We start from the raw sequence: 56,191 nt of genomic DNA, 5'->3' as shown, positions 1-56,191 counted from the left end.
GGCGCGCTGCCCCGGCCGCTCGATGCACTGGCGGCGGCCGACGCGCTGGGCGACCTGCTCGAGACGGCCTTCGACGAAGTGGTGCGGCTCGGCAACGAGCGTTTCCGCGCCCGGCGCGAACCGCTCGCGGCGGGAGTTTCGGGCGGTGAGTTGAAGAACCATCTGGTCCGCGGCGAGGCGTTGCTGGCGGAAGATGGCGCGGCTGCCGTAGAGGAAGCGCGACGAGCGCTGCGGCTCGATCCCGGATCCGCGGCGGCGCGGGCACTGCTTGGCCGAGCGTTGCTGGTCAGCGGACGGACAGCGCGGGCGGTGACTTATTTGTTGGCTTCGGTGGAAGCCAGCGACGCGGATGCCGCCCGTTGGGCGGATCTGGCGAAGGCGCTGCAGCAGAACGGGCAGCAAGAGGCATCGATCCAGGCCTTGGAGACGAGCTTGCGGCTCGATCCGCGGCAGGCGGACGGGTGGTTGATGCTGATCGATCTGGCGGAGCGCGCGGGCGTGTTCGATCTCGCGCAGGACGCGTTGAAGGCTCTGAAGGAAAACGTGCCGGATCATCCTGAGATTCGGGGACTGGCGGCGCGGCTGGGCTGCTGATCGGCCGATCATGCGCGTCCTCTTCGCGACAGGTTCTCCCGCGCATTACATGGCTCCGCCGCGGCTCGGCGACGAGCAGGTGGTGTGCGGGTCGGACTGGGAAGACCAGCGGGCGCCGGACGGCCGGTGGGTTTCGCTGCGGACGCCGATCGGTCAGTACGATCTCGCGGCGATTGCGGCAAAGCTGCCGCCGGAGCAGCAACCCGACGTGGTCGTGTGCCTCGTGGACTCGAGCTGGCGCAACACGCCGCGCGGGCTCGCGAAATTTTCGTGTCCGCGCGTGCTGCTCGTGGCGGACACGCATCATCTGCAGCAGCCGATCTCGCAAATGCTGCGTTATGCGGCGAGCGAGCCCTATACGCGGGTGGTGTTGTTGTATGACCGGCACCACGCGGGTTTTTTTCAGGCGGCCGGAGTGCAGAATCTCTTTTGGTTTCCCGGACTGACCTTCCCGCATGGCGACGACGCGGTGCGCGCGGCGCGGCAGAAGACACGCGCGCCGCACATCGGCTTCGTCGGGCAACTCGGGAAGCATCATCCGCGGCGCCAGCGGCTGGCTGACGCGCTGGCGGCGCGCAAGCTCCCGCTCCGCGTGCAACCGCTGCCACAGGCGGCGGCGCTGAAGTTCTACGGCTCGTCGCTCATCGGCTTCAATGCGAGCCTCAACGGCGATCTGAATCTCCGCGTGTTCGAGGTGCTCGCGAGCGGAGCGGCGTTGTTGACGGATGTCCTCGCGCCTGAGTCGGGACTCACGGCGTTGCTCGCCGACGGTCGCGAGATGCTCACCTACCGCTCGCCTGAGGAACTCGCGGAACGCGCCGCCCACGCTTTGGCGCATCGGTCCGAAACGGCGGCGATCGGGGCCGCCGGAGTGAAGTGGTTCGACGAGCATTTCAGCGAGCGGCGGCGGCGCGAAGCGTTTCGCGCGCTGGTGTTCGATGGCCGGACGCGGCCGGAGTTTTCGCTCGAGCGGGGCGCTCGCGTGTGGTTCGGCGGCAATCTCACAAAACTGCGTTCGGCCGTTGCCGCTTATGAAGCGGTACAGGAGATCCATCGCACCGAAGAAGGGGTGGGGGTGGAGCTGGACGTCACGGTGGCGAACGAGGTTCGGGATTTGTTCGCGACGCTTCCACGTATTCGATTTTCGGATGCGAACAAAGCTTGCGACTTGTTGGTTGCTGGCCGCGCGCCGGTGTCGCCGGCGATCGCGTCGCGTGCGGCCCGGCTGTGGTGGGTCGGCGCAGACGCCGAGCGCGAGGCGCTCGCCAAAATGCTGCGGGCGGAGGGCTTGGAGCCGATGCTCGGTCACCCGGCGGTGTTTATCCGCGGGCATCCTGCGAGCTCGACGGCGGATCCGCGAGTGTTGTTGCAGGAAGTGAAGGCTCGTCTCGCGGCCAGGGATTTCGCCGCGGCGGCCACGCTTGCCGAAGCCTTGGTCAAAGCCGACCAACGCAACCCTGAAGCCTACGGGGTGCTCGGCCGCGCGTTTGCCGGACTCGACCGGCACGACGGGGCGATCGTCGCGTTCAAGCTCGCGATCCATTTGGAACCGCGTCGGGCGGAATGGCGGGCGGAGTGCGGTGCAGAGCTGCTCCACACGGGGAAGTCGGACGAGGCGCTCGCTGCCGCGCATCGGGCGGTGGAGCTGAATCCGAAGCTGGACGCGGGCTGGTTGGTCTTGGGACAGGCTTTGTTCGCGCGGGCTGAATACGCGGCGGCAGCGGACGCATTCCAACACGCACGCGCAGTGACGCCGCAGAACGGAGAAGCGGCCCTTTGGCTCGGTCACGCTTTGAAGCGGCTCGGGAGGCTGGGGGAGGCTCTAGCTTTTCACTCCCGCGCGGTGGGCGGATCCGGTAGCGTTGCGGTTCCGGCGGCAACCCAGAAGCGGCGGGTGCTGTTCGTGGTGCAGCATGGTCCGTTCTGGAACAGCTGCGCGTCGATCCACGAGGCGTTCGCCTCAGATCCCGGCTGGGAAGTCACCGTGGTCGGCCTGCCGTATAACCATCCTTACTATACGACCGACGCGGAGCGGAATGCGGTCTTCGCGTTTCTGGAAAAGGAAAACATTCCTTACGTCCACTGGAGCCGTTACCGACTCTCCCCTGGCTGTGCTGACGTCGTTTTCCTGCAGAATCCTTATGACGTTACACGTCCCGAGGGCTGGCGCACCCATGAGATCATGCGTTCCGTGCCGCGCATCGCGTATGCGTCGTATGCGATCGAGCTCGGCGGCAGCCAGGAAACCCTGACGTTCCTGTTCAATCTTCCGCTCCAACAACTCGCCTGGATGATGTTCGCGCGCTCCGAGCGACACCGCGCGATGTTTGCGGAACATTGCTTGACCGGCAACGCGCATGTCGTGGTGACGGGACATCCGAAGGTAGATGCCATGCGCCGGCTCGCGGCGGTCCACGATCCGGCGTTGGACGCATTTGTGGGCGGACGAAAGATGGTGTTCTGGAATGCGCATTTCGACGTTCGCCTCGACGGGACGCCCTTCGGGGAAGGGTATTCGACTTTCTATCGCTGGCGGAAATTCCTTCCGCAGGAATTCGCCCGGCGCCCGAACATGGCGTTCGTCATTCGGCCGCATCCGCTGGTCTTTCCCACGATGTTGCAGCGGGAAATCATGACGCCGGAGCAGATCGAGGAATTCCGGGCGGACTGTGCGGCGGCGGGCAACGTCCTCATCGACGAGAGTCCATCGTATCTGCCGGTATTTGCGCGGTCCGACGCGATGATTTCGGACTTGTCGTCGTTCATTCTTGAATACGCGGTCACGGGTAAGCCGTTGCTCTATCTGAAGAATCCCAAAGGTCCGGCGACCAATGCCGACGGCGAGTTTTTCGAGTACTGTGCCCGGGCCGAGACCGGGGAGCAGATCGGCGCCTTTCTCGACGAGGTGGAGGCCGGCTTGGATTCGTATGCGGCGGTGCGTCGGGCCAAAATTCCCGAGTTCATGTATGTGCCGGACGAAGGCGTCGGCACTGCCGCCAAGCGGGCGATCGAAACGCGACTGCAGGCGGAGGAGACTGGCGAGCCGTCCCTTGCCGGGGATACCCGCGGGCCGGGGGAAGAGCAGTTAGAGGATCGCGCAGCCTTAATTGCCGCCCTGACCGGCCGATAAAGGAGACATCTTCCCCATGAACGCCCCATCTCGCAAAGTCATCACTTACGGAACTTTCGATTTGCTGCACGTAGGCCACATCCGGCTGCTGGAGCGGGCGCGCGCGTTGGGCGATTACCTGCTCGTTGCGATCTCGACGGACGAGTTCAACGCGGTGAAGGGCAAGAAGTGCGTCTACGGGTTCCATGACCGCTTCGAAATCGTGAGCCGGTTGAAAATGGTCGATGAAGTCATCCCGGAGACCTGCTGGGAGCAGAAGCCGAACGACATCGTGACGCACGGGGCGTCCGTCTTCGTCATGGGACACGATTGGGCGGGAAAATTCGATCACCTGCGCGACTACTGCGAGGTGGTGTATCTACCGCGCACCGACGGAATCTCCACGACCTTCGTCAAGGAAACGATCAAAGGCGGCGCGGGCTTCCCGCCGCTCAAGATCGCGGTGTGATTGTCTCGATTTTCGCCTCAAGGTGAGGCGGCCCGTCGTGATCGGCGAGATGGCTGATTGCGTGAAAACGGCATGTTCTCAGCCGAGCTGGGACTCGGCATATCCGAAGCCGGATTTCCCGAATCCATTTCCATTGTAAAACATCAGCAGCCGGTCGTCGATTCGGAGACAATACGGGTAGGCGATCGCATCGGAGTCCCAGCCGCTTGCGGAGGTTGTGAAGCCGAATGCGTCGTCCTGTCGCCGCCAGTTAATGCCATCGGTCGACTCGGCGTAACCACCGCGATACGCGTGCTTGCGATCCGTGCGAAAGTCCACGAGGTCGCGGCGCGAATACCACATGCGATATCGGTCGCCGATTTTGAGTACGTTCGGGCGCGCCGTGGCTTCGAATTCGGTCGCGGGCGGGATGCAGCTGGTGTTGTTACGCACCCAGTCGATGCCGTTCTGCGACTCGGCGTATTTGATATGGTACCAGATTTCCGGACGGTGGTTGACGATCTTCCACTCGGTTCCGGACGTATACCACATGCGCCAGCGGTTGCCTTCTTTGATGACCTCGACCGCACCGTTGTAGTACGGCTCGTCTTTGGAGCGATCCAGCACGGCGCCGTCATAGAGACGCTCGAAATTAAGGCCACCGTCAGTGCTCACTGCGACGCCGATGGCATTGCGCATATGGACCGTGGTACCGACGTTGCAGCCAATGAAATACATGTAGAGTCGATCGCCATCACGACAGATCGAGCACACGTTGACGCCACTGTCGTCAAACGCGCCAATTTTTCCGGTGTCGAGCACCGGACGCGGGTGAATGTACTTAATCCGTGACGGATCTCCGGCGTCGACGTCGATAAAAGTGGTGCGAGTGACATTTTTTTCGTCCCGCGCGCCGAAAAACACCCGGATCGTTGTTGCGTCGAGCAGCAGCGGGGTGGGCTTGTGGCAGTGCGAACGGTCGAAGCCGTGACGGCCGTCCGCACAGTAGATCAGTCCCTTTTTTTTCCAGAGCATAGAGAATTAGGTCGAAACGAGAGCGGCCGGATCAGCTCCGGTTCTGGCGTTCCGTTGTTTTTCCCGCCAGAGCGAGTCGGCCTGCCCTGATTTCTTCAGGTAGCCTTTCGTAAGTGCAGTCATCGCTTTCTGGAGTGAATCGCTCGACGCTTCAGGGGTCGACGGCGTCACGGTGCGGCGTTGCGGCAGTTTGCCTGTTGGCGTGGCAAGAAGGACGGCTTCCCATCCATCGCTCAGTTGCACCCATTTGAAGGCGAACGCGTACTCCACGCCCAGCGAACGGATGAAGCGGGGAATCGTGATCGGGTCATCCCATTTGTGGTAAAGGCAGATCGCGAGCTTGGGCTGAAAGTGCTGGATCGTCCGGCTCGCGCCAGCCAGGGCCGCGAGTTCAGCGCCCTCGATGTCCATCTTGATGAAGTCGACGCGAGTGAGATGGTTTTGAATCACGTAGTCATCCAATGTGATCGTCGGGACGCGTTCTCCGCGAACATCCGTGCCGAAGATCGATGTCGAGCCTTCGCTTTTGCCGGGCGAGATCACGATCTCGCCGCCGGAGACGTCAGTCAGCGCGACTTTGTTGATGACGATCTTCGCCGGGCTGTCGCACACGCCGTTCCGCTGAAGATTGTGCTGCATCAACGCGATATTCTCGTCCAGCAGTTCGAAGCTGTGGATCTCGCATTGGCCGGCGAGCTTGTGATGAAAAAACACTGCTGTGTCGCCGATGAAGGCCCCCGCATCGATGATGACGTCGCCGGGCGAAAGGGTGACGTCCTTGTGTTCGTATTGATTGTAGAAGATGTCGTGGACGCCGAGGAACCAGTCGTAGCCCAGAAGCTGAAATGGGCAGCCTTGAGATGAAAAATCGCGGAGCAGATACTCTTTTCCGTCGAGTTTGATTCTGGGCCGCGGCTCTTCCTTCACGGTTTGAATTTTCTGTCGGTAAAGTCCGGCTTCGACCGCATTGACGAGGTCGAGCTTGGCCCAGCGTTTCAAAAACCACAGCAGGAAGCGCCGCTGGTCCTCACTGTCCAGTTGCTCGTAGAACGTCGACGAGATGACGCCGAGATGAGGACTGTATTTTTCGAACAGGGTGCAGAATTTATAGAGGTCGGCCTCTCCGATTTCGGAAAGCATCGCGGCGAGATCTTCCAGAAGTTTCATGGTGCTCCTTCGGACTGAGGTTGAGTGACGGTTGAGAGGACCTGCGATGATATGCAGAAAGAAGAGTGTAGAGGTTCGGCCGGCGCAGCGGTGGCGTTATGATGCCCCGGCTCGCGCAGTTTCGCGGGTCGAAAGGCCAACCGTCGCAGTCTGGCTCACGCGAAGGCTTTGGGCTGGGGCTGGAACCTGCCCGCCGAGGCAAGCCTTCACGCGCTCGCAGACACGTTGGCTGTTTTCCGCATCGCGGTATCTGAAGAAAAGCGTCCGGACCGTTTGCGCCTGTTCGGCGTAGCGGGCGGGCCCCCGGAGTGCGGCATCCATCGTGGAGAGGACCTCTTTGAAATCGCGACAGACCGGCCCGGGAAACGCCAGGGACGGCGCATACAGCAACCCATCTTGTTCGCGCTGATAGTGCTCGAGGTCGTAGGCAAACGAGATCGCCGGTTTGCCGAGGAAGGTCGTTTCAATATAGACGCTGGAGTAGTCGGTCACGAGCGCGGCGCATTCGCGGGCAAGCGCCGAAAACTCCGGGATGACGGCTGCCGAGAAATCCAGGATCGTCTCGTGATCCACGTAAGCGCCAAGATTGAACGTCTGCTCGCTGTTTTGGAAGTAGTGCGGACGAAACCCGAGCACGGCGTGGTGCGCCTGCAGCACGGTTTTCAGCTCCAAAATCTCTTCCGCGGAGAATTGGTAGTAGTAAGCGTCCGGGCTGATCGCGGTTTGTCGATACGTCGGGGCATAGACCACCAATCGTCGGCCGCGGCAAACCTCCCGGATTTGATGGATCGATTTTCGAATATAGGAGGGAAGCCGCGTTTCTTCCTGAAGCAGAAAATCGTTGCGCGGCAAACCCGTGACCCACACCTGCCCGTAGCGAAGCGGGTAAAACATCGCGGCCATCGCATAGCTGTCGACGTCGGAGGAGGCGATGAGGCCGGCGTAGTGGGCCCGTTCCTCGGAGCGATATTTGATTCTATCCGTCCGTTGTCGCGTCGCTTCATTCGTGGCGTGCAGGAGGCGTTTCAGCGGAATGCCATGCCAGAGGTTGACCACCACGCGACGCTTGAGGTCCAGCTTCAGGATCGCGAATCGCCGGTCGGGCCACCGGAACGAAAAATCCATCGTGATCGAATGGGAGAGGAAAACGACCTTGCAGCGCGCGAGCAGCCGGAGTCCACGGGCGGAGCCGTGTTCCACCATTTCGAAGTGGACTGCATCCTCGATCTGGAGATCCGGCTTGGCGCCGCGATAAAAGATCACTTTTCGAATCGCCGGATCGGCCTTCACTTGCTCGAAGACGGCTCGCTGATTTTCGACGAAGCGATCGCCGTGAAGATGATGCGTCGCGAAAGCCCAATAGTCCGGACGTTTTGGCACCAGCCGGTCGAACAGCCGCCAAAACACATGGAAAACCGGAAAGAGCGATCGCATCACGAGCATGGTGCGCGTTCGGCCTAGCCTTCAAACGTCATCCAGGCGCAGTGGGGATGAAGCGGACTGCGCTGCAGCCGCACCTGGTTGAGGCCAAACACCTCCGCGAGCGCTCGGGTTTCGCCGGGGAAGAATTTGCAGTTCAATTCATCGAACGCGATCACCGACCCGCGGGTCAGGCGGGGACGGATTTTTTCGAGAACGACCTTGGTCGGCTCATAGAGATCCATGTCGAGGATCAAGAGCGACACGATGGCATGCGGATTGTCGTGCATCCACCGGTCGACGGTTTCGCACGCGTCGCCCTTGATCAGCTCGAACTTTCTCAGGTGCGAGTGCGGCGGGAAGGATTCGATGAGGGAGAGGATTCGTTCCAGCAACTCCTCATAACCGGCGAGGGTGGCCATGTCACCCGTGCGATAAGTCCCGCCGTCCTTCTCGTGCACCGACGGAAAGCCGGCGAACGTATCGAAGCCGCAGATCGTGCGGCTGTGATTGAAGGGTTCGTGGATCGCGCGGAGATTGATGAGCTGTGCGAGTGTGGCGCCCCATTGCACGCCGAACTCGCAGATGACGCCGGGCACGTTCACGATCTGGCGGTAGAGCTGATCGAGATAAAGCACGCGCGAAATCGCCGAGACGTTTTGCGTCACCATCGCGTGGCGGGTCCACGACTGATCGCCGAAGCAGGGGAGCAGTTGCTCCGTCAGGCGGCGCAATTCAGCGAGCGCAGAATTGGCGGCATCGGTTTTGAAGGAGACCAGGTGCTTGCGGGGGAACTCGGCCGAGACAGGCGCAATGGCGGTTTGCATATAAAGAAAGGGACTTCAGAGCAGCGCTTCGACCATGTCGGGAGCGAACACCGCGATGCCGGCAACGCGGGCGACGTCCTGACGCTCGACAAAGGAGTCGTCGATCAGGATCGATTCGCGAGAATCGATGAATGCAGATTTCGGCTCCGATGCTTTCAGATGCAGCACCCGGTCAAACAACGCGCTCAGGCGAGCGTGCTTAAGCGTTTGTTCGAGGTCGCCGCGATGTCGCGTCAGCAGGGTGATTTTTTTTCCGTCGGACACCGCCTGATAAAGGAATGCGACGAGCGTGGCGTTGATCTTTTTTCCCAACAGGAGGCAGTCGTCCAGATCCACAAAAACCTGGGAGAACTGGAGACCGATGCGGTAGCGATTGGTCAGGGCGCGATCCAGTTCGATCTCGTAGCGATTCGGCTCCAGCACCACGTCCTGGTCGAATGCATCGAAAAGGCTGAGCAGCGCGAAGTTCACTCCGAGGCAGCGGAAGATGCCCGACGACCCGCCGAACCGGGCGGCGACTTCCAACAGCCGAGGCCGCCCATCGGCATGCTGCTTGGCCTGAAAGAACCAGGCGCCTCGTGGCCGTAACCGGCGGTTGATCGTTTCGGCCCAGTGCGCGAAATCCGCGGCAAATTCCGAGCACGGTGTCGTGTTGACGCTGATACCGTTGTTGATTCGATTACGCCGGCGTGCGGCGTGGAAACGCAGTTGTCCGTGCCGATCGGAAAAACAGTCGATGGTCCATTCCGGTCCCGGCAGATATTCCTGCAGGAGCATCGATTCCCGATGCCCTTCGAGGAACGAGCGGGTCGCGGCAGCGGAATCTGCTTTCAGGCAATGGCGGGTGCCGTAACCGCGGTCTGGTTTTATGAAAATCGGGAAGGCGGGAACCTCGTCGACGCTCGCAAATACCCGCGGTGTCGGAAGGTCTCCGCTCAATCGATGGTAGGTCGCGCTTTTCGATGCGCAGACGGCGGTGGTCTCCGGCGAGCTGCCAACGATGCGGCAGCCGATCGCTGTCCGGTGCGCCTGCAAGGTGGCCGCCACCGCGTCCATGGTGGGAAAGATGGCATCGATTTTTTGTTGTGCGACGAGGTCCTTGAGGCGCGGCACGAAATCCGGGTCGGTGTGAAACGGCAGGCCACCGATATAGTCATGGAAAACGAATCGTCCGTGATCCTCGACGCTGGATCCACCGATGAGTTCGAAATGGCGTGAGAACCGCACCGAGCGGTGAATCTCCAGTCCGATTTCGGACCCGCAGGGGAAGACGAGGATGCGGCGCATGGCAGGATGTCCTTGCAACTGCGTCAGGAAGCCAGGGCGCACTTCTCCGCGGCGGCGATGACCGACACGACCCGGTTGACATCGTGGTCAGTCATGGCCGGGAACATCGGCAGGCAGATGACCTGCAGCGCGAGGCGGGTCGCGACGGGTAGATTCTCCGCCGTCGCGCTTGGCAGACCGCGATACATCGGAAAGCTGCTGATGAGCGGATAGAAATAACGGCGGCCCCGAATGCCATAAGCCTTCATCGACTCGTAGAGCTCATCGCGGGTGAGCGGGTAGTCGGGCTGCACCAGGATCGGAAAATACGAATAATTCGCCGTCTCCTGGCCGGTCGGCTCGACGCAATGGATGCCCCTCACGCCGCGCAGGCGGGAACGATAGAGTTGATCGATTTGCCGGCGACGTGCGACCGCCTGCCCGAGATGCTTGAGTTGCAGGAGACCGAAGGCCGCGTTGATCTCGCTCATCTTGCCGTTGATCCCGGCAGCCACCACGGTGGTCTCGTTGACGAAGCCGAAGTTCTTCAGGTGGTCGATGTGCTGCTTGGTTCGGGCGTCTGGCGAAACGATCGCGCCGCCCTCGAACGTGTTGAAGACCTTTGTGGCGTGGAAACTCAGGATGGAGAGGTCGCCATGGTTGAGGATGCTCTGGCCGCGCGAGGTGACGCCGAACGCGTGAGCGGCGTCGTAGATCACCTTCAAATTGTAGTCGTCGGCAATTTGGCGAATGGCATCGACCTCGCAGGGATTGCCGTAGCAGTGCACCGGCATGATCGCAGCGGTCTGGGGCGTGATCGCCGCCTCGATTTTCTTCGGATCGAGGTTCAGTGAGACAGGATCGATGTCGACGAAGACCGGTTTGATGCCATTCCAGAGCAACGAATGCGTGCCGGCGACGAACGAGAAGGGCGTGGTGATGACCTCGCCGCTGATGCGCAAGGCCTGGAGTGCGGTGACAAGTGCGAGCGTGCCGTTTGCAAAAAGCGAAATGTGTTTTACTCCGAGATATTCACAAAGCTCGGCCTCGAGCTGCTGATGCATCGGCCCGCCGTTGGTGAGCGTCTTGCTGGCCCAGATCGATTCGAGGTAAGGGAGAAACTCCTCCAGTGGCGGCAGGTAGGGCTGGGTAACGAAGATGGGTTTATGCATGGAGTCGTTCGAGGGCTGGAGGGACGGCACGGAGAGGAATTGCGCGACGAGCCGGCTTTTTTCTTCAGGGTCGAGCGCCGACCCGTCGATGCGCTGGCGAAGATCGGTGACGGCCTGCCGATTCCCAAGCCGCTCATGTAGGCGAACGAGCGCCAGCCAGGTTTTCACGCGAACCGCTTCTTTTTTTTGCGCGGAAAGTGGCGTCCAGGTGCTGTAGGGGTTTTCGCGGCGGACCGACCCGACGAAGGTCTCAAAGTAGGCGCCCTGACCCAGGGTTCCGAGGTAAGAGGTGAGGAACTGGTCGCCGATCGGCGAAAGCGCGCGCTCTTCGGGCATCACGGAAAAGGTCTTTCGGAAGACGAGCGTCTGGAGCCAAATCAGGCGGGATACATTCATCAACTCCCGCCGCGTCAGCACCCGATCGGTATCGGTCTGAATCCACCGGCGAACGCTGAGCTGCGCTTCGTTGTAGAGATAGTAGTTATGCCCGCAGCACGAGAAATCGGGATGTTGTTCGAGAAACCCAATCTGCTTCTGTAGCTTCCCCGGATGGATCCAGTAGTCGTCGCCTTCGCACATCGCCACGTAGCGTCCGCGCGCGAGCTTCAACAACAACTCGGCGGGCCGCACGCCGCGCGAAACCTGGTTTTGCGTCTGCAACGTCGCGTGGATGAGCGCCGGATATCGCGACTGCCATGCGCGAATAATTTTTGCGGTGCCGTCGGTCGACGCGTCGTCGTGAATCAGGATTTCGAAGGGGAAGGAGGTTTCCTGCGTAAGGAAGCCGCGAATCGTCGTGTCCAGGTAGCGTTCGTGATTATAGGTCGTGCAGATGATGCTCACCAGGGGCGCAGTCGAGTGACTCCATGCAGCGAGAATGGCGTCCTGGGAACGCGGCTCCTGCTTGAGAGCGATGGTGGCGTAGTCCGCTCCCAAACCTCGGCGCGCCATTTCCTCCGCTTCCGCGTAGCGCGTGAGACGGTGCAGACATTCCGCCGCGTGGGCGTAGACCTGGCGGGGCGATCCTCGTCCGAGTTCCGCCAACAAGGCCTCAAATGCATGCAGGGCCGGTTGCCATTGCCCGTGCTGCAGCTTCAGCTCGGCGGCGTGGATCGATTCGACGGTGCCGATCGCACGTTCGATCGATTCGAGCACCGGGTCGGAATCCGCGGGATTCCCAAAGGCGGCTGCGATCTGGCCGGCAAGAGAGCGCAGGCCCCGTCGGTCGGCCGGCGCGTTCGGTGAGCTTGGGTTGGCGGCGCTCCGGCACGTGCGAAGAATGCTTCGATGGCGGTCCGGTGAATCCGAATGTCGGATACCCAGCGCCGCAATGAAGGCGACGAGGTCGCCACCGCCGACGCGCAGGGCGGTAAGGAGTGTGTCGCGCTCGAACAGCCGCTTCGTTCCAATTTGTTCGATTGCGGCGAGCTGCCCGCGATCGTCGCGCGTGCGGAGCTGCTGGGCGAGGGCCTGAAGCTGCATGACCAAGTCGATATTCACCGATGAGACGCCGGTGGATGCCGTGGGAGGGAAGAGGCGAGTGACAGGCGTATGGGTCATGGAAACGGCGTGGCCGCGCTCGTGCGCTGGAGCCCAAGCTAATCCAATACCAAGTGAGGATGCCGTTTGTTTAACGGTTTATATAAAGAGTTTTAGCAATTTATATTTTGGTGCCGCCATGAGAGAGGGAAAAATATTCCGCCTTGGATTCGGAGGCACCGCTACCTCCCATCGCGCCCTTTGCAGGAGGTGCGGGCCGGATGCGAAAGTGGGCAAGCTCCGGTTCGTGGGATCAAAGTGGGGGCAAAATTTGCCACTTGGGGCGAACGCGTCGCATCCCGCAGTCAGTCCTCCGGTATTGTCAAAATATTTTATCCGCCTGTTGATGAGTTAGATAACAGCCTGGAATTACAGGTGGTTCGGCCCGTGCTTCCGGCGGGCTGATCTCATCTTCCGCCTCCGTCCCGCTGATTCCGCTAGGTTGCCCTATGTGCATTCTCGTCTGCTCCTCCTACCTTCCCTCCGGATTGGCCATCCCGCGGCTCGCGGAGGAACAGGTTAATAGCAGCCCGTTCTTGCAGGACGAGGCGCTCAACGGGCGGGTGCTCACCTTGAGATCGCCGAGTGCGACTCACGACATCACGGGCTTGCTCGCCCGGATTCCGCTCGAGCAGCTGCCCGACGCGATCGTGTGCATCCATGATTCGAGCACCGCCGCGTGGCCCAACGGGCTGCCGGCGCTGCCCACGCCCAAGGTGCTGATCGTAGCCGAGGTGCCGCTGAATGCGACGGCGATGCGACGCTTGATCGATTACGCGAACACCCAGGCTTTCGATCGGATCGTCATCACCTCGTCGCGACAGGATGTGGACCTCTTCCATGCCGCGGGGCTGAAGAATCTTTTCTGGTTTCCCGGCTTGCTGTTCCCGCACGGCGACCACGTCGTGAAAGCCGCGCGCCGGGCTTCGCGCGAGCCGTGCTTTGCTCTCGTGAATGGGCTGGGCAATGCGATCTACCGTCGACAGCGGCTGGCCGGTGCGCTCGCGGACGCGGGGCTGGCGACGGACTTTCGGCCTTTCGCTCCCCGGGAATGGCTCACGCATTTCGGCGGTTCGCGCTTTGTCGTGGCGCCCAGCAATGCCGGCGAACTCGGGTTGGAGCTGTTCCACGGCTTGGCAGTCGGGTCGGCGATACTGGTCGATCGGTTGCCGGAAGCGTGCAAACTGGAAGCGCTCTGGCGCGATGGAGCCGAGCTTGTGACCTATGGCTCACCGGCCGAACTAGTGGAGCGGGCGAGGCATTGGCGAGACTGCCCGGCGGAAGCGGACGCGGTCGGTAAACGTGCCGCCCAGTGGTTCGACCAACATTTCAACGAGCAAAAGCGGCGCGCCGCATTTGAGCGGCTCGTTTTCGATGGCGTCGCGGAGCCGCGGTTCGCGGTATCGTTTCCGGAAAGCCGGCGGATCTTCTTCGCCGCCCGCAGCGGCGCACCGACCGGGTTGATCGCGGCGCGACGCGAACTCCAACGGCTGCAATCGGAGCTGGAGGTAGTCCGAGTGGTCTGCCCGGCTGCTGTCCCGGCCGAGATCGAACCCCTCCTCGGCGCGCTACCCCGAATCGTGCTCGAGTCCAACGCGCCCGACCGCACCGTGGTTTCGGCGGATTTGGTGGTGGTGAACCGGGCGACGCTGACGCCGACGTTGGCGGCCGCAGCGAAGCGTCTCTGGATCTGGGACGCTACCATCGAAGAGTTGGGGGCGTTGCGTCAAAGACTCGCTTCGAATGGACTTCAAATGCCGGCCGACGGCGCTGGTTTTTTTCTCCGGGCATCGGCGGACGCGGGCGCGCCGGAAGAGGCTGAAGGCCGCAAGGCCCGTTCGCTACTGGAGAGCGGAGACGTGGCCGGGGCGCTGCAATGCGCTCGCTCGGTGGCGGCCAAGTATCCGCGCTCGCTGGAAGCGTATCTGGTCCTCGCGGAACTCGCGATCGAAGGAGGTAACAACGACCTCGCGGACCGGATGCTCGCGAAAGCCCGTGAGATCAGTGCCGGCGAATCAAGGATAGCGCTGTTAGCCGATCCGGCATTTCGACGCAGGGCGCGACGAAAATTGCTCGCGCGAGCGATCGCTGGTGCGTGGCAGTCCTACGATGCGCAGGATTGGCGGACCGCGTATGTGACGGCGATCAAGATTCGCACGGGGGATCCGGCCTGCGCCGAAGCTTTTTTCATCGAGGGGCTGGCTGGCATTCGCGTCGCCACCGACGGCGGCGTATGGCGCGAATGGGGGAAGGCGCTCCGGGCTTTGACGCGCGCGGTCGAGCTCGCCCCGCACCGATGGGACTACCAGCACGCGCTCGGCGTCTCGCGCCGCAATTCCGGTGGCATGATGCCGGATGCCGTTCCAGCTTTCGAAGCGGCGCTGCGCCTGGATCCGGAAAACACCGACGATTGGTTCGGCCTCGGTGAAACCTTCATGGCGCTCGGTGAATTCGAGCGGGCCGAGCAAAGTTTCCGCGAGGGTTTGCGCTGTGCCCCGCAGAGTCTCGGGCTGCTGCGATGGCTGGGCCATGCGATCAAGCGTCAGGGTCGCATCGACGAAGCCCAGCTCTGGTATGCGCGAAGCGTCAGCCGCCGCGGGGCGAAAGACGTGGTGACACCGCGGCCGCTACTTAGCGAGCGCCGCCGGGTAATTTTCGTCGTCCAGAACGGTCACTCCTGGCCCTGCATGGCGACGATCTACGAGGCCTTCGCCGCCGATCCTCGTTGGGAGACCATCATCGTGGCATTGCCGTGGCAGCACCCGACGTTCGGCTCCACCAGTCAGAAGAATCAGGACTGGATCTTTGGATTCCTGAAAGATCAGAAGGTCCCACACATCGATTGGGAGCGTTTCCCGATCTTGGAGACGCCCGCGGATCTGGTTTTCCTCCAGAATCCCTACGATAACACGCGTCCCAAAGGCTGGCAGGTGCCGGATCTTATTCGAGCCGGTCACCGGCTGTGCTACGTGCCTTACGCGATCGAAATGGTGGGCAACTTCGAGCAAGTGCTCTATCAATTCAATTATCCGCTGCAGCAGTTTGCCTGGGCGGTGTGTGCGCGTTCCGAGCCGCATCGCGCGCTCTTCGCAGACCATTGCACCGCGGGCAATCACCACGTGATCGCCACGGGCCATCCGAAGTTCGACCGATTGGGACGCGATCAAGTGCAGCCCGACCCGGAGTTGGTCGCGTTTGCGCGGGGGCGGCCGCTGATTCTCTGGAATCCGCACCACGACACGCGTTTGAACGGAACGCGCTTCGGTCCGAGCTATTCGACCTTCCTGCGGTGGCGTCGCTTCCTGCTGGAGGAGTTTCGGCGCCGGACCGACCTCGCGTTCGTGATTCGGCCGCATCCAACGTTTTTTTCGGCCATGGAAGATCGCGGATTCATGACGCACGAGGAAGCCGAAGCGTTCATCCAGGAATGCCGCGATTCGAATGTCTTCTATCACCGGTCGCCTGCCTATTTCCCGCTGCTGGCCGCAGCGGACGCAATCATCTCGGATTGCGTGTCACTGGTCGTGGAGTTTGGCATCACCGGCAAACCTGTCTGTCACCTCTATAATCCGAACGGTCCGGTGTCGCATCACGAATACGCGGTCGACCTGGATTACGTCCGCCAGCATACGATCTGGGCCTCCAGCGAGACGCAGATCCGAGAGTTTTTCGACCGTGTGCCGGCCCTGATCCAGGATGCGGACGCCCGCGCGGTGCGCGCCGCCGAACTGCGCCGCCGCATGGGCGTGTGCGAAGAAGGGATAGGAAACAAAGTGAAACGACTTCTCGAAACGCGGCTGGAGCGAACGGTCGCCACCGAGGAGGCCGCAGCCCTGCTCTGAATCGAAAGTTGTTTCTTCGCGTCATGAGCATTGGCACTTTTTTGGGTCGCAAGCGTCTCGTTCGTATCTGCTTCTTCAATACTTGGGCGGGCGCGCTCGACGATGCGGCGGCCTATGTGGAGCGCGTGCGGGCGCTGGAGCTGGCTCCGTTCGTCGCGAATCCGGCGGACGCGGCGCTCATGCGCAAGGCGCGGCTCGACTGCGACTGGTATGGCGAGAATTTGCGATGTTTTGCGGCGATGCAGCATCCGCGGATGGAGTTTTTGCCCGCGTGGGTTTGCGGGACGCGCGGGTTGATCGAACTGACGGAGCGCACACCCAGGGCGCTCGCGGCGGCGCCGGGAGTCCCCGCCCTACAACGCTCCGAGGAGCGTTGGCTGATCCTCATGGGACATCAGCCGCAGGCGCTCGGAGCGAACGCGGGAAAGGTGTTCTCCCTGCTGTCGCGAATGGGCGTGAAGCTGCTGTTCTATGCCTTCGACGAGGCGAGCCGGTTCATGCCGTGCTTCTCCGACATCGCGCCGCATCTCGATGTGCTGATTCACGACGAATCGCCGCTCGACGAAAAGGCCCGCGCCAAACTGAAGCCGGGCTGCCGGACGATTCATCGCAGCTGGGTCGCGAACGTCGTCCCGTTCGCGGTGCCGTTCAACGAAGCGCCGGAGGAGAAGATCGTTTTCCTCGGGTCGCAGCTCGGGCTCACGCCGCATCGCCTGCGGCAGATCGAATTTTTGCGAAAGACCTTCAAGGACCGCTTCGTCCCGTTTCACGATCACTCGGTAGCCGTCGCCGAACGCGATGCGCTCAACCGGTTCAAAGTGGGTTTCTGTCCCGAAGGTCGAAAGTTCACCACGCCGGCGATGGCAAAGACGCACACCGACCGGCCGTTCTGGTCGGGTTGTCTGGGGCTGGTGCCGGTGAGCGAAGATTCGAAATCGGGCGGGCGCTTGCAGGAGCTGCACGACGCGTCGCTGATCTCGCGTTACGCTCATGCGGATTTGAAAGACCTCGCAACGCAGTGCGAGCGCGCCCTGGCGATGTCGAACGAAGAGCGCCGGCGGATCTATGACCATTTCAACCGTCACGAAACGGTCGGAACAATCGTGGCCGAAGCGATCGCGGCGGCTGGGTGAGAGGAACCACGAAAGACACGAAACACACGAAAATCGACCCGGACAGAGGAGCCCACGGAACACACGGAAAACACGGAATTCAGAATCTTGGATCCGGGTATTTTCCGTGTGTTCTGTGTATTCTGTGGGCGGGTATGCTTTTCGTGTCTTTCGTGTATTTCGTGGTTCCTGATCTTGGCGCGGAGGACGCGGTTCGATTTGCTCGGAAGCGCTCATGGTTGTTCCGAAACTGAAAGCGCTCATCCTCGATCGCGACGGCACGCTCATCGTGCACGTGCCGTATCTCGCCGATCCGGCGCAGGTGGAGTTGCTGCCCGGCGTGCGCGAGGGGTTGCTCGCGGCGCAGCGGGCTGGGCTGAAACTTTTTTTGCATAGCAACCAGTCGGGCGTGGGCCGCGGGTTGTATCCGTTGGAGGCGGTGCATGCGTGCAACCATCGACTGATTGAGCTGCTGGAGCTGGGCGGGACGCCGTTTGCGCGGATCTGCATCGCGCCGGAGCGGCCGGACGAGGCGAGCGTTTATCGCAAGCCGTCGCCGGCGTTCGCGCGCGAGGTGTTGAAAGACTTCAACCTTCGGCCGGAAGAGGTGTGCTATATCGGCGATCGCGGGCTCGACTTGGAAACGGCGGCGCGGGCGGGCACGCGTGGCGTGGGCGTGGCGACCGGACTCGAAGATCTGCGCGCGGAACTCGCGGCGGCAAAACTGGCGGATGTTTACCGGGTGTTCGAACGCTTCGATGACGCGGTCCGTCACCTGCTCGCGGAAGCGAAGTAGGACCACGAAAGACACGAAATCCGGAGTGGCCCACGGAACACACGGAGGACACGGAATTCGGATTTGGGAAATCGCGGTTCCGGCGCGGTTACCTCGGGGCCCCTCGCCCGACGCCACAGGGATCGCTGCCACGATCGGATCGGGTTTCCGTGTCTTCCGTGTGTTCCGTGGGCCTTCTCCGATCAGGGATTCGGTTCAGGAAATCTTTCGTGTCTTTCGTGAGTTTCGTGGTTCTCTGCCGCCATGCCTCGTGTTGCACCACCCACCTTTGAAGAATCCGTCCAGGAACTTGCGGCTGTCGTGTCGGCTTCGGCCCAGCTCGGGCCGGCGGTGCGCGCGGCGGGGCGCGATCTGGTCGCCTGTCTGCGGCGCGGCCGGAAGATTCTGACCTGCGGCAATGGCGGGAGCGCGGCCGATGCGCTGCATCTCGCGCAGGAGCTGGTCGGCTGCTACGAAGCGGAGCGGCGCGGCCTGCCGGCGCTCTGCCTCAGTGGCGATGGCACCGCGCTGACGTGCATCGGCAACGATTACGGTTTCGAGGAAATCTTCGCGCGCGGCGTGGAAGCCTTCGGACAGAAGGGCGACGTGCTGGTGGCGTTCAGCACCAGCGGCAACAGCGCCAATATCCTCGCGGCGCTGAAGCGCGCCCGCCGGCTCGGCGTGAAAACGATGCTCTTGAGCGGCAAGGACGGGGGCAAGGCGCGGCGGCTCGCCGACCATGCGCTCGTGGTGCCGAGCGCGCGGGTCGCGCGTATCCAGGAAGTGCACACGCTGATCATTCACCAGTTCCTGGAGATGATCGACGCGGAACGCTGGCGGTGACCGGCGGCGCTTCGGCGCGCCGTCCCGGCGGGCGGTGACGGTTGAAAATGCGAAGGCCCCGGCGGGGAGCCGGGGCCTGTTGCACTGACGCAATCACGAATCTGACTGACTGCTTGGCCGGGTATCCGCTTTCGCAGGACGCGAGGCGGTTTTTTCCAACTACCCGACAACCTCGTGCCGGGGCCTCCGCAGGGATTGCCGCGGTCGCCTTTTGCCTGGCCGCCGCGCGATACGGCGGCCAGGAGGGCGATACAGGGCAATCCCTGTGCGGAGTTTACTTACTGGAGCAGACGGAGCGCGGTCTGGGCGCTCTGGTTCGCCTGTGACAGCATGGCGGTGCCGGCGGAGACCAGGGTGTTCCAGCGGGCGAGCTGGGTCGATTCCTGGGCGACGTCGACGTCGACGATGCGGCTCGAGGCGGCCTCGAGGTTGGCCTTGTTGACCGTGAGCAGCTCGGACGCGAATCCGAGGCGGCTCTGTTCGGCACCGTTTTCGGCGCGCATCGTGGCGACGTTCTGAATCGCGTCGGTGATGTCGCTGAGCTCGATGCCGGACAGCGTGGTGACGCTGGACGCATTGAGCTTGCCGATGCCCGAGCCGGAGCTGGACAGGTCGCGGCCCTTGATCGTGACGGCCGAGGACGAGTTGGCGTCCTCGGTGACGTTCACCGAGAGGTTGCCCGAACCGAAGAGGGCCACGCCGTTGAACTTCTCGTCGGTGATCGCCGACAGCTGGTCTTGCAGCGCGGTGAATTCCGAGTCGTAGTTCGCGAGGTCGTCGCTGTTCTTGGTCGGGTCGGCATAGAGCGTCTTGAGCTCGCTCATGCGGTCCAGGATCTTCCCGGTGACCTTCAAGGCACCGTCCTGGGTTTGCAGGTAAGAGGTCGCGTTGCCGATGTTCGTCGCAACGGCGCCCTGACGGACGGCCGCGGCGGACAATTTCATCGAGACAGCGAGACCGCCGGCATCGTCGGACGGGTTCACGATTTTCGAGCCGCTGGACAGCCGGTTGAGGCTCCGTTGCAACGAGGCGTTGCTGGCGGCGAGGTTGTTCGCCGCAACGGTCGCGGCGTAGTTGGTATTAATCACGACTGGCATGGTCTATCCTTGATCTTAAGCTGCGACACTCCGTAGTCGCCACGGGCCCTGATAGACGGCGTGGACCGCGCCGTTCGAGGCGAATGCCTCAAAGGGGATTGCGCTGCTGCCGCGCAAAAAAGGGGAGGGAACTTCAAGGACTGGCTTCGGGCCCCACAGATTCAGACAACCGCGTGAGAATCTCTGCGTCGCGCGAGCGGGTCACTACTCCGCCCGCGCGGTGGGCAAGGAAGCTATTCCTGGATTACTGGAGCAGCTTGAGTGCGGTCTGCGCACTCTGATTGGCCTGCGAGAGCATCGCCGTGCCGGCCTGCACGAGGGTGTTCCAGCGGGCGAGCTGGGTCGATTCCTGGGCAACATCCACGTCGACAATGCGGCTCGAGGCGGCCTCGAGATTGGCCTTGTTGACCGTGAGCAATTCGGCGGCGAAGCCGAGGCGGCTCTGTTCGGCGCCGTTTTCGGCGCGGAACGTCGCGACATGCTGGATCGCGTCGGTGATGTCCTTGAGCTCGATGCCGGAGAGCGAGGTCACGGTGTCCAAAGTCAGCGCGCCGACGCCCGAGGTGGAACTCGAGAGGTCGCGACCCTTGATCGTGACCGCCGAGCTGGAGCCACCGTCTTCCGTGACGGAGACCGAGAGCTCGCCGGAGCCGAAGAGCGTGACGCCGTTGAACTTTTCCTGGGTCAGGGCCGAGAGCTGGTCCTGGAGCGCCTTGAACTCCGCGTCGTAGTTCGCGAGGTCGTCGCTGTTCTTGGTCGGATCGAGGTAGAGCGTCTTCAGCTCGCCCATGCGATCGAGGACCTTGCCGGCGACCTTGAGCACGCCGTCCTGCGTTTGCAGATACGAGGTGGCATTGCCGATGTTCGTGCCCACCGCGCCCTGGCGGACGGCGGCGGCGGACAGTTTCATGGACACGGCGAGACCACCGGCGTCGTCGGCGGGGTTGACGATTTTCGAACCGCTCGAAAGCCGGTTGAGGCTGCGCTGCAGCGAGGCGTTGGAAGCGGTCAGGTTGTTCGCAGCCACGGTGGCCGCGAAGTTGGTGTTGATGACAACTGGCATGATATCTTCCTTGATGCTAAGCGCGACGTCCGTGTCGCATTCGGATCGAGTGGGGTCGGCTCTCGATCTCGCCGGTCGCGACATTTGTCTCGACGGGGCCTGATATCGGCGACCGTCAAGCGTCGTTTAGCGAAAATTCTCCAAAATCTTCCGGCACTTAAGATTTTGCCAAAAGTGACGATGCCTCCGATTGCTTCATTGTTTTCTCCCTATGGCCGGCATCTCCGTATCAGGTCTCGTCGAAGGTTCGTTTGACTGGCAATCGGTCGTGGATCAGCTGATCACGATCGAAAAACAGCCGATCGCCCGACTGCAGACCGAGCAGGCGCGCAACAACGACAAGATCGCCAGCCTCACCACGCTCAGCGGCGGCTTGTCCTCGCTCTCGGCGGCGGCGGTGGATCTGCGCTCCGCGACCCTCTTTTCCTCGCGCTCGGCCACGTCGAGCACCGTGGGTTCGACCTGGACGCTGACGCCCTCGGTCGGCGCGACCCGCGGCACCTACGCGATCGCCGTCTCGCAACTCGCCACCGCCTCGAAGCGCACCGGCGCGAGCGGCGTGTCGGCCAGCCTGAGCGACTCCGCCGACGTGTCGGGCACCACGCTCGCCACCCTGCGCACTGCGACTGCTGTGACCGCCGGTAATATCACCGTCAACGGCCGCACCGTCGCGGTCGGCCTCACGGATTCGTTGCAGGATGTCTTCGACAAAATTTCCACGGCCACTGGCGGCGAAGTCACCGCGAGCTACGATTCCGCCACCGACAAGATCACGCTCTCCGGCAACGGCGAAGTGGTGCTCGGCGCGGTGAACGACACCAGCAATCTCCTCTCCGTCCTCCAGCTGGCCAACAACGGCACGGCGAGCGTCACCAGCAGCGGCAAGCTCGGCGCCGCGTCGCTCACTTCGCCGCTTTCCTCGTCGCGACTCGCGGGGACCTTGTCCGCGGATGCGAGCGGCAACGGCAGCTTCTCGATCAACGGCGTCACCATCGATTACAACCTCGAGACCGACACCCTGAAATCGGTGTTGAACAAGATCAACAAGTCCGCCGCCGGCGTCACCGCGAGCTACGATTCCGCCAATGATCGGTTCGTGCTCACGAACAATTCAACCGGCGACACCGGCATCGGCGCCAACGAAGTCTCCGGCGGACTCCTCGACGCGATGGGCCTGACCTCCGGCTCGACGCTGCAGCGCGGCAAAAACGCCCTCTTCACCGTCAACGGCGGCGACCAGATCGTGAGCAAGAGCAACACACTCACCGCCACCGAGCACGGGATCACCGGACTCTCGGTGAAGGTCGATTCGCTTTCCACGCAAACGGTCACCGTCGCCTCGGACACCGGCAAGATCATGGACACCCTGCAGGCGTTCATGGATGCCTACAACGCGGTGCAGGCCTTCATCGATCAGGAGACCGCGGTCTCCGTCGGGCCCGACGGCAAGGTGACGTCCGCCACGCTCGGCGGGAATCACGAAGTCGAGAAGTGGGGCTCCAAGCTGCGCGCGATGGTCTCCGGCACGATCGGCGGGCTGAGCACGAAGATGAGCCGGCTCGACGACCTCGGCATCGGCTTCAAATCGATGGGGTCTTCGCTGGCCGTGATCGATCCGGCCAAACTCGCCAACACCCTCGCGGAATCCGCCGACGAGATCGGCACGTTTTTCAGCAACACCACGAGTGGTTTTGCGCAGCAGTTCACCAGCTACGTCACGCAACTGCAGAAATCCAGCGGCGGCGCGCTCGCGATCCAGACGCAGCGTCTGAATGACCAGAACAAGGGACTCGACGACCAGATCGCGACGCTGAATCGCCGCATCGAGACGGAGCGCGAGCGGCTCACGCGATCCTTCCTCGCGATGCAGAACGCGCAATCGGCGGCCCAGCAGCAGCAAAAGAGCATCGAGGACATGTTCTTCAAAAAGAATAACAACTCATGAGCCGGCTGCGTCCCTTCCGTCCGACCCGCACCGCGTTCGCGAAAACCGCGGCGCGCGCTTTCGCCGGTGCAATGCTCCTCTCGCTTCCCGCCTGGTCCGGCTGCATGCATCCTCCGCCGGGCGACAGCGCGCGAATCGGTCCGTTTTTCACACCGACCAATGTCGTCGGCGAGGCGCAGCTCCCGGCCGGTCTCCGCCGGGTCGTGCTGCTGCCGGTCGCCGGCGGTGCGATCGCCGGGGCGGAGAGTACCGCCGCGCTCGATCCGGTGTTTGTCGCCGAGCTGCAGAAACAGAACCGTTTCGAAGTGGTCCCGCTGACCCGCGAGGAACTCCTCCAGCGCTACCGCGCCGAGGAATTGCTCTCCACCGCGTCGCTCCCGCACGATTTTGCCGGCCGGCTCCGGCGCGATTTCGCGGCCGACGGCGTCATGTTCGTCGACGTCACCGCCTACAAACCCTTCCGTCCGCTGCTGCTCGGCGTGCGCGCGAAGCTCGCGACGACCGGCGAACCGGTCCGCATCCTGTGGAGCTTCGACAACGTGTTTTCCGCCGATAATCCCGCCGTGGCCAACAGTGCGCGTCGTCGCTTCCTCGACGCGGAGCGGGGCGGCGTGCCGGCCGATCTGACGCGCAGCGTGCTCCAGTCGCCCTCGCAATTCGCGAGCTACGTCGCGGGCGCGACGTTCGCGACGCTGCCGCCCGTGTATGTGCCGCCGCCCGCGGCGGAGACGCGCTGAAAGCGGCGCCGCCGGTGAACCGATGCGCGCGGCGCGGGTCGAAACGGGATCGGCCGTCAGCCCTTCGCCAAGGATCGTGCATCCCGGCTAAAGTATTCGGGCATCAAGCCGATAAACCCTGCATTCAACCAACGGCGTTCCCTGTAACAGACCTCAGAGGCTGACCGTTTCGTTACACGAAACCAAATGATCAACTCGACGAATCCGACCGACAGGACTCCGCACGCCGAGGCTCTCGCCGCCAGCGCGCATGCCGCCCCCCGACCGCTGAAACCGCGGCCCGATCAGCTTTCGACCGACAGTGCCGCGTTCCTCCGTTCCGAGCTGCAGCGCCAGCCGGAAGTCCGCGCCGAAGTCGTGGAGCGGGCCCGGGCCCTCGCTTCCGATCCGAATTATCCGTCGCGCGAGGTGCTCAAGCACGTCGGTGCGGCGATCCTGACCTCTCCCGATCTGAGCGAAGACGAATCGTAAGCCCTCCATGCTTGCCAACGGTTACGTCAAGACCTACCGCACCAACGCGGTGCTCACCGCCAGCCCCGGCCAGCTCGTCCTCATGCTCTACGATGGGGCGCTGAAGGCGATGGCGATCGCGGCGGACGCGTTTGCCCGTCCCGAGGAGGACGTGCGGCGGATCGAGGTGATCAATCACCAGCTGCAGAAGGCGCAGAACATCCTCGCCGAGTTGCAGAGCGGCCTGAATCTCCAGGCCGGCGGCGAGTTCGCCCAAACGATGTATCGACTTTACGACTACCACACGCGGCGGCTGTTCGAGGCCAACGTGAAGAAGGACGTGGCGATCGTGCACGAGGTGGAGGAGCTTGTCCGTCCGCTGCGGGATGCCTGGGCGGAGATGCTCCTGAAGCAGGAGGAGCCGCACACCGAATCGCTCCGCGGCGTGGCCTGAACCGGCATGAAGGACGCCGCCTGCGAGAAGTTCAACCGGCTCGTCGACGCGCTCGACGACCTGGTGCTGCAGGAAGCGGCGTCGCTGGCGCACGGCGACTATGACGCCTTGCAGGCGATCCAGGAACGCGCCGATCCGGTCGTGGCCGGCCTGAGCGACCTCGGGTCGGACGTTGCCGACGAACGCGCGCGGGCGCGCGTCGCGGGCCTGCTCGCGCGGCGACAGCATTCGATGGAGTTTCTCGAGTCCCAGCTGGCCGTGGCGCGCGCCGAGCTCGCCGCGCTCCAGGAGAGTGCCACGCGCGTGGCGCAGATCGCGCCGGCCTACGGCCGGGCGGAACGCACGCCGCCGACGTCGAGCCGTTTTCAGGCCCGGGGTTGAGCGCGGGTTTCGCGCCAGGACGGTTTGCCGGTCGCGCCTGCTCGCGCCGCGTATCCTACTGACGGATGCGCCCGATGAAGAGGCCAAAAAAAACGCGTCCCGCCCGCAGGCAGGACGCGACCAAAGGGGGGCTGTCGCGCTCAGCTCGCGACGGCGACGCGTTCCGGTTCGGCTTCGGCGCCGATACTAGCGGCCACCGGCGGACCGGCGAGCCACGCCGCGGCGATGCGGGAAGCTTCCAGTTTCCAATTCAGCAGCGGCGTGTCGTAGACGGAGAGCGTCTGGGCGGCGTCGGTGCCCTGCCAGGCCAGGCTGGCCTTCAGGCAGAACGAGCCATCGGCCAAGCCGAAATACTGGACGATCACCGAACCCTCGGGAAAGCCGCTGTCGCGTTCGCGCAGATTCAAGGTCAGGCGCGCGAGGCCGGTGCGGAAATTGATGATCCGGGAGCTGTCCCAGATGGCGCCTTCGCCGGCGTTGGCTTCGAGACGGACCGCCCGTTCGATGTCGGTGAGGAAGGAGAGAAGGCGCATGTTTGGAAAAAGTGCGCAGGCGGACGCCTTTGCGGTGAAGGCTTTATCGGCTCATCTGCAGGCGGCTTGAGATTTTTGTTAAAGTTTTAGCGGAAGTATCCGTAAATCCCCGGCGATGTCTTCCTCCGTTCTCTTCCCGGATCTGGGGCCGACCGCCGCCCCGTCTTCTTCCCCGGCCGAAGGGCCGGTTGTCTTGCTGATCGAGGACGAGGATTCTCTGGCCGAACTGCTGACGCACCTGTTGCGGCGTATCCAGGTGAAGGTGCTGCGGGCGGCGGACGGCGAGACCGCGCGGGCGCTCTTTGCCCGCAATCGCGACCACATTTCCATGGCGATCGTGGACTGCCATTTGCCAGATGTCGCCGGGGCGGATCTTTGCCACGAACTGCGGGCCGCGGTGCCCGGACTGCCGCTGCTGATCAGCAGCGGGCGCGATCAGCGGGCGCTCGAGGTCGCGCTCGCGGCGGGCGGACCGTGTCAATTTTTGGCCAAACCCTACATGCCGGCGGAAGTCATGCGGCGCGTGACGGCGCTGCTCGCACCGTCCGGCTGATACATGCCAACATTTGGTTGAATTGAAGCGGAGGGAGTGTCTTAGATGGCGGTCCTTCGCCGCCATCCTGGTCGGACGCGGCGCACTCTCCAGCTCCCTACGCAATGTCCTTTGAGAAGATACTGATTGTTGAGGACGAACTCGTCGTTCGAAACCTGCTCCAAAGTATTTTCCAGCGGCATAAGCTTCCGATCACCTCCGCCAACAACCTGGCCGAGGCGGCGGCGGTCCTGCAGCGCGAGCAGTTCGACTTGATGATGCTCGACATCCGGCTGCCGGACGGTGACGGCCAGAAGTTTCTGGAGCAGATCGCCGCGCTGCCCGAGCGTCCGCTCGTGGTGATGGTGACGGGCTACGGCACGATCGAGTCCGCGGTCGCCTGCATGCGCGCGGGGGCGTTCGACTACGTCCTGAAGCCATTTTCGCCGAGCCAGATCGATGTCATCCTCAAGAAGGCCCAGACGTATCGCCAGCTGCTCAAGGTCAACCGCCTCCTGAGCGACAATCCCGGCGACGAGGATGGCACGCTGGTGGGGCGCAGTCCGGCGATGATCCGGTTGCGACAGTTGATCGAGCGCGTGGCGCCCACGGATGCGACGGTGCTCGTCACCGGCGAGAGCGGCACGGGCAAGGAAATGGTCGCGCGCGAATTCTACCGCCGCAGCCCGCGGCGGGCGCACCCGTTCATCAAGGTCAATTGCGCGGCCGTATCCGAAAACCTGATCGAGAGTGAGTTTTTCGGCCACGAACGCGGGGCGTTCACCGGCGCTACGGAGCGCCGCGAGGGCCGCTTCGAGCTGGCGCATCAGGGCACGCTGCTGCTGGACGAAGTGAGTGAGATTCCCGCGAACCTCCAAGCGAAGCTTTTGCGCGTGCTGCAGGAGCGGGAGTTCGAACGCGTGGGTGGCAGCCGCACGATCAAGGTCAACGTGCGCATCATCGCGACGTCGAACCGCGACTTGTTGAAGCACGTCGAGAAGGGCGATTTCCGCCAGGACCTTTATTACCGGCTGAACGTGTTTCCCGTGCACGTGCCGGCCCTGCGCGAGCGGCCCGAGGATATTCTCTTTCTCGCGGACCACTTCCTGCGGCGTTTCGTGCGCAAGCACGGCGTGAAGGTGACCGGGTTTTCCGAGGCCGCGCGCGCGGCGCTCCAAGCCTATCGCTGGCCGGGCAATGTCCGCGAGCTCCAGAACACGGTGGAGCGCGCGGTGATCCTGTCGGAGTCCGGACGACCCGTATCGGCGGGCGCACTCGGCCTGCCCGGCGATTTGAGTTTCGCGGAGCCGGCGATCGAAACCGCTCCGCCGCCCGAATCGCCAGAGTTGTTCCCGCCCGAGCCTGCCGCGCTCGCACCGGTCTCCCCGGATGCGGCAACGCCGTCCGTGGTCGGTGACAACGGCCTCGTGCTGCGGCTCGACGAACTGGAGAAACAGGCGATTCGCGCGGCGTTGCGGCAGACCAACGGCAACCGCACGCAAGCGGCCGCCGAACTGGGCATCAGCATTCGCACGCTGCGCAACAAGCTGCAGGAATATCGCGAGGCGGGCGATGCGATCGACGCCGACCTGGCCTCGCTCGACGGCTGAGGACGGACTGCGGCCAGAGCGGCAGGCGGATCCGCAGAACCGCCGGCGGGCGGCAAAACGGGGACCCGCCGCATAACTTGCGGAATAACCCTAAATCCGCGCGGGAAACGCGCCGATAGCAGCGGGGAGTTTCCAGCCACCAGCCCCATCATGCCTGCTGCCGAGCAAATCACCGCCACTCTGATTCGTGACAACATTGCCCGCGCCGTCGGCGATGTCTTCAAAACCATGCTCAGCCGTGAGCCCGCGCTCGTGCCCCCGCCGGCGGGCGGCGCCACGGATCTCGAGAAAGCCTGGCCGGCGCAGTCGCCGCTGGCCGACAATCCGCGCCCGCACGTCGTGGGCACCGTCGGCTTCATCGGCGAGGCCAACGGTTTGATCTATCTTTATCTCGATCTCGCTTTCGCCCGCCACTGCACCTGCCAGCTGCTGGGCATGACCGACGAGGAACTTAGCGAGGCCGGCGACGAGGTGCTGAACGACGCCATCGGCGAACTGACGAACATGACCGTCGGCAGCTTCAAGAACGGCCTCTGCGATGCCGGCTATCCGTGCAAGCTCACGATCCCCTCGATCCTGCACGGCAGCAATTTCACGATCGAGCCGATCAGCTCCGTCGCCCGTTACATCTACCATTTCGATTGTTCCGGCCACCGCATCATCGCGGACATCCTGTTGAAGCAGGACCAGGACGAAGAGCCCCTTTCCTAATCACACATCATGCGTTACAAGATTCTCACCGTCGACGACTCGAAGACCGTTCGCATCATCGTTCGAAAAGCCTTCAAAACCTACGACTGCGAGATTCTCGAAGCCGGCAACGGCGTCGAGGGCCTGGCGATCGCAGCCAAGGAAAATCCCGACCTGATCCTCCTCGACGTGACGATGCCGGTGATGGACGGCGTCGAGATGCTCACGAAGCTCAAGGCGGATCCCGCCCTCAAGGGCATCCCCGTCATGATGCTCACGGCTGAAGGCGGCCGCGACAACGTGCTCAAGATCGCCAAAATCGGTGTGCGCGATTATCTCGTGAAGCCGTTCAAGGAAGACGTGCTGATCGAGAAGGCCGGCCGCATCATCGACCTGAAGCCGCTCTCCGAGACGCCCGCGAAGGCGAAATCCATTTTCGATCCGGCCGACATCCTCATCGTCGAGGACAAGCCGGCGATCATCCAGCAGATCCAGGATGGCCTGAAGCACACGCCGTGGAAGATCCATGGCGTCGCCACGCAGGGCGAGGCGATCGATTTCTGTTCGCGCACACCGCCGGACCTCATGCTCGTCAGCCTCTCGCTGCCCGAGGAATCGGCGTTCACGCTTTTCCGCCTCATCCGCACGAATGTGAAAACCAAATACACGCCGGTTTTCGCGCTCGTGGTGAAAACCGAAGTCGCGCAGCAGCAGCAGGCGCAGACCGTGGGTTTCAGCGCCATCGTCACGAAGCCGATCGATCTCGGCGAACTCGAGACGAAGATGGCCAAGGCGATGAACCTCGACACCTCGCAACGCTACTACGCGATCGAGGGCGACGCGTTGATCATGCGCCTGCCGGAGAACTGCTCTCCCGCGGTGATCGCCGAGGCGGCGACGTATTTGAAACCGAAGTTCGCCGAGGCGGTCGACGCCGGGCACAACAAGGTCGTCATCGACATCCACCAGCTGCGCTCGCTGCACATGGGCGTGATCAAGCTGCTGTTCCAGGCGATGCAGACCTGTCGTGAGCTGGCGATGCAGTTCGCGCTGGTCGCCAATCCGCAGATCGTCACTGAGTGCAAAGGCTTCGAGGATACGCGCGGCTGGACGTTCTACGATTCGCTCGAGGATGCGAAGGCGAACCTGGGCAAGGCGCCCGCGCTCGCGCCCGCGTAAAGGCCGGATTTCCCCTCTGGGGGTTAACGAAGAAGCAGCGGGCGGGTGGTTGTTGTGTGGCCACCCGACCGATTCTTTTTTGGGGCTGACGAACAGCGGGGGAGGGGCGCCGGATTTCACCGGTTACCGACCCGGAATCTGGAACCACAGAATGCACGGAGTGCACGGAATACGGACTTCCGCCTTCGATCTCAGTCCGTGGTCTAGAAATCAGGAAGGTAGCGGCGATCGTCCCGATCGCCATTCCGAGGTAGGGACGCGTGTCCCCACGCGTCCTGAGTTCGGCGTGCGCCTCGGTCGCTTCGCGCTTTTTTTCGGATCGGGAATGTTGAACCACAGAATGCACAGAATGCACGGAATACGGCACTCCGTGCATTCTGTGCACTCCGTGGTCTAGAATCAGAAAGGTAACGGCGATCGTCTCGATCGCCCTTCCGAGGTAGGGACGCGTGTCCCCACGCGTCCTGAGTTCTGCTTCGCGCTTTTCTCGGATCGGGAATGTTGAACCACAGAATGCACAGAATACGGCACTCCGTGCATTCTGTGCACTCCGTGGTCTAGAAATCAGAAAGGTAGTGGCGATCGTCCCGATCGCCCTTCCGAGGTAGGGACGCGTGTCCCCACGCGTCCTGAGTTCGGCGTGCGCCTCGGTCGCGTGAGCGGCGTCTGCGAATGAAGCGCGAACAGTCCGGCGAGGACGCCGGGCTCCACCGAGACGAGCGCGCTTCGCGCTTTTTTCGGATCGGGAATGTTGAACCACAGAATACACAGAATACACAGAATGCACGGAATACGGCACTCCGTGCATTCTGTGCACTCCGTGGTCTAAAAATCAGGGAGGTAGCGGCGATCGTCCCGATCGCCATTCCGAGGTAAGGACGCGTGTCCCCACGCGTCCTGAGTTCGCGCCCCGCGCCTGGTCAGGCAACCGGTGCGAGGTCGGGATGTGCCTCTGACGGCGCCCGGAGCGTGACGGCTGCCGTCTCGCGCTTCGACTTTTTTCCCGGCTTTGCCGGCGGCACGGGCGCCGAGGTTTTCAACTCCCTGACGCTTCCCCGCACACCAGCGAGCCGGGTCAATTCGGCGACGTGCTCGCGCAGCGCGTGCGATTGCGCGCTCAGTTCCTCCGCGGCTGCGGCGGTCTCCTCCGCGGTGCCCGCATTGGATTGCGTGACGCGGTCCATCTGCGCGACGGCGGAGTTCACCTGGCCGATGCCCTGTGTCTGCTCGCCCGACGCCTGCGCGATTTCGGCGACGAGGCCGTCCATCTTGTGCGCACGGGCGACGATGCCGGTGAGCGATTGTGCGACTTTCTCGCTGATCGCCACCCCGTGTTCGCTGCGTCGCACCGATTCCTCGATCATGACCGCGGTTTCCTTGGCGGACTGGGCCGAGCGATGCGCGAGATTGCGCACCTCTTCGGCCACGACGGCGAAACCCATCCCCGCTTCGCCCGCGCGCGCGGCTTCCACCGCGGCATTGAGCGCGAGAATGTTCGTTTGAAACGCGATCTCGTCGATGGTCTTCACGATCTTTGCGATCCCGTCGGACGATTGTTTGATCGCAGCCACGGCCTGCGACATTTCCTGCATGTCGGTCTGACCGGCGTCCGCTGCGCCGCGGGTTTCGCTGGAGAGGTCCTTCGCTTCGGCGGCGCTGGCGGCGTTGCGCTTTGCCATCGAGGACATCTCTTCGAGCGACGCGCTGGTTTCCTCGAGGCTGGCGGCTTGTTCGCTCGAACCGGACGCGAGTGTCTGGCTGGCGGAGGAAACCTGACCGGCGGCGGCGGCGACCTGAGCGGCGCTGTCCTCCAAGGCGGAAGCCACGCGGCCGAGCAGGCGGCTAAGTCCGATCACAATCGTGGTGGCGAAAACGATGCCGAGGCCGATCGCCGCGGTGGCGCTCACGACGGTAATAAGGTCGGTCTTGCGAATGTCCTTGCCGCTTGCGTCGACCGCGGCGGTCGCGGTGGCGATGTTGTGCGTGAGCAGCCGGCTCGCGTCAGCCTGATATGCTTCGTAGGCCGGTCGAACGGCGGAGAGGTTCCAGGCATTGGCTTCGGCGCGCTGGCCGGAGACCAGCAGGGAAAAGAGCTGCTGGCGGGCCGCGGCGTAGCGCGTGAGGTTTTCCTTCAACGATTCATAAAAGCCGCGATCCTCCTCGTCGGTGATGGTCTTGGCGTAGAGTTCGATCAGCTCGAGATTGCGGGCGCGCATCGTCTCGGTCTCGTCGATGATCCGTTTCAGCTCGACCGGATCCTCGGCGAGGAGCGTGCGCACCACGCGAATTTGAATTTCTCCGATGTTGCTCTTCACCTCGCTGATCAAGGTCAGGCTTGGGAGCAGCTTGTTTTCGATCTCGTCGCTTCTTGCGACGACAGGCCGCAGCAGCAGCCGGGTCGCGATCGCCTGGATGCAGACGAGCACGAGAATGACGGCAAAGCCGGTGATGATCCGCTTGCGGATGGTCCAGTTTTTCATGGTGAGAGTCAGAGGGAAGGGAGGTCCTGCTCGGCGCCAAAGCGGGCGAGCAGCGCGCGCAGGGCGGCGGGATCGACCGGCTTGGCTAGGTGAAATGTATCCGAAAAATCGATGCCGTCGGCTGCGGCGCGCGCCGGTTCGTCGCCGACGAGGGCGATCGTCGCGCCACGGGGATCGGCGACCAGGCAGGCCACCCAGCGGTCGAGGTCGGGGGAGGGGCGGCTCAGGTCGACGAGGACCAGATCGAAGGTCAGCGACAGCCGCATGGCATCGGCGACCGCCAGGCTGCACGCGAGCGCGATCGAATGGCCCGACTGGGCGACGAGCCGCCCGAGGCCGGCGCAGCTCAACGGATCCTCGTCGACGATCAGGACGTGCGCCGGGATGAAATCGGAACGCTGCGTCACCTTCGCGTTGGACGGGATGACGAAGTCCCGCGCGTCAGCGGAGGCGGTAAAGACGAAGGAGTCGTGGGAAGGACGGAGCGACATGGCAAAGGTGGACGGGCCCTCGGAGGAGGGCGAACGTTGCTCCTTTGCCTTGCAGGTCGATCACCTGCCCGAAAAAGGCGGCTGCGCTTGGCGCACCGCAACACGTATTATATCGACCGCGAGCGGCCGGACTTTAGTCGCTGGCGCGCGGCGGTTGCGAGGAACGGGGTTTTCAGCCGGCCGCGCCGGGCACCAATTGCAGCAGCCGCTTGCGCAATTCGCCGAGTTCCTTCGAGCGAAAGCTGTGTTTCGTCTTTTCGAGCACCGCGATGGTTTCGACGATCGCGTCGAGCCACGGCTGGCCGCCCGTTTCGCCCGCGCGTTCCCGCGGTGGACGGCTGGCTTCGGCCGCGAGCCGGCCGGCCAGTTCGCGCAGTTCGTCGGCGGCGGAATCGCCGCTGGTGGCGGGGCGTTGGCCGGTCAGACGAGCGACTTCCTGTGCGAGCGAAAACAGCGCCCGACGTTGACGGCGTTCTTGACCAAGGCGTTCGAGGAGGGGCGCGGTTTTCTTGAAATCGATCGGTTTGAGGAGGTAGCCGGCGATGGGAAGATTGGCGGCGCGCATCGCGCTCTCCAGCTGGGGACTGCCGGTCATCAACAGGACCGGGGGAGGACATTCGGCCTGCAGTCGCCGCTCGATCCATTCGAGACGGAAGTTGCCGGGCATCTGCACGTCGCTGAGCACGACATCGAAATCGCCCGTTTCAAAAGCGGCATCCGCTTCCACCGGGCCGGCGGCGTAGACGGTTTGATGGCCGAGATCCTGGAGCCAGGCGGTCAACGCCATCCCGGCGATCGGATCGTCATCGACCAGCAGGACCCGCAGCCGTGCGGAAATGTTGGCGGTGCGATCCGCCGGCGTGGTGCCGGCGGACGTAAAGCGCACGTAGCTCCGTTGGGCGAACGAAGTGAAGGCAGGCGAGTTCACCACCGAAAAGGGGACCGCAGCAGCGCGGAAGCCTCAGGGCGCGACTTCCGTCATCGCCTGGACGGTTTCGGGCGCGACGACGCGGTCGATGTCGAGCAGCGTCTTTACCTGGCCCTTCACCTTCGCCATGCCGAGCAGGTAGCTCGTGTCGATCTTGGTGCCGAAATCCGGCGTGGGTTCGATCTCGTCGTTCGTGAGCGTCACGACCTCCTCAACGCTGTCGACGATCAGTCCCATTTGCACCACCTGCTCCGTGGGCAATTTCACCTGCACGACCACGATGCACGTGCGCTCCGCGAATTCGGCCTTGAGGCCGAACTTCACGCGCAGATCGACGACCGGAATCACGCGACCGCGCAGGTTGATCACGCCCTTCACGAAGCTCGGCATCTGCGGCACCGGCGTGATCTTTTGCATCCGAATGATTTCGCGCACCTTGAGCACGGCGATGCCGTAGGCTTCGTTCTCGAGCACGACGGTGAGATACTTGCCGGCGAGTTTCGTCTTGGCGCTGGGAGCGTTGATAGTGGACATGATGGTTGGCGGGCGCGCCATGCGGGCGGCGGCCGGCATGACGCTTTCGGAGACTCCATCGGCTGTTTCGATGGCGGGTTGAGGAGAAAACGGCAGGCGACGGGGCTTCAGTTCCGACGATCGCCGATGTCGGCAAAATTCAGATCGACCGGGTCGGCCGGGCCATGGGAGGACACCAGCACCGGCCGGCGCGGCGACGCGGCGGTGAGCGTGACCGCGGGGGATGGGGCGTCGGCTCGCGCCGGTTTCGCGGACGGACGGGCCGAACCCCCGTCGATCAGGCGACGCAGATCCGCGACGGCGTCCTGCATGGCGACGGCTTGCGCGCTCAATTCTTCGGCCGCCGCGGCGGTTTCCTCGGCGTTGCTCGCGGTGGACTGGGTGACCTTGTCCATCTGGCTGACCGTCGTATTCACTTGCTGGATGCCCTGGCTCTGCTCCTGCGAAGCGGTCGCGATCTCGGCGACGAGGGCGTCGACGCGCCGGGCTTTTTCGACGATTTCGCCGAGCGAGGCGGCGACCTTGCCCGAGATGCGCACGCCTTGTTCGCTCTTGCCGATCGCCTCCTCGATCTTGGAGGCGGTTTCCTTCGCGGACTGGGCGGAGCGCTGCGCGAGACTGCGGACCTCGTCGGCCACGACGGCGAAACCCATGCCCGCTTCGCCGGCGCGGGCCGCTTCCACGGCGGCGTTGAGCGCGAGGATGTTGGTCTGGAACGCGATCTCGTCGATGGTCTTGATGATTTTCGAAATGTCGGAGGAGGACGCTTTGATTTCGTCCATCGCGCGGTTCATCTCCTGCATGTCGGTGGCGCAGGTGTCGGCGGCGCTGCGGGTGTGATTCGAGAGCTCCTTCGTCTGCTGCGCGCTGTCGGCATTGCGCTTCGTCATGCTCGAGAGCTCTTCGATGGACGCGCCGGTTTCCTCGAGGCTGGCGGCTTGTTCGCTGGCGCCTTCGGCCAGCGACTGGCTCGCGCCGGATACCTGACTGGCGGCGGAGGTGACCTGCGCGGAGGTGTCGTCGAGCGCGGCGCTGACGCGGCGGAGGGTTTTGTTGACGAAGCGGGTGATGAGAAAGCCGGCGAGGACGCAGAGGGCGATCGCGCTCAGCGAGACGACGGTGGTGACGTAGCTGGCGCGCACCATCGTGGCGGCAACCTGGGTGCGCGACGTCTCGGCGGCGGTGATGTTGTAGTTTACGAGTGCCTGCACGGTTTGTTCGTAGGCAGCAAACGCCTGCGAGCCCGAGCCTTTCATCAGCACCTCGGCTTCGGCGGGCTTGCCGGCGAGGCTGAGTTCGCGAATCGCCCGGGCGCTTTCGCGGTAAGTTTCGAAGGCGGGGCCGACGCGCTCGAACAACGCACGGTCCTCCGGTGTGACGATCTTCTGCTGGTAGGTGGCGAGCGTGGCGAGCACCTGCTTCCCCAGGGCGATGCACTGTTCGTCGAGCGCCTTCATTTCGTCGACGTTGTCGCTGATGATGTGCTTGAGCGTCGTGACGCGGTAGGCGGTCGCCTCGCCGAGGGCCCGATTGCTGATCGTCAAACCCGGTATGCTTTCTCCCGTGATCTGGGTGACCTCTTGCCTCACCGTGCCGAGGCTCACGAAGCAGGTGGCGGCGAGCGCCAGAATAGCGAGAGTGGGAACAGAGAAGCCGACCAGAAGCAGCTTCCGCAGGGACCAGGTTTTCATCGCGCAAAACAGCGGCGCAAAACCTCTCGCCGATGAGTAGCGGGAGCGTGCTTCGCGATTTTTTAACAGCGGCGCGCGACCGTACCCGGTACATGCAGGCGGAGTAAGCGGCCCGAATGAGGGGGCGGCGTTTCGATTCAAGAACCTCCGGGGCGAGCCGAAGTAAAGGCACCGCCTCTGTTTCCACTTCGCTCCATGCCCATTTCTCCGGAGTCCCTGAAAGCCCTGGACGACGCCATCAATCGTCTCGCTGCCGAATCGATCCTGGCCCAGCCAGGTCGCGACGACGGGCTCGTGCCCGCCTACAGCCTGCTGAGCGATCTCCGCGATCTGAGTGCGGGCGAGTCGGCGCTGAGCCAGCCGATTGCGGCGATGCACGCGACGCTGGAACAGCGGCTCGATGCCGCGCAACCGTTCGACGAGCCGACGCTCGCCGAACTGCAGCGGCTCGTGGAGTGGCTGCCGGTTGCACTCGACGCCCTGAGGGCGTCGATACCGGTCCCGTCCTTTTCGGCCGCGGCCACGCCGGCGGCGTCAAAGCCGGCGACTGCGCCCGCCGAGGATCGCTCGACCGAGGACGTGATGCTGACGTTGCACCTCGAGGACAATCGCGAGCTGCTCGGCGAGTTCTACGGCGAGGCCGTGGATCATCTCCAGCAGATCGAAGCGGCGCTGCTCGCGCTCGATCAGGAGCCGGAGAATCCGGAGGCGCTCAATTCCATTTTCCGCTCCTTCCATACGATCAAGGGCAACGCTGGATTTCTCGGGCTGGTGCCGATGCACACGCTCGCGCACGAAGTCGAGTCGCTGCTCGATCTCGCGCGCAATCACAAGCTGCGCCTGAACGCGGCGATCATCACGGAGATCCTGCGCAGCCGCGACGCGCTTGTGGCCCTGACGCAGCAGGTCGCCCTGGCGCTGGAGAAAGGCCAGTTGCCCGATCAGATCGTTCCGGTCGGTCATCTCATTCGCGCGGTAAAACGACTCGCGGAAAACTCCGGCTCGGCGAGCGCCGCTTCCGCGGACGTCGCGCCGAAACCCGTCGCCACTCCGGCGCCCCAGGCCGACGGGACGCACGTGCCCGCTGCGCTCGAAACGCCCGCTCCGCACCACGCGACTCCGCCGGCGGCCGCGGCCAAGGCGGCACCGAGCGTGATCGCTCCTTCGACACAGAAAAATGCGGGCGGCGCCACCGTGCGCGTCAACACCGAGAAGCTCGATTCGTTGATGGACGTCGTGGGCGAGCTGGTGATCGTGCAAAGCCAGCTGCTCGAGACGGCGCGCCAACAGGGCGAAAACACCGGTTCGCCGTTGCAGCGCAACGTCGCGCAGCTGTCGCGCATCACCAAGGAGCTGCAGCACACGGCGATGTCGCTGCGCATGATTCCGATCAAGCAGACCTTCCAGAAGATGGAGCGTCTGGCGCGCGATCTCGCGCGGGATTTCGGCAAGAAGGTTCATTTCATGACCAGTGGCGACGATACCGAACTCGACCGGACCGTCGTGGAGGAAATCGGCGATCCGCTCGTGCACATGGTCCGCAACGCGCTCGATCACGGTCTTGAGCCCACCGCCGCGCGCCTCGCCGCCGGCAAGCCGGAAGCCGGCACGATTCATCTCAAGGCCTACCACCAGGGCAGCAACATCGTCATCGAGCTGCAGGACGACGGTCGCGGCATCGATCCCGAGAAGATTTTCAAGAAGGCGCTCGAAAAGGGCATCGTTTCCGAAGGGGAGAGTCTCAGCCGCGAGGAGGTTCTCGGCCTGATTTTCGCGCCCGGTTTTTCGACCGCCGAGAAGGTCACCGCGGTCTCCGGCCGCGGCGTCGGCATGGACGTGGTGAAGCGCAACATCGAGAAACTGCGCGGCAAGATCGAGATCACGTCCGAGGTGGGCCAGGGTTCGATTTTCAAGATCAAGCTGCCGCTCACCATGGCGATCATCGACGGCCTGGTGGTGCGCGTCGGCGAAGATCGTTTCATTCTCCCGAGCACGTCCGTGCAGCGGGCGCTGCGACCGGCGCGCGAGGCGATCTCCACGGTGCACGGCCGCGGCGAGGTGCTCGATCTGCGCGGTCGCCTCCTGCCGATCCACCGGTTGCACCGTCGCTTCGGCATCCCGCATCAGGCGGAGAATCCCTGGGACGGTATCGTCGTGATCGTCGAGCATTCGGGCACCGTGTCGGCGCTCCTCGTCGACGAGATGGTCAGCAAGCAGGAAGTGGTGATCAAAAACCTCGGCGCGTTCATGCAAAGCCTGCCGGGTGTCGCGGGCGGCGCGATCCTGGGCGACGGCAACATCGCGCTGATTCTCGATCCGGCCACGCTGTTGCAGGCTGCCTGAACCCCGCGCTGGCGCGAACTGCGTCGGCCGGCGACTCCAACCCAAACCCTTTCCCGTGATTCCGTCCAAGCCACCCACTCTCGAACAGGTCTGCGAACGTGCGTTGCGGCTGCCCTGTTCCCCGGCGCTGCTGCCCCGATTGATCTCGGCGTTGCAGTCGCCAGATACCAGCGCGGACGACATTGCAGCGATCATCACGGTCGACCCGGGGCTCGCGTCGTCCACGCTGCGGCTCGCGAACTCGGCCTTTTTTGCCGCCGGCACGCCGGTGGAAAGCGTGGCGGAAGCGGTGATGCGGCTCGGTCAGCACGAGCTTTACCGGCTCGCGGCACTGGCCTTGGTGAGTCGTTGGGAGACCGGCGTGGGGCACGGCGAGGCGGGCGATTTCTGCCGTCATGCGCTGTGCACCGCGATCGCGGCCGAGGTGCTCGCCGGCATGAGCGAGCGGGTGTCGCCGCAGACCGCCTACACCGCCGGGCTCGTGTGCGATGTGGGCAAGCTGGCCGTCGCTCACGCCTGCGAGGGGTTTCATCCGGCGATTCGCGCGTATTGCGCGAGCCATGGTGGGACCTGGACCGAAGCGGAAACGGCGGTCCTGGGGTATCACCACGTTCAGGTCGGCGCGCGCCTGTTGCGGGCGTGGAATTTTCCGCCCGTGCTCATCGCGGTGGCCGAGCATTACCTCAGCCCGTCGCATGCGCCGGCGGAGGCATTGCCGCTGATCGCGCATCTGCACGCGGCGAAGTATGTCGCGACGTCGTTTGGGCCCGGGGTGGGCGAGGACGGATTCCTATATTCGCTCAACGAATCGTTCCTGCTCGAATGGGGTTTCACGCCCGAACTGTTGCAGGAGACGATGCCGATCGTGCATGAACGCGCGAGCGCGCGACTGAAAGACAAGCTCTCGCAAGGCGCGGTGTCGTTCTGAGCTGACGCGCGCGCTCTTCGGATCCGGAATTTTGAACCACGGAGTGCACAGAGTGCACAGAATGTGGCCCTCCGCTTCGATCTCAGTGCCGCGGGCACTCCGTGCGTTCTGTGCCCTCTGTGGTCTAGATCACGAGGGTAGCGGCGATCGTCCCGATCGCCATTCCGAGGTGGGGACGCGTGTCCCCACGCGTCCTGAGTTGGGCGGTCGCTCGCAGGAGTGAGCGGCGCCGGCGGGGACGCCGGGCTCCACCGAATAGGCGTGTTTTTCGGATGCGGAATTTTGAACCACAGAATGCACAGAGTGCACAGAATGTGGCCCTCCGCTTCGATCTCCGTGCCGCGGGCACTCCGTGCGTTCTGTGCCCTCCGTGCTCTAGATCAGGAGGGTAGCGGCGATCGTCCCGATCGCCATTCCGAGGTGGGGACGCGTGTCCTCACGCGTCCTGAGTTTGGCGGTCGCTCGCAGGAGTGAGCGGAGCCGGCGGGGACGCCGGGCTCCACCGAATACGCGTGTTTTTCGGATCCGGAATTTTGAACCACGGAGTGCACAGAGTGCACGGAATGCGACCCTCCGCTTCGATCTCAGTCCGCGGGCACTCCGTGCGTTCTGTGCACTCTGTGGTCTAAATCAGGAGGGTAGCGGCGATCGTCCCGATCGCCATTCCGAGGTGGGGACGCGTGTCCTCACGCGTCCTGAGTTCGGTGGTCGCTTGCAGGAGTGAGCGGCGGCGGCGAAGGAGCGACAAATAGCCCGGCGGGGACGCCGGGCTCCACCGAATAGGCGTGTTTTTCGGATGCGGAGTTTTGAACCACGGAATGCACAGAGTGCACAGAATGCGACCTTCCGCTTCGATCTCCGTGCCGCGGGCACTCCGTGCGTTCTGTGCCCTCCGTGGTCTAAATCAGGAAGGTAGCGGCGATCGTCCCGATCGCCACTCCGAGGTGGGTTTGGCGGGTCGCGATCCGCGAACTTACGCCGCGAGGGAAATGCCCTCGTTGGCCTGCGGCGTCTTCAACGTCATGTTGCCGTTGCCGATCTCCAGGTGGACCGTGCGATTGGTCGTGCCGCCTGTAACCTGTTGGCGGATACGGTAGCCGTTGGCCGCCAGAAACTCGAGCGTCGCCTTGGTGTTGCGCTCGCCGATCTTGAAATTGTCATGGCTCGTGAGCACGCAGGCGCCGCCGGTCACGAACACGCGCAGGCGCGAGCGGTCGGCTTTCAGGCCCAGCAGCGAACGGAAAAAAAGCGGCAGTCCCGTGTCGGCAAACATCGCCGGCTGGCCCGCGGCCTTCTCCGGCGAGATCGAGGAGTCCGGCAGCATCAGGTGCAGGATGCCGCCCACTTTCACGAGCGGATCGTAGGCGACGACCCCGATGCAGGAGCCGAGCGCATACGTGCTCAGGGTGACGAGGCTGTTGTTGGACACCGCCATGTCGCCGACACCGATCACGACACGTTGGGCGAAGATGGAGGCAATCGTCGGGGCGCCCATGCGTCAGACAGCGGGCGCGACAACTGCGCGTCCGGACAAAAGGTGAAAATCGAAAGGCATGGATCGGGGCGGCAAACCAGGCGGCCGCGTGGCATTATACGGTCCGGCCACGCCAAACTTGAGGCGCGGTCCGGAAATTCCGCCGCGGTGGCGCGAGAAAGTGCGCGGCTGCGTCAGATCCGCACGAGCAGCCGCTGGCTGATCGGCGTGACCTGGTTGTGGCTGCGGATTTTCGCGATCGTGCCGGGGCTCAGTTCCTGGCCCTCGCCAATCAGCAGCAGGCCGTGCGGGCTGTAGATGCCATTCGCGAGCACCATGCCGGGCTCCAGTTCGTGCAACGTGATCTCCCGCACTTGCCGCGGCAGTTGCGCGAGATTGGTGACTTTCAGGAAGAGGCGCACCGCCTCGGGATCGAAGGCGCTGCCGGATTGCGAAAGAATCAGGTCGATCGCGGCCGCTTTGGGCAGGCCGGATTCGACGTAGCCAACCGCCACCGCGAGGCAGCGCGCGGGCCACGGAATTGCGTCGCCGGCGAGGCCGTCGGGATAACCGCGCCCGTCGAAACGTTCGTGATGCGCGCGAATCACTTCGCCGACTTTGCCGTCGTCGTCGACGAGGGCGGCGAGCGTCTGGCTGTAAACGGGATGGTTGTGCAGCATCGCGCGTTCGCGCTCGGTGAGGTCGTCGGCCTTCGAGCGGAAGGCGCGCAACATCTCGCGGGGGACGCCGATCAGACCGATGTCGCAGAGCCAGGCCGCGGTCCGCAGCGCGTGGCGTTGCTCGTCGTCGAACAGATCGCTGACGGCGAGGTGGCCGGCGAACTCGACGAGCGCCTTGGCCTGGCCGCCGAGGATCGGGTCGAAGGTGGTGAGAATGCGGCGGCAGAGCTCGAGCGAGTGTTCGTAGTTGGCCGCGAGCTTGCGGTTCGCGGCGTCGAGGCCCTCGCGCTGCCGTTCGAGGCTCTGCACCTGCTGGGCGAGCACGGCGTTGGCGGCGGTCAGCTCTTCGTTCAGCCGCTGCGTTTCCGCCTGGAGGATGGAGTTGTGCGTGACGAGTTCGTGGCGATGGACGGCGTTGCGCACCGTGGCGATCAGCTCTTCGCGCAACCAGGGCTTCGCGACGAAACGGAAAATTTCGCCCTTGTTGATCGCATCGACGATCGTCGGCAGCGAGAGCACCGCGGTGATCAAGATGCGCGACGCGTGCGGCCGGATCCGGCGGCTCTCGATCAGAAAGTCCAGCCCGAGCATCTCCGGCATCTTCTGGTCGGAAATGATCACCGCGAAGTCGCGTTCCGCGAGGATGGCGAGCGCCTTCGTCGGGCTCGAACACGCGACCACGTGGAAACGCTCGCGCTCGAGCGTTTGCTGGAGCGCCGCCAGCACCACCGGTTCGTCGTCGACGATCAGGATGGTGGGAGGTTCGGACGTGGAGGCGGAGGCGGTCATGAGGCAGTCGCACATGCCGGGGCGTCGGCGGAAGGCTGAAGCGGATGAACGATAAAATGGGCGATGCGGTCGAGCGCGATCTGGTAATGCGCGGCGCCATTCTCCCAGGCCGCCTTCGGCATGCCATAGACGACGCTGCTCGCCTCGTCCTGCGCGAAGGTGGTCGCGCCATGCTCGCGGAGTCGCAGCAGGCCCTCGGCGCCATCCTTGCCCATGCCGGTCAGCACACCGGCGAGCGCGTGCGGCGCCGCGCCGCAGTCGACGGCGGATTTGAACAGCAGATCGACCGCGGGGCGCTGGTGCCAGATCTGCGGTCCGCCGGTGACGCGCGCGCGATAGTGGTCGCCGTGCCACTGCACCATCAGGTGGAAGTTGCCGGGAGCGACGAGCGCGAGGCCGGGTTCGAGCCGTTCGCCGTCGACCGCCTCGCGCACCTTGAAGGCGCACTGCGTGCTCAGCCGGTCGGCGAACGCGCGCGAGAAGACCGGGGGGATGTGTTGGACGATCGCGATCGGCGGCAGTCCATCCGGCAGCTGCGTGAGCACGGTGCGGAGCGCCTCGGTGCCGCCGGTGGAGGCGCCGAGGAGAATGATCTGGCGCGCGGCCGCGGGGCGGAGGCGCGCGGGCAGCGGTTGCGGCTCCGGTGCGACGGCGCGCAGCGTGGCGCCGGGGCGGCGGAGCTTCGCGCCGGCGGCGGCCTTGATGCGGGCGATGAGTTGCGGGCCGAGATCGCCGAACGAATACGACCCGGCGGGCTTGCCGAGGACATCGCAAGCGCCAAGCCGCAGCGCCTCGAGCGCGTAATCGGAGCCGCGTTGCGAGAGCGAGCTCATGATCACGACCGGCAGCGGGTGCTGCTCCATCAGGATCCGGAGAAACGTCAGCCCGTCCATGCGCGGCATCTCGAGATCCAGCGTGAGCACGTCGGGCTTGAGCTGCTTGATCTTGTCGCGGGCGACGTAGGGATCGATGGCGGAGCCGACGACCTCGATGTCTGGATCGGCGCTCAACGCGTCGGTCGCGAGTTTTCGGACGACGGCGGAGTCGTCGACAATGAGCACGCGAATGGGCCGTTTCATGCGGAGGCGCGCGAGGGCGGACGGCGATAAATGGCCGGCCGCACCGTCTGGAGCGAATGATTGATGGTGGTCAGGCTTTCCGCGTGCCCGACGAAAAGGTAGCCGCCGGGCACGAGCCGCCGGGTGAGCCGGTTGATCAGCTCCTCCTGCGTGGGCCGGTCGAAATAAATCATCACATTGCGGCAGAAAATGACCTGGAACGGTTCGGAGAAGGGCGGCTCGCCCTCGAGGAGGTTGAGATGGCGGAACGTGACCTGCTCGCGCAGCGCGGGTTTGATGCGGAAATTGCCGTCCTGCGGGCCGAAGCCGCGTTGAAAATGGGCCTGCACCGTCGCGGTCGGAAGCCGGCCGACCGACTCTTCGGGATAGATGGCGAGCCGCGCCTTTTCGAGGATCCGGTGCGATATATCCGTGGCTTGGATATGCCACTTCCAGCCGTTGGCGCAATCGGCGAGGGTCATCGCGAGCGAGTAGGGTTCCTCGCCGGACGAGCAGGCGGCGCTCCAGACGCGCAGCTGCGACCAGTGCTCCCGTGAAGCCCGCGCGCGCAGCTCGGGCACGACCACCGTGCGCAAATAGTCGAAGTGCGCCTGCTCGCGGAAGAAGAACGTGTGGTTCGTCGAGATCGCGTCGATCAGATGCGCGAGCTCACCTTCGGCGCCCGGCGATTGCAGCAGGCGACAGTAGTCGCCGACCGACGCCAGTTTCGTCGCGCGCAGGCGTTTGCCCAAACGCGCGGACACCAGTTCCCGTTTGTCCGAGCTCAGGTTGATGCGGCTGCGCTCGTAAACGAGACTGCGGATGAAATCGAACTCGCTGTCCCTCATGAGGTCTCCGCCCTATATCGTCCCATTGCGGCGGGAATGAAGCGCGACCTGCGATTTCGCACGGGAGGAAAATTTTTCCGGTGACGTTCCGCTCTCCGCGGCGGCGAGGACCCGTCCATGAGGTGAGTAAATTCTATTTGAATACAAACTAGCGACTTGCGCGTGTATCCACAGCGCTGGCACCTGCTCTGCTTAAGCGTGCGCGCAATGATCGATCCGGTCTTCAGCGCCGACAATTACCTCCTCGCTCGGAAGCTCCTCGACGCAACGGTGCTCCGCGAGGAGGCGATCGCCTCCAACATCGCGAATGTCGAAACCCCCGGTTACCACCGCCTCGACGTCGCTCCCGATTTTGCGCAGCAGCTGAGAAACGAGATCAAGGCTGGTGGTCTCGCGGCCGCGTCCGATCGGCTCCGTCCGCAACTGGCCGAGGACGGCACCGCGCGTGCGCTGCGTCCCGATGGCAACACGGTCGAGATCGAGCGCGAGCTCCTCGCGATGAACGAAAACGCCGTGCAGCACGAATTCCTCACCGAGGTCCTCTCGGGCAATCTGAAACAGCTGAAGCTGGCGATCACGGGCCGCGCCGTCGGCTGAGCGGCGCATCGTCTTCCTCTTTCAACCTTCACCTTCACTTCGCCCCAGGCTGATGAATCTCATTTCCGGCATCGACATCATCGGCGGCGCGCTGAATGCGCAGAAGACCCGCCTCGACATCGTCGCGCAAAATATCGCCAACGCGCAGACCACCCGCACGGCCAACGGCGGGCCTTATCAGCGTCAGGTCATCTCCTTCGAAACCGAGCTCATCCGCCGCTCCGGTGCGACCGGGCCCGCGTTGCAGAGCGTGAAGGTGGCCACGCTCTCGACCGACCGCACGCCCGGCCAGCAGGTTTACAATCCGCAGCATCCCGACGCCGGCGCCGACGGCCTCGTCACCATGCCCAACGTCAACCTCTCCTACGAGATGGTCGACCTCATCACCGCCACCCGCGCCTACGAGGCCAACCTCTCCGTCGCCAAGAACGCCCGCCAGATGGCGCTGAAGACGCTTCAGATTGGAAAATGAAATCGGCCCAGTTGAGAGCTGAGAGCTGAGAGTTGAGAGCTTCCTTCGCCGAACTCTCGCACTCCGCCGCTTTGTTTTTCTCTCAACTCTCATCCCTCAACTCTCAACCACCGCCATGTCCCCCATCGGCATCGTCTCTCCCGTTCACGCCAACGCGCTCTCGCGCGTCGACGCGCCGCTGCCGAAATCGCCGCTCACGCCGTCGGGTCCGCTGCCCGCCGCGCCGCACGATGGCTTCGGCTCGATGCTCGACGGTCTCGTCGGCACCGTCACCGCGAAGCAGGAGGTCGCCCAGGCGATGACTCGCAAGGTCCTGCTCGGCGAGTCCGACCAGCTGCACCAAAGCGTGCTCGCGATGCAGGAGGCGTCGGTCGCGTTTTCCCTCATGGTCGAGGTCCGCAACAAGGTCGTGGAATCCTACCAGGAGCTCATGCGCATGCAGGTGTGACGCCACGCTCCATCCCTGACCTCGCGAACCTTCTTCTTCTCTCCCGCCGCTTCTCCGCCCGATGAAAAAATTTGCCCAGTCGCTGCTCGATCTCTGGAAGCAACTCGGACTCAACCAACGCGTCTCGCTCGTCGTCGCCGCCCTCGCCGTCGTGGGCGGCATGATCGGCGTCGCGATTTGGTCGCAGCGTCCGGACTACCAGCTGCTCTACGCGCGCCTCAGTGAAAAGGACGCCGCCGCGATCATCGGGCAGCTGCAGACGCAGAACATCCCGCACGTCGTGACCGCCGGCGGCACCGCCGTGCAGGTGCCGTCGGACAAGGTTTACAAACTGCGCATGGACCTCGCCGCGAAAGGCCTGCCGAGCGGCGACGGCGTCGGTTTCGAAATCTTCGACAAGGGACAGTTCGGCCTCTCCGATTTCGTGCAACGCACGAACTACCTTCGCGCCGTGCAGGGCGAACTCGCGCGCACGATCATGCAGCTGCAGGGCGTCCGCGCCGCACGCGTGATGATCGTGCAACCGGAGAACCGGCTGCTGCTCACCGATCAGGGCGTGAAATCCACCGCGTCCGTTTTCGTCGACGTCGGCGGCGGCCGGCTCGATCTCGATCAGGTCAACGCCATCCGCCATCTCGTCGCCAACGCCGTCCAGGGCCTCGGCCCCGACCAGGTCGCCGTGATCGACAACCGCGGCCGCACGCTGTCCGAGGAATTGAAACAGGATCCGACGCTCGGCACCGCGTCCTCACAAATTCGATACCGCCAGCAGGTCGAGGACTACTTTGCCAAGAAGGTCGAATCGATGCTCGCCGCCGTCATCGGTCCGGGCAACGCCGTCGTGCGCGTCTCCGCCGAAATCGACACCGAGGCGACGACGATGACCGCCGAGCGGTTCGATCCGGAGGGCCAGGTCGTGCGTTCGCAGACCGTCACGGAGGATACGTCGTCCACCGCCGAGTCGCGCTCGTCCGGCGGCGTCGTCGGCGTGAGCGCCAACGTGCCCGAGAAGAATCCCGGCACCGAGAGCGCGCGCCCGGTTTCGAACAGCGAGCAAAACCGCAAAAACCGCACCACCACTTACGAAATCAATCGCACGACGCAGAACGTGACCCGCAATCCGGGCACGGTGAAGAATCTCACCGCCGCGGTTTTTGTCGCGCCGCGGCCGGCGCCCGTGACCGTCGATGCGCAGGGCGTCGCGCAGCCCGCCGGGGAAGCGCCGAAGCGCACGCCGGAAGAGCTCAACGCCCTTCGCCAGATCGTCGTCAACGCGCTCGGTTTGAAGGTGCCCGCCGGCCAGTCGCTCGACTCCATCGTTTCGCTCCAGGAAATTCCGTTCCAGACGGCCGAGCACGTGCCGGCGGCCATCGCGGCGATCGAAACGGAGAACCGCTGGCAGGGTTGGATCGAGGCCGGCAGCCGCTGGGCCGGCGTGGTCGGCGCGGGATTCGTCCTGCTGATTTTCCTTCGCATGCTGCGCCGCCAGAAACCCGAGCCGGTGCCGGTCGAAGTGCTGTCGATGACGCCCGACGCCGCCGCGCGCGCGTTGCCGTCCAACACCGTCACGCCGGATCTGCTCAACGAGCTGATCCGCCAGAAACCCGCCAACATCGGCGTCGCCCTCCGCGACTGGGTCTCCGCCGGCAGCAAGAACTAAACCGAGTTTATAGTTGAAGGTTGAGAGTTGAGAGCTTCCCACCGCGCTTCGCCGCCCTGACCGACTCTCATCTCTCAACTCTCATCTCTCAACCTTCCGTCCATGCCCGACCTCGATTTCTCCAAGCTCAGCCGCCAGCAGAAGCTCGCGGTCTTCCTCGTGGTCATCGGACCCGAGGCGGCGGCGAGCGTGCTCAAGCAGTTTGGCGAGGCGGAGATCGAGGTGCTCTGCCGCGAGATGTCGAATCTCAGCATCATCCCGGAGGGCGTCCAGAAGCAGGCGGTGGAAGAATTTGCCGGGGTGGTGGCGCAGAGCGCGAACGCCGCGCTCGGCGGCCTCGCCTACGCGCAACGCACGCTCGAGATCGCCAAGGGCGACTACAAGGCGTCGGCGATCATCGGTCGCGTCGGCCCGGTCGGCACGTCCGTCGAGGTGATCAAGGAAATCTCCGAGATGGAAGGCCGCCAGATCTTCAACCTGATCAAGCACGAGCAGCCGCAGACGATTTCGTTCGTGCTCTCGTATCTCGACGGCCCGAAGGCCGCGGAGGTATTCGGATTGTTGGGACCGGATCTGCGCGAGGAGGTCATCGAGCGGCTCGGCACCATCGAGTCCACCTCGCTCGAACTCGTGGGCAAGATCGCCCGCAGCCTCGGCAAGCATTTCGACAGCAAGGTGCGCCCCGCCTTCCATCGCAGCGGCGGCGTGCGCGCGGTCGCGGACCTGCTCAACCAGCTCGAGAAGGACATGAGCAAGAACCTGCTCGCTCGCCTCGAGGAGCGGAACGCCCAACTCGGCGCCGCGATTCGCAAGAAGCTCTTCAGCTTCGAAGACCTCGGCCGCCTGCAACCGGCGGACTTGCAGCGCGTGCTGCGCGAAGTGGATTCTTCGAGCCTCGCGATCTCGATGAAATCCGCGAGCGAGTCGCTGCGCGAAAAATTCTACGCCGCGATCTCCAAGCGCGCCGCCGAGAGCCTCCGCGAGGAGATCGAGCTGCTCGGGCCCGTCCGCCTCAAGGACGTCGAGGCCGCGCAGGACACGATCATCCAGGTCGTCCGGCGCCTCGAAGAGGAAGGCCAGATCACGCTCGAAGCCGACGCCAACCAAAGCCTCGTCGCCTGATCGCTCTGTAAATCTCAAATCTGAAATTTCAGATCTCAAATCTCCCATGGCCTTCGCCAAACTCGTCGCCTTCGACCGCCCGCTCGCCGGAGTTTCCGCTCCCGGCGTGACGAACCGGTTGTTCACGGAAGCCGAGGTCACGAAGGCCACGCAGGCCGCCTACCAGCGCGGCGTCGACCACGCTCGCGCCGCGGCCGACCAGCAGATGGTCGAGCTCCGCGCCGACGTCGAACAAGTGACCGAAGGCGTGCTGCAGAAGCTGTCGGGCATCGACGCCGTCCTGCTCGGACAGCTGCGCGACGCGCTGCCGGGACTCGCGCTGGAGATCGCGCGCCGGCTGCTCGCGGGCTACGAGCCGCCGGCGGAGGTCGTGTCGCGGTTGTGCGAGGAAGCGCTCGCCGAGTTGTTTCCCGAACGCGAAAACCTCGAGCTCGCCGTCAGCGCCCGCGACGCCGATTTCCTCGCGAAGATGAATCCCGTCTGGATGACCCGTTATCCCGGGTTGCGTATCCGCGTCGAGGCGACGCTGCAGCCTGGCGATTGCCAGGTGCGCAGCCGGTTCGGCCTCACGGATGCCCGCCGCGAAACCAAGCTCAACGCGCTCGCGCACAGTCTCACGCCGGCCTGACCCCTGTCGCTCCGCTTAACTGTCCCCATGAACGCCGTCGCTCCGCTCGTCGAAACGCTCCGCTCGCAGGTCCGCCACCTGCCGCCGGTGCAGCGCGTCGGCGCGGTCACGGGTGTCGCCGGACTGATCATCGAGTCCGACGGCCCGAACGTGGGCCTCGGCGAACTTTGCATCGTGCGCTCGCCGCGTTCCGAGTTCAGCGTCCGCGCCGAGGTGGTCGGGTTTCGCGAACATCGCGTGCTGCTCATGCCCCTCGGCGAGGCGTCGGGCCTGCACGTCGGTTGCGAGGTTGCGGCATCGGATCGCCCGGCGCTGCCGCGTCCCGGCCCGGAAATGCTCGGTCGCGTCCTCGACGCACTCGGCCGGCCGTTCGACGGCCTCGGGCTGATGCCGGTCGACCGCAACGTCGGCCAGACGAGTCAGCCGCCGCACCCGCTGCGTCGCCAGCGCATCCGCGACGCGTTTCAGACCGGTGTCCGTGCCTTGGATACGTTCACCCCGTTCGGCCGCGGCCAGCGGCTCGGCTTGTTCGCCGGTTCCGGCGTCGGCAAATCGACGCTGATGGGCATGATCGCCCGCGGCTCCGAAGCGGATGTCGTCGTCGTGGCACTCGTGGGCGAGCGCGGTCGCGAAGTGCGCGAGTTCATCGAGAAGGATTTGGGCCCGGAAGGCATGAAGCGCTCCGTCGTGGTCGTCGCGACGTCCGATACGCCCGCGCCGTTGCGGCTGCGGGCGGCGTTCACGGCGACGGCGATCGCCGAAGCCTGGCGCGACGCTGGCAAGAACGTGCTGCTGATGATGGACTCGGTGACGCGCTTCGCGATGGCGCAGCGCGAGATCGGCCTCGCGATCGGCGAACCGCCGGCGACGCGCGGCTACACGCCGTCGGTGTTCGCGATGCTGCCGCGTCTGCTCGAGCGCGCGGGCGCGGGCGAGCAGGGGGCGATCACCGCGCTCTACACGGTGCTGGTGGAAGGCGACGACATGAACGAGCCGGTGGCGGATGCGGTCCGCGGTATTCTCGACGGCCACATCGTGCTGTCCCGGCAGCTGGCGCATTTCAATCACTACCCGGCGATCGACGTGCTGGAGAGCGTGAGCCGGCTCACCCGTGACATCTGCACGCCCGACGAAGTCGCGCTCGCGGGCAAGGCGCGCGAGCAGCTCGCGCTGTATCGAAAAAATGAGGACCTCGTCTCGATCGGCGCCTACCAGAAGGGCGGCAACGCGGCGCTCGACCGCGCGATCGGGCTTCACGAGCCGCTGCGCAATTTCCTGCGCCAGTCCGTGCACGAGCACACGCCGCGGGCGCAGAGCTTTCTCAATCTCAAACAGATCCTCGCATGAAACGTTTCCGTTTTCCGCTTCGACCGGTGGCCGTGTTGCGGGCTCACCAGGAAACCCGGGCCCGCGAGGCCTTTGCCGCCGCCGTGCACCAGTTTGCCGAGGCCGAGGAGACTCTCGCGCGCGTCCGCGTGCGGCTGCGCGCGCTGGAGGCAGCGCTCTTTTCCGGCCGGTCCGATACGTTTCGCGCCGCCGAGGCTGCGTTGCTCCTGGCCGACTACCGCCGCGAGTGCGCCGGTGAAGTGCAGGCCGAGCGCGCGACATTCGCCGCGCGCGAGCAGATGCAGCAGCGTCGCAACGAATACCTCGAGGCGCATCGCAAGGTCGAAGTCGTCAATCGCCTGGAACAGAAAGCCCGCACCGCCTACCGCCAGGAGTGCGACCGCGAGGAAGCGGCGGAGATGGACGACCTCGCCAGCCGCCGCCGGGCCCGCCCGCTTTCGCTCAGCCTATGACCGTGCTCCGCAATCCATTCGTCACTGCCGCGTTCGGCCTCCTGCTGTCGCTCGGCGTCGGGTTGCATGCGTTCTGGCAGGCGGCCCAGCCGCTGGTCGCGCAGATCCTCGAAGCGCGCGCGAAGGCCGCCGCGGCCGTCACCAAGAAGGAGAAGGGCTGGGATTTCTGGACGATCGAGATCGAGAACCTGTCGAACGAGCTGAAGGAGGAGCGGGCGCGGCTGGCGCAGCAGGCCGAGTTGCTGGAGCAGCGCGAGAGCCGGCTAGCCGCCGAACGGCGGGAACTCGCCAACATGCGCGGCGAGATCGAGAGCCTCCGCAAGGAAATCGCCGACAAGGTGATTTCGATCCGCGAGGACGAGGCGAAGAACATCCGCAACCTCGCGCAGACGTATTCCAATCTCACGCCCCGCGCGGCCGTCGCGATCATCCGCGAGATGGACGATATCACCGTCGTGAAAATTTTGTTCCTGATGAAGCCCGATGTCGTCGGGCCCATTTTCGAGGAGATGAGCAAGGCGTCCGCTGGCGACGGTTCCCCGCTCGCCCGGCGCGCCGCGATCCTCTCCGAGAAGCTTCGATTGATGAAAGCCGCCCAGGCGGCCGCTGCGTCCTGAAAATTTAACTACCACCGGGCCACGGATCGGCCCGGTTGCTGGCACCACGGAGGGTGAGCCTCATATGCAACTCTCCGCACCCACGCTTCCGCTCGATCCTGTGCTCGCCGCCGGCGCGCCCGCCACCGTGACTGCCGCTCCGTCCGGCGAGGCAGTCGTCGGTCCGTTCAGCGCAATCCTCTCGGATACGCAGACCGCCGCCGCCGGCACTCCCGGCGGGCGGCACTCGCAACTTCCCGCTGCCGCTGAGCAGGAGGCGGCAATGGCCGCGTGGCTGGCGGCCAACGGCGGGCCGGTGCAAACGGTTCCGCCGACGGCCGCGGAATGGATGCCGGCGGATGCCGCGACCGTGCCGGCTGTTCCCGGCGCGGGAGTGGCCGGCGACGTCGCTTCGTCCGAGGCCGCGTCGAGTGCGGACGCGATCGTCGCCGCGGCGGCGGGCCTGCCGACGCTCACGGGATCCGCGGCGCAATCCGCACCGGGCTCCGCTGGAGCCGGTTCCGGGCGCGCGTCATCGCCCACTCAAGCGACCGATCATGTTTCCTTTCTTCCCGAAACGGCGGGGAGCCTCGCGCTGCCCTCGACGGACGCTGACCTCTCAACGCCGGTCGCCGACCAACCGGACACCGCGAGTGTGAACGGGCGGTTTTCGCCAGGCACTCCGACATCCGATTCGACGTCGATGAGCGCACGGCCGGAGATCGCGCCGGCCGATGCCGCTCGCGTTACCGTCGCGAGTGCTGGGACGGACGCTGCGCGTCGCGCTCCGGCCGCCGTCGCGACGAGCGCGTCTGCGAACAATCCCGTGTCATCCGCTCAACCGGCGAGCGAAGGGGAGCGGCCGGTGACAGAATTTTCGGACGAAGGGATGCGCCTGGTCGAAGGCCGCGAGCCGCGCGAGGCCGCGCTGCCGGTGGGTGCGCGTTTTGCGGAGTCGGGGGGGGCGACGTCGGCGCAAACCGAGCGCCCGGTGACGGGGCTGGCAAAAATTGCCGCTCAGTATCAGCGCGCGCAGGACAACGGAAACGAACCCGCTTACGCCGGCGAAAAAAAATCGCAAGTATCGATTAAGCAATCAGTTGATACGAGCGATCCGGGCCTTGGCATCAACGTTGCTAAACCTGACGGCGCCATGAAAAACTTTGCCGCTTCTCCTGCACTTGCTCCGGCGCTGCCGGAGCGCGGGGCGGAAGCGGTGGCCCCGGTGGTCGCCGCGCCGACGGTGTCAGCGGGAGAGGAACGGACCCTGTTCTCGGCGGATGTCGCGCACGTCGTGCGCCGTTCGGTGGAGTCGGCGGTGGCGGCGGCGGAGCAGTTTGCGACCGGCGAGAAGCGGGCGGTCACGCTGCAGTTTTCGGTTTCGGGCGTGGATCTCGGTGTGCGGGTGGAGCTGCGTTCCGGCGGCGTGCACACGACGTTTCGCACGGATTCGCCCGAGCTGCGCGCGGCGCTCGCGCAGGAGTGGCAGAGTTTCACGGCGGCGCAGCCGACCGAGCGGCCGCTGCGGCTCGCCGAGCCGGTGTTCACTTCCAACGGCCACGGTGCATCCACCGGTTCCGACGCCAGCGGCTCGGAGCAGCGCGGCGCCGGCGCGCGCGAGGGTCAGCGGACATTCGAGGAGTTTGCGTCCGCGCGCGGCGCCGCCCGGCCCCCCGCGGCCGCGGCGACCACGCACGTATCCGTTTCACCACGACCGGTGGCCGCGAGCCTGCCCGGCCGGTTGCACACCTTTGCCTGATTTCCCATGAGCATCTCGTCTGTCACTTCCTCCTACTCGGCGGCCGGCGCGGCCGAACCCGAATCGGCGACCGCGGCGAAACAGAAGAAGACCACGCTGGGGCAGGAGGATTTCCTGCGGCTGCTCGCGGTGCAGTTTCAATCGCAGGATCCGATGAAGCCGATGGAGGACACGGCGTTCATCGCGCAGATGGCGCAGTTCAGCGCGCTCGATCAATCCAGCACGCTCGTGCAGCAGATGACGCAGCTGCGGTCCAACCAGGACATCGCCACGGCCAACAGCTACCTCGGCCGCCAGGTGACGCTCGATGCCGGCGAGGACCAGCTCGTCACCGGCGAGGTCACGGGCATCGACCTGACCAGCGGCAGCCCGCGGCTGATCGTGGGCGATTACACGTATCCGATTTCGTCCGTGCTCCTGGTGGAGCCGGTTCCGACCAACCCCGCTCCGAACAATTCCTAACCGCCAACCTCAACCTGCAATCCAGCTAGCACCATGGCACTCATCGGCACTCTCACCTCCGGCGTCAGCGCGTTGCGCACGTTCAGCAAAGGCCTCGAAGTCATCGGCAACAATATCGCCAATGTGAATACGACCGCGTTCAAGAGCTCGAACGCGAACTTTTCGGACTCGTTCAGCAACACGCTCCGCAGCGCCACGACCTCGGCCGGCGACTCCGCGGTGCAGATCGGCACGGGCGTGCAGCTCTCCAGCATCTCGACCAATTTCACGCAGGGGCAGCTTTCCAGCACGGGGGTGCCGACGGACCTCGGCATCTCCGGCGCCGGCTACTTCGTGGTGCAGAACGGCACGCTCAATTACGCGACCCGCAGTGGCGCATTCACCTTCGACAGCAGCGGCAACCTGATCAACGAGCAGGGCTACAACGTCCTGAGTAGCACGGGCGCGCCGATCGCCGCCGCGAACTACGCCAACGCCTCCTCCGTCAGCATCGGCAGCGATGGCACCGTGAGCGTCTTCTACACGGACGGCACGCCGACCGACAGCTCCCAAAAGGTGGGCCTCCTCAAGATTCCGGAGGAGAGCAAGCTGATGAAGCAGGGCAACAATCTCTATGACTTCGCCAGCACCGGCGCGGTGATCGGGGATCTCACGGCGCCCGGCGCCGGCGGACTCGGCACCGTGAAATCCGGCGTGCTCGAACTCTCCAACGTCGATCTGACCGATCAGTTCTCGAACCTGATCACCACGCAGCGCAGTTTCCAGGCCGGCTCCCGGCTGGTGACCGTTTCCGACTCCGTCCTCGAAGACGTCGTCAACCTCAAGCGCAACTGATCCTCCGCGCATGGCCAAAGCCGCCCCTTCTCCCGCGCCGGCGGGTGCCGCGTCCGCCGGCACCACGCCGCCGATGTCCGTCGACAAGACGGCCGCGCCCGCTCGTTCCGAAAGCGGCGGGTTGAAGGCCTGGCTGCCCACGATCGCCGTGATCGTGCTCGCCCCCGTCTGCACGTGGGCGGTGGGGCAGTTTGTCCTGATTCCGCAACTACAGAAAAAACTGCTGGCAACTCCGGCCGGGGAGGCGGCGTCCGCGGAAGCGCAGACGGAAGGCGGCCACGGCGAAAAGGACGGCAAGGATGCCGCGACCTACGAATTTCAAAACGTCGTGGTCAACCTCGCGGGCACCATGGGCACGCGCTACCTGAAGACCAGCTTCCTCGTCACCGGCGCCGAGCCGAACATCAAGTCGGTGTTCGAGACGAACAAGCCGCGCCTGACGGACGTGACGCTGAATGTCCTCTCCTCGCTCTCGCTCGCGGATCTCGAGGAGCCTGGCGCCAAGAACGTCCTGCGCGAAAAACTCGTCGCCGCCTACAACCAGGCCCTCGGCCGCAAGGTCGCCGAGCAGGTCTATTTCTCGGATTTCGTGGTGCAGTGATTCCTGCTGCCCGAACTCCGATCTCCCATCTCCGATCTCCGACCCATGGCTGACGATCCCAACAACGGCGGCGGCTCGACGCTCGACCAGTCCGAGATCGACAAGCTGCTGGCGCAGGAGGTCGCGGCCGCGCCGCCGAAACAGTTTCTCATCCGGCCCGATGGCACGCGTGGCGGCGCGTCGACGACGACGAAGGTCGAGGCTTACGATTTCCGCAACCCGGTCTTTCTTTCCGAAATCGAGCTGCGGCGGCTGCGGCTGCTGCACGAGGATTTCATCCGCTATCTGTCCGCCCGGCTGTCGCTTTATCTGCGCATGGAGTTCGGGCTGAAGATGGCAAAGCTCACCACCGCGACCTACGCGAAGTTCACCGACTCGCTGCCCAACCCCACGCACCTATGCCTGTTCAAGGTCGATCCTCTCGTCGGCGTCGGCATCCTCGACGTCAACCCGCGCCTCGCGCTCACGATCGCCGACCGCCTCCTGGGCGGCCGTGGTCATTCGGTCAAAGCGGAACGCTATCTTACCGAAATTGAAATCGCGCTGCTCGAGGACGTGATCAACGTCGTCCTCGAGGAATGGTGCGGTCAGTGGAAGGCCGAGCAGGAGCTGCACCCGATCATCATCGGCCATGAGAACAACGGCCGCTTCCTCCAGACTTCGCCGAAGGACGCGATCGTGCTGATCCTCACGCTCGAGGCGAATTTCGGCGACTGCTCGGAGCAGCTGCAGATCGGCGTGCCGTATTACACGATCGAGCCGCTGGTGAAAAAGATGCAGGCGCGCCGCCAGAAGGACACCGCAGTCTCGTCCTCCGAAAAGAAAGCCGAATGGCGCGCCACCTACGAGCGCATCACGGTGCCGGTGCGCGCCGAGTGGTCCGCGCTCGAAGTCAGCATGCGCGAGGTCGTGAGCCTGCGCGTCGGCGACGTCCTCGAACTGCCCGCCTCCATTTTTCACGAAACGCGCGTGCTGCTCAACGGCGCCGCAAAATTTGTCGGCACGGTCGGCCTCGATGCCGACCGCGTCGCCGTGCAACTCACCCGCAAACTGCCCGCCGCGGAGCCTGGTCCGCTCAAACCCGATGGAAGAAAAAACCCTTGATCTCGTCCTCGACGTAAAGGTGAAGGTCACCGTGCAGCTCGGCTCG

General features: G+C 64.3%; 52 protein-coding genes and 1 pseudogene (2 of these 53 cut by a window edge). 34 read left to right on the top strand and 19 right to left on the bottom strand.

Translation table 11 applies throughout. From position 1 onward, the window contains the following. The 3 genes in view from AC6RV7_RS02825 to AC6RV7_RS02815 are tightly spaced (at most 16 nt apart) and all read left to right on the top strand, a layout consistent with a single transcriptional unit that may run on beyond the window. Positions 1-594, top strand: partial view of a tetratricopeptide repeat protein gene (locus AC6RV7_RS02825; protein WP_500092383.1) — the final stretch only. The gene continues 1,767 nt to the left of window position 1, outside the view; only the last 594 of its 2,361 coding nucleotides appear in the window; its start codon lies off the left edge, out of view; the stop codon is at positions 592-594. Between the two features lie 10 nt (positions 595-604). Further along, positions 605-3,724 (top strand): glycosyltransferase family protein, encoded by a 3,120-nt coding sequence (locus AC6RV7_RS02820; protein WP_500092382.1) that lies wholly within the window; start codon positions 605-607, stop codon positions 3,722-3,724. Between the two features lie 16 nt (positions 3,725-3,740). Next, positions 3,741-4,172: an adenylyltransferase/cytidyltransferase family protein gene (locus AC6RV7_RS02815; RefSeq protein ID WP_500092381.1), complete on the top strand. Its 432-nt coding sequence runs from the start codon at positions 3,741-3,743 to the stop codon at positions 4,170-4,172. A gap of 78 nt (positions 4,173-4,250) precedes the next feature. Here the strand turns inward: AC6RV7_RS02815 and AC6RV7_RS02810 are convergent, their stop codons facing one another. The 7 genes and pseudogenes from AC6RV7_RS02810 to AC6RV7_RS02780 form a co-directional block, all read right to left on the bottom strand. Next, the gene (locus AC6RV7_RS02810) at positions 4,251-5,186 is read right to left on the bottom strand and encodes a glycoside hydrolase family protein (RefSeq protein ID WP_500092380.1); all 936 of its coding nucleotides are present in this window, start codon (positions 5,184-5,186) and stop codon (positions 4,251-4,253) included. Positions 5,187-5,192: 6 nt separating this feature from the next. Continuing rightward, entirely contained in the window at positions 5,193-6,326 is a 1,134-nt protein-coding gene (locus tag AC6RV7_RS02805) for an FkbM family methyltransferase (RefSeq protein WP_500092379.1), read from the bottom strand. A 123-nt stretch (positions 6,327-6,449) separates the two neighbouring features. Further along, on the bottom strand, positions 6,450-7,787 hold the full coding sequence (locus AC6RV7_RS02800; protein WP_500092378.1) for a CDP-glycerol glycerophosphotransferase family protein: 1,338 nt from the start codon (positions 7,785-7,787) through the stop codon (positions 6,450-6,452). Between the two features lie 23 nt (positions 7,788-7,810). Beyond that, a complete protein-coding gene (locus tag AC6RV7_RS02795; RefSeq protein WP_500092377.1) occupies positions 7,811-8,599 on the bottom strand; it encodes a TylF/MycF/NovP-related O-methyltransferase in 789 nt (262 codons plus the stop codon). 15 nt (positions 8,600-8,614) lie between these two features. Beyond that, on the bottom strand, positions 8,615-9,886 hold the full coding sequence (locus AC6RV7_RS02790) for an ATP-grasp domain-containing protein (protein ID WP_500092376.1): 1,272 nt from the start codon (positions 9,884-9,886) through the stop codon (positions 8,615-8,617). 23 nt (positions 9,887-9,909) lie between these two features. Next, positions 9,910-11,037 carry a DegT/DnrJ/EryC1/StrS family aminotransferase gene (locus AC6RV7_RS02785; RefSeq protein WP_500093006.1) on the bottom strand — a complete coding sequence of 376 codons (1,128 nt, stop codon included), beginning with the start codon at positions 11,035-11,037 and terminating at the stop codon, positions 9,910-9,912. A 450-nt stretch (positions 11,038-11,487) separates the two neighbouring features. Then, positions 11,488-11,988, bottom strand: a pseudogene (locus tag AC6RV7_RS02780) (glycosyltransferase family 2 protein); the annotation flags it as partial. A 357-nt stretch (positions 11,989-12,345) separates the two neighbouring features. Between AC6RV7_RS02780 and AC6RV7_RS02775 the strand changes: the two are divergent. The 5 genes from AC6RV7_RS02775 (at position 12,346) to AC6RV7_RS02755 (ending at position 19,148) form a co-directional block, all read left to right on the top strand. Then, the gene (locus AC6RV7_RS02775; RefSeq protein WP_500092375.1) at positions 12,346-12,543 is read left to right on the top strand and encodes a hypothetical protein; all 198 of its coding nucleotides are present in this window, start codon (positions 12,346-12,348) and stop codon (positions 12,541-12,543) included. A 482-nt stretch (positions 12,544-13,025) separates the two neighbouring features. Next, entirely contained in the window at positions 13,026-16,418 is a 3,393-nt protein-coding gene (locus AC6RV7_RS02770; protein WP_500092374.1) for a tetratricopeptide repeat protein, read from the top strand. A gap of 23 nt (positions 16,419-16,441) precedes the next feature. Next, positions 16,442-17,551, top strand: coding sequence for a hypothetical protein (locus tag AC6RV7_RS02765; RefSeq protein WP_500092373.1), 1,110 nt, complete (start codon positions 16,442-16,444; stop codon positions 17,549-17,551). 214 nt (positions 17,552-17,765) lie between these two features. Next, entirely contained in the window at positions 17,766-18,326 is a 561-nt protein-coding gene (locus tag AC6RV7_RS02760; protein WP_500092372.1) for a D-glycero-alpha-D-manno-heptose-1,7-bisphosphate 7-phosphatase, read from the top strand. A 243-nt stretch (positions 18,327-18,569) separates the two neighbouring features. Further along, positions 18,570-19,148 (top strand): D-sedoheptulose-7-phosphate isomerase, encoded by a 579-nt coding sequence (locus AC6RV7_RS02755; protein WP_500092371.1) that lies wholly within the window; start codon positions 18,570-18,572, stop codon positions 19,146-19,148. 278 nt (positions 19,149-19,426) lie between these two features. Here the strand turns inward: AC6RV7_RS02755 and AC6RV7_RS02750 are convergent, their stop codons facing one another. Then, positions 19,427-20,245, bottom strand: coding sequence for a flagellin (locus AC6RV7_RS02750; protein WP_500092370.1), 819 nt, complete (start codon positions 20,243-20,245; stop codon positions 19,427-19,429). Positions 20,246-20,489: 244 nt separating this feature from the next. Beyond that, complete coding sequence (locus AC6RV7_RS02745; protein ID WP_500092369.1) at positions 20,490-21,308, bottom strand: flagellin; 819 nt, start codon at positions 21,306-21,308, stop codon at positions 20,490-20,492. Positions 21,309-21,519: 211 nt separating this feature from the next. Between AC6RV7_RS02745 and fliD the strand changes: the two genes are divergently transcribed. The 5 genes from fliD (at position 21,520) to AC6RV7_RS02720 (ending at position 25,275) form a co-directional block, all read left to right on the top strand. Further along, a complete protein-coding gene (fliD, locus tag AC6RV7_RS02740; RefSeq protein ID WP_500092368.1) occupies positions 21,520-23,253 on the top strand; it encodes a flagellar filament capping protein FliD in 1,734 nt (577 codons plus the stop codon). After that, positions 23,250-23,990: a hypothetical protein gene (locus tag AC6RV7_RS02735; protein ID WP_500092367.1), complete on the top strand. Its 741-nt coding sequence runs from the start codon at positions 23,250-23,252 to the stop codon at positions 23,988-23,990. The genes fliD and AC6RV7_RS02735 overlap by 4 nt, the downstream gene beginning before the upstream one ends. Before the next feature lie 186 nt (positions 23,991-24,176). Beyond that, positions 24,177-24,461 carry a hypothetical protein gene (locus AC6RV7_RS02730; protein WP_500092366.1) on the top strand — a complete coding sequence of 95 codons (285 nt, stop codon included), beginning with the start codon at positions 24,177-24,179 and terminating at the stop codon, positions 24,459-24,461. Positions 24,462-24,468: 7 nt separating this feature from the next. Next, the gene (gene fliS / locus AC6RV7_RS02725; RefSeq protein WP_500092365.1) at positions 24,469-24,894 is read left to right on the top strand and encodes a flagellar export chaperone FliS; all 426 of its coding nucleotides are present in this window, start codon (positions 24,469-24,471) and stop codon (positions 24,892-24,894) included. 6 nt (positions 24,895-24,900) lie between these two features. Continuing rightward, positions 24,901-25,275 (top strand): hypothetical protein, encoded by a 375-nt coding sequence (locus AC6RV7_RS02720; protein WP_500092364.1) that lies wholly within the window; start codon positions 24,901-24,903, stop codon positions 25,273-25,275. 140 nt (positions 25,276-25,415) lie between these two features. On the opposite strand, the gene AC6RV7_RS02715 is transcribed toward AC6RV7_RS02720, so the two are convergent. Further along, a complete protein-coding gene (locus AC6RV7_RS02715; RefSeq protein WP_500092363.1) occupies positions 25,416-25,808 on the bottom strand; it encodes a hypothetical protein in 393 nt (130 codons plus the stop codon). Between the two features lie 115 nt (positions 25,809-25,923). On the opposite strand from AC6RV7_RS02715, the gene AC6RV7_RS02710 reads away from it, so the two are divergent. The 4 genes from AC6RV7_RS02710 (at position 25,924) to AC6RV7_RS02695 (ending at position 29,819) form a co-directional block, all read left to right on the top strand. Continuing rightward, positions 25,924-26,361, top strand: a complete 438-nt coding sequence (locus AC6RV7_RS02710) for a response regulator transcription factor (protein ID WP_500092362.1) — start codon at positions 25,924-25,926, stop codon at positions 26,359-26,361. 104 nt (positions 26,362-26,465) lie between these two features. Next, entirely contained in the window at positions 26,466-27,950 is a 1,485-nt protein-coding gene (locus AC6RV7_RS02705; RefSeq protein WP_500092361.1) for a sigma-54-dependent transcriptional regulator, read from the top strand. 150 nt (positions 27,951-28,100) lie between these two features. Continuing rightward, positions 28,101-28,661 (top strand): chemotaxis protein CheX, encoded by a 561-nt coding sequence (locus AC6RV7_RS02700; RefSeq protein ID WP_500092360.1) that lies wholly within the window; start codon positions 28,101-28,103, stop codon positions 28,659-28,661. Between the two features lie 9 nt (positions 28,662-28,670). Then, positions 28,671-29,819, top strand: coding sequence for a response regulator (locus tag AC6RV7_RS02695; RefSeq protein ID WP_500092359.1), 1,149 nt, complete (start codon positions 28,671-28,673; stop codon positions 29,817-29,819). 920 nt (positions 29,820-30,739) lie between these two features. On the opposite strand, the gene AC6RV7_RS02690 is transcribed toward AC6RV7_RS02695, so the two are convergent. The 5 genes from AC6RV7_RS02690 to AC6RV7_RS02670 form a co-directional block, all read right to left on the bottom strand. Beyond that, entirely contained in the window at positions 30,740-32,299 is a 1,560-nt protein-coding gene (locus AC6RV7_RS02690; RefSeq protein WP_500092358.1) for a methyl-accepting chemotaxis protein, read from the bottom strand. 8 nt (positions 32,300-32,307) lie between these two features. Further along, the gene (locus AC6RV7_RS02685; RefSeq protein WP_500092357.1) at positions 32,308-32,790 is read right to left on the bottom strand and encodes an ANTAR domain-containing protein; all 483 of its coding nucleotides are present in this window, start codon (positions 32,788-32,790) and stop codon (positions 32,308-32,310) included. 172 nt (positions 32,791-32,962) lie between these two features. After that, entirely contained in the window at positions 32,963-33,718 is a 756-nt protein-coding gene (locus tag AC6RV7_RS02680) for a response regulator (RefSeq protein ID WP_500092356.1), read from the bottom strand. 33 nt (positions 33,719-33,751) lie between these two features. Further along, a complete protein-coding gene (locus AC6RV7_RS02675) occupies positions 33,752-34,252 on the bottom strand; it encodes a chemotaxis protein CheW (RefSeq protein WP_500092355.1) in 501 nt (166 codons plus the stop codon). A gap of 107 nt (positions 34,253-34,359) precedes the next feature. Further along, positions 34,360-35,943, bottom strand: coding sequence for a HAMP domain-containing methyl-accepting chemotaxis protein (locus AC6RV7_RS02670; RefSeq protein ID WP_500092354.1), 1,584 nt, complete (start codon positions 35,941-35,943; stop codon positions 34,360-34,362). Between the two features lie 195 nt (positions 35,944-36,138). Between AC6RV7_RS02670 and AC6RV7_RS02665 the strand changes: the two genes are divergently transcribed. Next, complete coding sequence (locus AC6RV7_RS02665) at positions 36,139-38,286, top strand: chemotaxis protein CheA (RefSeq protein WP_500092353.1); 2,148 nt, start codon at positions 36,139-36,141, stop codon at positions 38,284-38,286. Between the two features lie 55 nt (positions 38,287-38,341). Continuing rightward, positions 38,342-39,214, top strand: coding sequence for an HDOD domain-containing protein (locus tag AC6RV7_RS02660; RefSeq protein ID WP_500092352.1), 873 nt, complete (start codon positions 38,342-38,344; stop codon positions 39,212-39,214). Positions 39,215-40,187: 973 nt separating this feature from the next. On the opposite strand, the gene AC6RV7_RS02655 is transcribed toward AC6RV7_RS02660, so the two are convergent. The 4 genes from AC6RV7_RS02655 to AC6RV7_RS02640 all read right to left on the bottom strand — a co-directional run bounded on the left by AC6RV7_RS02655 (position 40,188) and on the right by AC6RV7_RS02640 (position 44,063). Beyond that, positions 40,188-40,709 carry a chemotaxis protein CheD gene (locus tag AC6RV7_RS02655; protein WP_500092351.1) on the bottom strand — a complete coding sequence of 174 codons (522 nt, stop codon included), beginning with the start codon at positions 40,707-40,709 and terminating at the stop codon, positions 40,188-40,190. A 173-nt stretch (positions 40,710-40,882) separates the two neighbouring features. After that, positions 40,883-42,157 (bottom strand): HD domain-containing phosphohydrolase, encoded by a 1,275-nt coding sequence (locus AC6RV7_RS02650; RefSeq protein WP_500092350.1) that lies wholly within the window; start codon positions 42,155-42,157, stop codon positions 40,883-40,885. Then, positions 42,154-43,236: a protein-glutamate methylesterase/protein-glutamine glutaminase gene (locus tag AC6RV7_RS02645; protein WP_500092349.1), complete on the bottom strand. Its 1,083-nt coding sequence runs from the start codon at positions 43,234-43,236 to the stop codon at positions 42,154-42,156. The genes AC6RV7_RS02650 and AC6RV7_RS02645 overlap by 4 nt, the downstream gene beginning before the upstream one ends. Further along, positions 43,233-44,063 (bottom strand): CheR family methyltransferase, encoded by an 831-nt coding sequence (locus tag AC6RV7_RS02640; protein ID WP_500092348.1) that lies wholly within the window; start codon positions 44,061-44,063, stop codon positions 43,233-43,235. The genes AC6RV7_RS02645 and AC6RV7_RS02640 overlap by 4 nt, the downstream gene beginning before the upstream one ends. A gap of 207 nt (positions 44,064-44,270) precedes the next feature. Here AC6RV7_RS02640 and flgB point away from each other — a divergent pair, with 207 nt between their 5' ends. From flgB to fliN, 15 genes are all read left to right on the top strand, one after another. Then, entirely contained in the window at positions 44,271-44,660 is a 390-nt protein-coding gene (flgB, locus tag AC6RV7_RS02635) for a flagellar basal body rod protein FlgB (protein ID WP_500092347.1), read from the top strand. Between the two features lie 52 nt (positions 44,661-44,712). Continuing rightward, entirely contained in the window at positions 44,713-45,132 is a 420-nt protein-coding gene (flgC, locus tag AC6RV7_RS02630) for a flagellar basal body rod protein FlgC (RefSeq protein ID WP_500092346.1), read from the top strand. A 115-nt stretch (positions 45,133-45,247) separates the two neighbouring features. Beyond that, complete coding sequence (gene fliE / locus AC6RV7_RS02625; RefSeq protein WP_500092345.1) at positions 45,248-45,580, top strand: flagellar hook-basal body complex protein FliE; 333 nt, start codon at positions 45,248-45,250, stop codon at positions 45,578-45,580. A gap of 61 nt (positions 45,581-45,641) precedes the next feature. Then, entirely contained in the window at positions 45,642-47,240 is a 1,599-nt protein-coding gene (gene fliF / locus AC6RV7_RS02620; RefSeq protein ID WP_500092344.1) for a flagellar basal-body MS-ring/collar protein FliF, read from the top strand. A 102-nt stretch (positions 47,241-47,342) separates the two neighbouring features. Then, entirely contained in the window at positions 47,343-48,362 is a 1,020-nt protein-coding gene (gene fliG, locus AC6RV7_RS02615) for a flagellar motor switch protein FliG (RefSeq protein WP_500092343.1), read from the top strand. Positions 48,363-48,408: 46 nt separating this feature from the next. Further along, on the top strand, positions 48,409-48,990 hold the full coding sequence (locus AC6RV7_RS02610; protein ID WP_500092342.1) for a FliH/SctL family protein: 582 nt from the start codon (positions 48,409-48,411) through the stop codon (positions 48,988-48,990). A gap of 27 nt (positions 48,991-49,017) precedes the next feature. After that, positions 49,018-50,337: a FliI/YscN family ATPase gene (locus AC6RV7_RS02605; protein WP_500092341.1), complete on the top strand. Its 1,320-nt coding sequence runs from the start codon at positions 49,018-49,020 to the stop codon at positions 50,335-50,337. After that, the gene (locus AC6RV7_RS02600; protein ID WP_500092340.1) at positions 50,334-50,789 is read left to right on the top strand and encodes a flagellar export protein FliJ; all 456 of its coding nucleotides are present in this window, start codon (positions 50,334-50,336) and stop codon (positions 50,787-50,789) included. The genes AC6RV7_RS02605 and AC6RV7_RS02600 overlap by 4 nt, the downstream gene beginning before the upstream one ends. Then, complete coding sequence (locus AC6RV7_RS02595) at positions 50,786-51,406, top strand: MotE family protein (protein ID WP_500092339.1); 621 nt, start codon at positions 50,786-50,788, stop codon at positions 51,404-51,406. The genes AC6RV7_RS02600 and AC6RV7_RS02595 overlap by 4 nt, the downstream gene beginning before the upstream one ends. A 64-nt stretch (positions 51,407-51,470) precedes the next feature. Further along, positions 51,471-53,144, top strand: a complete 1,674-nt coding sequence (locus AC6RV7_RS02590; RefSeq protein ID WP_500092338.1) for a hypothetical protein — start codon at positions 51,471-51,473, stop codon at positions 53,142-53,144. Positions 53,145-53,150: 6 nt separating this feature from the next. After that, entirely contained in the window at positions 53,151-53,606 is a 456-nt protein-coding gene (locus AC6RV7_RS02585) for a flagellar hook capping FlgD N-terminal domain-containing protein (RefSeq protein ID WP_500092337.1), read from the top strand. 33 nt (positions 53,607-53,639) lie between these two features. Then, positions 53,640-54,440, top strand: a complete 801-nt coding sequence (locus AC6RV7_RS02580) for a flagellar hook-basal body protein (protein WP_500092336.1) — start codon at positions 53,640-53,642, stop codon at positions 54,438-54,440. A 10-nt stretch (positions 54,441-54,450) separates the two neighbouring features. Continuing rightward, positions 54,451-55,041, top strand: a complete 591-nt coding sequence (locus AC6RV7_RS02575; protein ID WP_500092335.1) for a flagellar basal body-associated FliL family protein — start codon at positions 54,451-54,453, stop codon at positions 55,039-55,041. Between the two features lie 45 nt (positions 55,042-55,086). Next, entirely contained in the window at positions 55,087-56,145 is a 1,059-nt protein-coding gene (locus AC6RV7_RS02570) for a flagellar motor switch protein FliM (protein WP_500092334.1), read from the top strand. Continuing rightward, positions 56,126-56,191 carry the beginning of a flagellar motor switch protein FliN gene (gene fliN / locus AC6RV7_RS02565; RefSeq protein WP_500092333.1) on the top strand. It continues 186 nt past the right edge of the window, so the window shows 66 of its 252 coding nt (coding positions 1-66); its start codon is at positions 56,126-56,128; its stop codon lies beyond the right edge, outside the window. The genes AC6RV7_RS02570 and fliN overlap by 20 nt, the downstream gene beginning before the upstream one ends.

The sequence above is a fragment of the Opitutus sp. sgz309028 genome (assembly GCF_059821195.1).
The sequence above is the reverse complement of the archived record's forward strand: the minus strand, read 5'-3'. Positions and strand labels throughout refer to the sequence as shown.

Excerpts from the sequence above, each read along its gene's own strand:
- AC6RV7_RS02650 (WP_500092350.1), bottom strand. The coding sequence starts at position 42,157 with ATGACCGCCTCCGCCTCCACGTCCGAACCTCCCACCATCCTGATCGTC.
- AC6RV7_RS02810 (WP_500092380.1), bottom strand. The coding sequence starts at position 5,186 with ATGCTCTGGAAAAAAAAGGGACTGATCTACTGTGCGGACGGCCGTCAC.
- AC6RV7_RS02640 (WP_500092348.1), bottom strand. The coding sequence starts at position 44,063 with ATGAGGGACAGCGAGTTCGATTTCATCCGCAGTCTCGTTTACGAGCGC.
- AC6RV7_RS02785 (WP_500093006.1), bottom strand. The coding sequence starts at position 11,037 with ATGCATAAACCCATCTTCGTTACCCAGCCCTACCTGCCGCCACTGGAG.
- AC6RV7_RS02675 (WP_500092355.1), bottom strand. The coding sequence starts at position 34,252 with ATGTCCACTATCAACGCTCCCAGCGCCAAGACGAAACTCGCCGGCAAG.
- flgC (WP_500092346.1), top strand. The coding sequence starts at position 44,713 with ATGAATCTCATTTCCGGCATCGACATCATCGGCGGCGCGCTGAATGCG.
- AC6RV7_RS02775 (WP_500092375.1), top strand. The coding sequence starts at position 12,346 with ATGTCGGATACCCAGCGCCGCAATGAAGGCGACGAGGTCGCCACCGCC.
- AC6RV7_RS02690 (WP_500092358.1), bottom strand. The coding sequence starts at position 32,299 with ATGAAAAACTGGACCATCCGCAAGCGGATCATCACCGGCTTTGCCGTC.
- AC6RV7_RS02820 (WP_500092382.1), top strand. The coding sequence starts at position 605 with ATGCGCGTCCTCTTCGCGACAGGTTCTCCCGCGCATTACATGGCTCCG.
- AC6RV7_RS02685 (WP_500092357.1), bottom strand. The coding sequence starts at position 32,790 with ATGTCGCTCCGTCCTTCCCACGACTCCTTCGTCTTTACCGCCTCCGCT.
- AC6RV7_RS02745 (WP_500092369.1), bottom strand. The coding sequence starts at position 21,308 with ATGCCAGTTGTCATCAACACCAACTTCGCGGCCACCGTGGCTGCGAAC.
- AC6RV7_RS02805 (WP_500092379.1), bottom strand. The coding sequence starts at position 6,326 with ATGCTTTCCGAAATCGGAGAGGCCGACCTCTATAAATTCTGCACCCTG.
- AC6RV7_RS02765 (WP_500092373.1), top strand. The coding sequence starts at position 16,442 with ATGAGCATTGGCACTTTTTTGGGTCGCAAGCGTCTCGTTCGTATCTGC.
- fliG (WP_500092343.1), top strand. The coding sequence starts at position 47,343 with ATGCCCGACCTCGATTTCTCCAAGCTCAGCCGCCAGCAGAAGCTCGCG.
- AC6RV7_RS02760 (WP_500092372.1), top strand. The coding sequence starts at position 17,766 with ATGGTTGTTCCGAAACTGAAAGCGCTCATCCTCGATCGCGACGGCACG.
- AC6RV7_RS02770 (WP_500092374.1), top strand. The coding sequence starts at position 13,026 with ATGTGCATTCTCGTCTGCTCCTCCTACCTTCCCTCCGGATTGGCCATC.
- fliF (WP_500092344.1), top strand. The coding sequence starts at position 45,642 with ATGAAAAAATTTGCCCAGTCGCTGCTCGATCTCTGGAAGCAACTCGGA.
- AC6RV7_RS02700 (WP_500092360.1), top strand. The coding sequence starts at position 28,101 with ATGCCTGCTGCCGAGCAAATCACCGCCACTCTGATTCGTGACAACATT.
- AC6RV7_RS02575 (WP_500092335.1), top strand. The coding sequence starts at position 54,451 with ATGGCCAAAGCCGCCCCTTCTCCCGCGCCGGCGGGTGCCGCGTCCGCC.
- AC6RV7_RS02815 (WP_500092381.1), top strand. The coding sequence starts at position 3,741 with ATGAACGCCCCATCTCGCAAAGTCATCACTTACGGAACTTTCGATTTG.
- AC6RV7_RS02715 (WP_500092363.1), bottom strand. The coding sequence starts at position 25,808 with ATGCGCCTTCTCTCCTTCCTCACCGACATCGAACGGGCGGTCCGTCTC.
- AC6RV7_RS02790 (WP_500092376.1), bottom strand. The coding sequence starts at position 9,886 with ATGCGCCGCATCCTCGTCTTCCCCTGCGGGTCCGAAATCGGACTGGAG.
- AC6RV7_RS02755 (WP_500092371.1), top strand. The coding sequence starts at position 18,570 with ATGCCTCGTGTTGCACCACCCACCTTTGAAGAATCCGTCCAGGAACTT.
- AC6RV7_RS02695 (WP_500092359.1), top strand. The coding sequence starts at position 28,671 with ATGCGTTACAAGATTCTCACCGTCGACGACTCGAAGACCGTTCGCATC.
- AC6RV7_RS02750 (WP_500092370.1), bottom strand. The coding sequence starts at position 20,245 with ATGCCAGTCGTGATTAATACCAACTACGCCGCGACCGTTGCGGCGAAC.
- AC6RV7_RS02585 (WP_500092337.1), top strand. The coding sequence starts at position 53,151 with ATGAGCATCTCGTCTGTCACTTCCTCCTACTCGGCGGCCGGCGCGGCC.
- fliS (WP_500092365.1), top strand. The coding sequence starts at position 24,469 with ATGCTTGCCAACGGTTACGTCAAGACCTACCGCACCAACGCGGTGCTC.
- AC6RV7_RS02720 (WP_500092364.1), top strand. The coding sequence starts at position 24,901 with ATGAAGGACGCCGCCTGCGAGAAGTTCAACCGGCTCGTCGACGCGCTC.
- AC6RV7_RS02590 (WP_500092338.1), top strand. The coding sequence starts at position 51,471 with ATGCAACTCTCCGCACCCACGCTTCCGCTCGATCCTGTGCTCGCCGCC.
- AC6RV7_RS02735 (WP_500092367.1), top strand. The coding sequence starts at position 23,250 with ATGAGCCGGCTGCGTCCCTTCCGTCCGACCCGCACCGCGTTCGCGAAA.
- AC6RV7_RS02605 (WP_500092341.1), top strand. The coding sequence starts at position 49,018 with ATGAACGCCGTCGCTCCGCTCGTCGAAACGCTCCGCTCGCAGGTCCGC.
- AC6RV7_RS02595 (WP_500092339.1), top strand. The coding sequence starts at position 50,786 with ATGACCGTGCTCCGCAATCCATTCGTCACTGCCGCGTTCGGCCTCCTG.
- AC6RV7_RS02600 (WP_500092340.1), top strand. The coding sequence starts at position 50,334 with ATGAAACGTTTCCGTTTTCCGCTTCGACCGGTGGCCGTGTTGCGGGCT.
- AC6RV7_RS02705 (WP_500092361.1), top strand. The coding sequence starts at position 26,466 with ATGTCCTTTGAGAAGATACTGATTGTTGAGGACGAACTCGTCGTTCGA.
- AC6RV7_RS02610 (WP_500092342.1), top strand. The coding sequence starts at position 48,409 with ATGGCCTTCGCCAAACTCGTCGCCTTCGACCGCCCGCTCGCCGGAGTT.
- AC6RV7_RS02710 (WP_500092362.1), top strand. The coding sequence starts at position 25,924 with ATGTCTTCCTCCGTTCTCTTCCCGGATCTGGGGCCGACCGCCGCCCCG.
- AC6RV7_RS02655 (WP_500092351.1), bottom strand. The coding sequence starts at position 40,709 with ATGGGCGCCCCGACGATTGCCTCCATCTTCGCCCAACGTGTCGTGATC.
- fliE (WP_500092345.1), top strand. The coding sequence starts at position 45,248 with ATGTCCCCCATCGGCATCGTCTCTCCCGTTCACGCCAACGCGCTCTCG.
- AC6RV7_RS02645 (WP_500092349.1), bottom strand. The coding sequence starts at position 43,236 with ATGAAACGGCCCATTCGCGTGCTCATTGTCGACGACTCCGCCGTCGTC.
- AC6RV7_RS02665 (WP_500092353.1), top strand. The coding sequence starts at position 36,139 with ATGCCCATTTCTCCGGAGTCCCTGAAAGCCCTGGACGACGCCATCAAT.
- flgB (WP_500092347.1), top strand. The coding sequence starts at position 44,271 with ATGATCGATCCGGTCTTCAGCGCCGACAATTACCTCCTCGCTCGGAAG.
- fliD (WP_500092368.1), top strand. The coding sequence starts at position 21,520 with ATGGCCGGCATCTCCGTATCAGGTCTCGTCGAAGGTTCGTTTGACTGG.
- AC6RV7_RS02795 (WP_500092377.1), bottom strand. The coding sequence starts at position 8,599 with ATGCAAACCGCCATTGCGCCTGTCTCGGCCGAGTTCCCCCGCAAGCAC.
- AC6RV7_RS02730 (WP_500092366.1), top strand. The coding sequence starts at position 24,177 with ATGATCAACTCGACGAATCCGACCGACAGGACTCCGCACGCCGAGGCT.
- AC6RV7_RS02670 (WP_500092354.1), bottom strand. The coding sequence starts at position 35,943 with ATGAAAACCTGGTCCCTGCGGAAGCTGCTTCTGGTCGGCTTCTCTGTT.
- AC6RV7_RS02570 (WP_500092334.1), top strand. The coding sequence starts at position 55,087 with ATGGCTGACGATCCCAACAACGGCGGCGGCTCGACGCTCGACCAGTCC.
- AC6RV7_RS02800 (WP_500092378.1), bottom strand. The coding sequence starts at position 7,787 with ATGCGATCGCTCTTTCCGGTTTTCCATGTGTTTTGGCGGCTGTTCGAC.
- AC6RV7_RS02580 (WP_500092336.1), top strand. The coding sequence starts at position 53,640 with ATGGCACTCATCGGCACTCTCACCTCCGGCGTCAGCGCGTTGCGCACG.